At 54.6% G+C, this 57,671-nt stretch carries 52 protein-coding genes and 1 tRNA gene (2 of these 53 only partly in view); 44 read left to right on the top strand and 9 right to left on the bottom strand.

Going from position 1 to position 57,671, the window contains the following annotated elements; genetic code table 11:
* The 16 genes from tssH to V1587_RS18215 form a co-directional block, all read left to right on the top strand.
* Positions 1-1,953, top strand: partial view of a type VI secretion system ATPase TssH gene (gene tssH, locus V1587_RS18290; protein WP_395314442.1) — the 3' portion only. Its footprint begins 681 nt before the window's first position; 1,953 of the gene's 2,634 nt are visible here — the last part of the coding sequence; its start codon lies beyond the left edge, outside the window; it ends in the stop codon at positions 1,951-1,953.
* A gap of 25 nt (positions 1,954-1,978) precedes the next feature.
* A complete protein-coding gene (locus V1587_RS18285; protein WP_395314441.1) occupies positions 1,979-2,620 on the top strand; it encodes a hypothetical protein in 642 nt (213 codons plus the stop codon).
* Between the two features lie 291 nt (positions 2,621-2,911).
* Positions 2,912-5,413, top strand: a complete 2,502-nt coding sequence (locus V1587_RS18280; protein ID WP_371897369.1) for a type VI secretion system Vgr family protein — start codon at positions 2,912-2,914, stop codon at positions 5,411-5,413.
* A 2-nt stretch (positions 5,414-5,415) separates the two neighbouring features.
* Positions 5,416-7,026, top strand: a complete 1,611-nt coding sequence (locus V1587_RS18275; protein ID WP_371897368.1) for an esterase/lipase family protein — start codon at positions 5,416-5,418, stop codon at positions 7,024-7,026.
* Positions 7,023-8,114 carry a T6SS immunity protein Tli4 family protein gene (locus V1587_RS18270; protein WP_371897367.1) on the top strand — a complete coding sequence of 364 codons (1,092 nt, stop codon included), beginning with the start codon at positions 7,023-7,025 and terminating at the stop codon, positions 8,112-8,114. Before V1587_RS18275 ends, V1587_RS18270 begins: the two co-directional genes overlap by 4 nt.
* Positions 8,115-8,458: 344 nt before the next feature.
* Complete coding sequence (locus tag V1587_RS18265; RefSeq protein WP_371897366.1) at positions 8,459-8,725, top strand: PAAR domain-containing protein; 267 nt, start codon at positions 8,459-8,461, stop codon at positions 8,723-8,725.
* 2 nt (positions 8,726-8,727) lie between these two features.
* Positions 8,728-9,834: a hypothetical protein gene (locus V1587_RS18260; protein WP_395314440.1), complete on the top strand. Its 1,107-nt coding sequence runs from the start codon at positions 8,728-8,730 to the stop codon at positions 9,832-9,834.
* 2 nt (positions 9,835-9,836) lie between these two features.
* Complete coding sequence (locus V1587_RS18255) at positions 9,837-13,283, top strand: ImcF-related family protein (protein ID WP_371897474.1); 3,447 nt, start codon at positions 9,837-9,839, stop codon at positions 13,281-13,283.
* Positions 13,283-14,878 carry a type VI secretion system protein TssA gene (gene tssA / locus V1587_RS18250; RefSeq protein WP_371897364.1) on the top strand — a complete coding sequence of 532 codons (1,596 nt, stop codon included), beginning with the start codon at positions 13,283-13,285 and terminating at the stop codon, positions 14,876-14,878. Before V1587_RS18255 ends, tssA begins: the two co-directional genes overlap by 1 nt.
* Before the next feature lie 64 nt (positions 14,879-14,942).
* Positions 14,943-15,677, top strand: a complete 735-nt coding sequence (locus V1587_RS18245) for a hypothetical protein (protein ID WP_371897363.1) — start codon at positions 14,943-14,945, stop codon at positions 15,675-15,677.
* A 23-nt stretch (positions 15,678-15,700) separates the two neighbouring features.
* Positions 15,701-17,464, top strand: coding sequence for a type VI secretion system baseplate subunit TssF (gene tssF, locus V1587_RS18240; protein WP_371897362.1), 1,764 nt, complete (start codon positions 15,701-15,703; stop codon positions 17,462-17,464).
* The gene (gene tssG, locus V1587_RS18235; protein WP_371897361.1) at positions 17,419-18,522 is read left to right on the top strand and encodes a type VI secretion system baseplate subunit TssG; all 1,104 of its coding nucleotides are present in this window, start codon (positions 17,419-17,421) and stop codon (positions 18,520-18,522) included. The genes tssF and tssG overlap by 46 nt, the downstream gene beginning before the upstream one ends.
* Positions 18,503-19,039: a type VI secretion system lipoprotein TssJ gene (tssJ, locus tag V1587_RS18230; RefSeq protein ID WP_371897360.1), complete on the top strand. Its 537-nt coding sequence runs from the start codon at positions 18,503-18,505 to the stop codon at positions 19,037-19,039. The genes tssG and tssJ overlap by 20 nt, the downstream gene beginning before the upstream one ends.
* On the top strand, positions 19,032-19,484 hold the full coding sequence (gene tssE / locus V1587_RS18225) for a type VI secretion system baseplate subunit TssE (protein WP_371897359.1): 453 nt from the start codon (positions 19,032-19,034) through the stop codon (positions 19,482-19,484). Before tssJ ends, tssE begins: the two co-directional genes overlap by 8 nt.
* A 14-nt stretch (positions 19,485-19,498) precedes the next feature.
* Complete coding sequence (locus tag V1587_RS18220; protein WP_371897358.1) at positions 19,499-19,969, top strand: hypothetical protein; 471 nt, start codon at positions 19,499-19,501, stop codon at positions 19,967-19,969.
* A 104-nt stretch (positions 19,970-20,073) separates the two neighbouring features.
* Positions 20,074-21,405 (top strand): VasL domain-containing protein, encoded by a 1,332-nt coding sequence (locus tag V1587_RS18215; RefSeq protein WP_371897357.1) that lies wholly within the window; start codon positions 20,074-20,076, stop codon positions 21,403-21,405.
* Positions 21,406-21,455: 50 nt separating this feature from the next.
* On the opposite strand, the gene V1587_RS18210 is transcribed toward V1587_RS18215, so the two are convergent.
* Positions 21,456-21,527, bottom strand: a tRNA-Arg gene (locus V1587_RS18210).
* Between the two features lie 75 nt (positions 21,528-21,602).
* On the bottom strand, positions 21,603-22,532 hold the full coding sequence (locus tag V1587_RS18205; protein ID WP_395314439.1) for a formate/nitrite transporter family protein: 930 nt from the start codon (positions 22,530-22,532) through the stop codon (positions 21,603-21,605).
* A 315-nt stretch (positions 22,533-22,847) separates the two neighbouring features.
* Between V1587_RS18205 and mlaA the strand changes: the two genes are divergently transcribed.
* Positions 22,848-23,600, top strand: a complete 753-nt coding sequence (mlaA, locus tag V1587_RS18200; protein ID WP_023336447.1) for a phospholipid-binding lipoprotein MlaA — start codon at positions 22,848-22,850, stop codon at positions 23,598-23,600.
* Positions 23,601-23,644: 44 nt separating this feature from the next.
* Here the strand turns inward: mlaA and fadL are convergent, their stop codons facing one another.
* Positions 23,645-24,967 carry a long-chain fatty acid transporter FadL gene (fadL, locus tag V1587_RS18195; RefSeq protein ID WP_371897355.1) on the bottom strand — a complete coding sequence of 441 codons (1,323 nt, stop codon included), beginning with the start codon at positions 24,965-24,967 and terminating at the stop codon, positions 23,645-23,647.
* A gap of 372 nt (positions 24,968-25,339) precedes the next feature.
* Here fadL and V1587_RS18190 point away from each other — a divergent pair, with 372 nt between their 5' ends.
* The 4 genes from V1587_RS18190 (at position 25,340) to sixA (ending at position 30,015) form a co-directional block, all read left to right on the top strand.
* Positions 25,340-25,624 carry a YfcZ/YiiS family protein gene (locus tag V1587_RS18190; RefSeq protein WP_023336445.1) on the top strand — a complete coding sequence of 95 codons (285 nt, stop codon included), beginning with the start codon at positions 25,340-25,342 and terminating at the stop codon, positions 25,622-25,624.
* Positions 25,625-25,861: 237 nt separating this feature from the next.
* Positions 25,862-27,172, top strand: coding sequence for an acetyl-CoA C-acyltransferase FadI (fadI, locus tag V1587_RS18185; RefSeq protein WP_032666638.1), 1,311 nt, complete (start codon positions 25,862-25,864; stop codon positions 27,170-27,172).
* The gene (gene fadJ, locus V1587_RS18180; protein WP_371897354.1) at positions 27,172-29,319 is read left to right on the top strand and encodes a fatty acid oxidation complex subunit alpha FadJ; all 2,148 of its coding nucleotides are present in this window, start codon (positions 27,172-27,174) and stop codon (positions 29,317-29,319) included. The genes fadI and fadJ overlap by 1 nt, the downstream gene beginning before the upstream one ends.
* Before the next feature lie 210 nt (positions 29,320-29,529).
* The gene (gene sixA / locus V1587_RS18175) at positions 29,530-30,015 is read left to right on the top strand and encodes a phosphohistidine phosphatase SixA (protein ID WP_032659231.1); all 486 of its coding nucleotides are present in this window, start codon (positions 29,530-29,532) and stop codon (positions 30,013-30,015) included.
* 45 nt (positions 30,016-30,060) lie between these two features.
* Here the strand turns inward: sixA and smrB are convergent, their stop codons facing one another.
* A complete protein-coding gene (gene smrB / locus V1587_RS18170; protein WP_371897353.1) occupies positions 30,061-30,612 on the bottom strand; it encodes an endonuclease SmrB in 552 nt (183 codons plus the stop codon).
* A 145-nt stretch (positions 30,613-30,757) separates the two neighbouring features.
* Between smrB and prmB the strand changes: the two genes are divergently transcribed.
* The 6 genes from prmB to V1587_RS18140 are packed head-to-tail and all read left to right on the top strand — an operon-like array spanning position 30,758 to position 35,306.
* A complete protein-coding gene (gene prmB / locus V1587_RS18165) occupies positions 30,758-31,690 on the top strand; it encodes a 50S ribosomal protein L3 N(5)-glutamine methyltransferase (RefSeq protein ID WP_008502612.1) in 933 nt (310 codons plus the stop codon).
* 60 nt (positions 31,691-31,750) lie between these two features.
* Positions 31,751-32,836: a chorismate synthase gene (aroC, locus tag V1587_RS18160; protein WP_371897352.1), complete on the top strand. Its 1,086-nt coding sequence runs from the start codon at positions 31,751-31,753 to the stop codon at positions 32,834-32,836.
* Between the two features lie 2 nt (positions 32,837-32,838).
* On the top strand, positions 32,839-33,663 hold the full coding sequence (gene mepA / locus V1587_RS18155) for a penicillin-insensitive murein endopeptidase (protein WP_024908935.1): 825 nt from the start codon (positions 32,839-32,841) through the stop codon (positions 33,661-33,663).
* Positions 33,663-34,472 (top strand): sulfite exporter TauE/SafE family protein, encoded by an 810-nt coding sequence (locus V1587_RS18150; RefSeq protein WP_008502609.1) that lies wholly within the window; start codon positions 33,663-33,665, stop codon positions 34,470-34,472. The genes mepA and V1587_RS18150 overlap by 1 nt, the downstream gene beginning before the upstream one ends.
* Entirely contained in the window at positions 34,472-35,017 is a 546-nt protein-coding gene (locus V1587_RS18145) for an elongation factor P hydroxylase (RefSeq protein ID WP_371897351.1), read from the top strand. Before V1587_RS18150 ends, V1587_RS18145 begins: the two co-directional genes overlap by 1 nt.
* A 13-nt stretch (positions 35,018-35,030) precedes the next feature.
* Positions 35,031-35,306, top strand: coding sequence for a YfcL family protein (locus tag V1587_RS18140; RefSeq protein ID WP_167211729.1), 276 nt, complete (start codon positions 35,031-35,033; stop codon positions 35,304-35,306).
* 63 nt (positions 35,307-35,369) lie between these two features.
* Here the strand turns inward: V1587_RS18140 and mnmC are convergent, their stop codons facing one another.
* The gene (gene mnmC, locus V1587_RS18135; protein WP_371897350.1) at positions 35,370-37,367 is read right to left on the bottom strand and encodes a bifunctional tRNA (5-methylaminomethyl-2-thiouridine)(34)-methyltransferase MnmD/FAD-dependent 5-carboxymethylaminomethyl-2-thiouridine(34) oxidoreductase MnmC; all 1,998 of its coding nucleotides are present in this window, start codon (positions 37,365-37,367) and stop codon (positions 35,370-35,372) included.
* A 158-nt stretch (positions 37,368-37,525) separates the two neighbouring features.
* On the opposite strand from mnmC, the gene fabB reads away from it, so the two are divergent.
* Both fabB and V1587_RS18125 read left to right on the top strand, forming a co-directional pair.
* Positions 37,526-38,743, top strand: coding sequence for a beta-ketoacyl-ACP synthase I (fabB, locus tag V1587_RS18130; RefSeq protein WP_023336433.1), 1,218 nt, complete (start codon positions 37,526-37,528; stop codon positions 38,741-38,743).
* Between the two features lie 208 nt (positions 38,744-38,951).
* Entirely contained in the window at positions 38,952-40,130 is a 1,179-nt protein-coding gene (locus tag V1587_RS18125) for an MFS transporter (protein WP_371897349.1), read from the top strand.
* A 90-nt stretch (positions 40,131-40,220) separates the two neighbouring features.
* On the opposite strand, the gene flk is transcribed toward V1587_RS18125, so the two are convergent.
* The gene (gene flk / locus V1587_RS18120; protein ID WP_371897348.1) at positions 40,221-41,225 is read right to left on the bottom strand and encodes a flagella biosynthesis regulator Flk; all 1,005 of its coding nucleotides are present in this window, start codon (positions 41,223-41,225) and stop codon (positions 40,221-40,223) included.
* Between the two features lie 113 nt (positions 41,226-41,338).
* Between flk and pdxB the strand changes: the two genes are divergently transcribed.
* From pdxB to hisP, 15 genes are all read left to right on the top strand, one after another.
* On the top strand, positions 41,339-42,475 hold the full coding sequence (gene pdxB, locus V1587_RS18115; RefSeq protein WP_371897347.1) for a 4-phosphoerythronate dehydrogenase PdxB: 1,137 nt from the start codon (positions 41,339-41,341) through the stop codon (positions 42,473-42,475).
* Positions 42,476-42,542: 67 nt separating this feature from the next.
* Positions 42,543-43,556: an aspartate-semialdehyde dehydrogenase gene (locus tag V1587_RS18110; RefSeq protein WP_395314438.1), complete on the top strand. Its 1,014-nt coding sequence runs from the start codon at positions 42,543-42,545 to the stop codon at positions 43,554-43,556.
* A complete protein-coding gene (gene truA, locus V1587_RS18105; RefSeq protein WP_023312566.1) occupies positions 43,556-44,368 on the top strand; it encodes a tRNA pseudouridine(38-40) synthase TruA in 813 nt (270 codons plus the stop codon). The genes V1587_RS18110 and truA overlap by 1 nt, the downstream gene beginning before the upstream one ends.
* 28 nt (positions 44,369-44,396) lie before the next feature.
* Positions 44,397-45,056, top strand: coding sequence for a DedA family protein (locus tag V1587_RS18100; protein WP_045327886.1), 660 nt, complete (start codon positions 44,397-44,399; stop codon positions 45,054-45,056).
* A gap of 154 nt (positions 45,057-45,210) precedes the next feature.
* Positions 45,211-46,116 carry an acetyl-CoA carboxylase, carboxyltransferase subunit beta gene (gene accD, locus V1587_RS18095; RefSeq protein WP_023312564.1) on the top strand — a complete coding sequence of 302 codons (906 nt, stop codon included), beginning with the start codon at positions 45,211-45,213 and terminating at the stop codon, positions 46,114-46,116.
* Between the two features lie 70 nt (positions 46,117-46,186).
* Entirely contained in the window at positions 46,187-47,455 is a 1,269-nt protein-coding gene (gene folC / locus V1587_RS18090) for a bifunctional tetrahydrofolate synthase/dihydrofolate synthase (RefSeq protein WP_371897345.1), read from the top strand.
* The gene (dedD, locus tag V1587_RS18085; protein WP_045908737.1) at positions 47,445-48,143 is read left to right on the top strand and encodes a cell division protein DedD; all 699 of its coding nucleotides are present in this window, start codon (positions 47,445-47,447) and stop codon (positions 48,141-48,143) included. The genes folC and dedD overlap by 11 nt, the downstream gene beginning before the upstream one ends.
* A 254-nt stretch (positions 48,144-48,397) precedes the next feature.
* Entirely contained in the window at positions 48,398-48,886 is a 489-nt protein-coding gene (gene cvpA / locus V1587_RS18080; protein ID WP_000262116.1) for a colicin V production protein, read from the top strand.
* A gap of 33 nt (positions 48,887-48,919) precedes the next feature.
* On the top strand, positions 48,920-50,437 hold the full coding sequence (gene purF / locus V1587_RS18075; protein WP_021241570.1) for an amidophosphoribosyltransferase: 1,518 nt from the start codon (positions 48,920-48,922) through the stop codon (positions 50,435-50,437).
* Between the two features lie 89 nt (positions 50,438-50,526).
* The gene (locus V1587_RS18070) at positions 50,527-51,096 is read left to right on the top strand and encodes a UbiX family flavin prenyltransferase (RefSeq protein WP_048224260.1); all 570 of its coding nucleotides are present in this window, start codon (positions 50,527-50,529) and stop codon (positions 51,094-51,096) included.
* 291 nt (positions 51,097-51,387) lie between these two features.
* The gene (gene argT / locus V1587_RS18065) at positions 51,388-52,170 is read left to right on the top strand and encodes a lysine/arginine/ornithine ABC transporter substrate-binding protein ArgT (protein ID WP_023616063.1); all 783 of its coding nucleotides are present in this window, start codon (positions 51,388-51,390) and stop codon (positions 52,168-52,170) included.
* A gap of 226 nt (positions 52,171-52,396) precedes the next feature.
* On the top strand, positions 52,397-53,179 hold the full coding sequence (gene hisJ, locus V1587_RS18060; protein WP_371897344.1) for a histidine ABC transporter substrate-binding protein HisJ: 783 nt from the start codon (positions 52,397-52,399) through the stop codon (positions 53,177-53,179).
* A gap of 88 nt (positions 53,180-53,267) precedes the next feature.
* On the top strand, positions 53,268-53,954 hold the full coding sequence (locus tag V1587_RS18055) for a histidine ABC transporter permease HisQ (protein WP_014832782.1): 687 nt from the start codon (positions 53,268-53,270) through the stop codon (positions 53,952-53,954).
* Complete coding sequence (locus V1587_RS18050) at positions 53,951-54,667, top strand: ABC transporter permease (protein WP_008502590.1); 717 nt, start codon at positions 53,951-53,953, stop codon at positions 54,665-54,667. The genes V1587_RS18055 and V1587_RS18050 overlap by 4 nt, the downstream gene beginning before the upstream one ends.
* An 8-nt stretch (positions 54,668-54,675) precedes the next feature.
* Positions 54,676-55,449, top strand: a complete 774-nt coding sequence (gene hisP, locus V1587_RS18045; protein WP_010433274.1) for a histidine ABC transporter ATP-binding protein HisP — start codon at positions 54,676-54,678, stop codon at positions 55,447-55,449.
* A gap of 547 nt (positions 55,450-55,996) precedes the next feature.
* Here hisP and V1587_RS18040 read toward each other — a convergent pair.
* The 3 genes in view from V1587_RS18040 to folX are tightly spaced (at most 44 nt apart) and all read right to left on the bottom strand, a layout consistent with a single transcriptional unit that may run on beyond the window.
* Positions 55,997-56,506, bottom strand: a complete 510-nt coding sequence (locus tag V1587_RS18040; RefSeq protein WP_371897343.1) for a GNAT family N-acetyltransferase — start codon at positions 56,504-56,506, stop codon at positions 55,997-55,999.
* A gap of 44 nt (positions 56,507-56,550) precedes the next feature.
* On the bottom strand, positions 56,551-57,444 hold the full coding sequence (locus tag V1587_RS18035) for a TIGR01777 family oxidoreductase (RefSeq protein ID WP_371897342.1): 894 nt from the start codon (positions 57,442-57,444) through the stop codon (positions 56,551-56,553).
* 13 nt (positions 57,445-57,457) lie between these two features.
* Positions 57,458-57,671: the 3' portion of a dihydroneopterin triphosphate 2'-epimerase gene (folX, locus tag V1587_RS18030; RefSeq protein WP_023616057.1), read on the bottom strand. It continues 155 nt past the right edge of the window; the window shows 214 of its 369 coding nt (coding positions 156-369); its start codon lies beyond the right edge, outside the window; its stop codon occupies positions 57,458-57,460.

Raw genomic sequence — 57,671 nt, 5'->3', positions numbered from 1 at the left:
ATCCTCTCTCGTCGCCGCAAAAACAACCCGATTCTGGTCGGCGAACCGGGCGTGGGAAAAACCGCACTGGTTGAAGGACTGGCGCTGCGTATTGCCGAGGGTAATGTGCCTGAATCCCTGAAAACGGTTACTCTGCGTACCCTTGACCTGGGCCTGCTGCAGGCCGGTGCAGGCGTGAAAGGCGAGTTCGAACAGCGGCTGAAAAACGTCATCGATGCGGTGCAGCAATCCCCGTCCCCGGTACTGCTATTTATTGATGAAGCGCATACCATCATCGGCGCAGGCAATCAGGCGGGGGGCGCCGACGCAGCGAACCTGCTGAAACCGGCGCTGGCGCGTGGTGAACTGCGTACCATTGCGGCTACCACCTGGTCTGAATACAAACAATATTTCGAGCGCGATGCGGCCCTGGAGCGTCGTTTCCAGATGGTAAAAGTAGATGAGCCTGACGATGACACCGCCTGCCTGATGCTCCGTGGTTTGAAATCCCGTTACGCCGAGCACCACAATGTGCATATTACCGACGATGCGGTGCGCGCTGCTGTTACGCTTTCCCGCCGCTATCTGACGGGCCGCCAGTTGCCGGACAAGGCGGTTGACCTGCTCGACACCGCCGCAGCGCGCGTCCGGATGAGCCTCGACACGGTGCCGGAACAGCTGACCTGCATTCGCTCGCAGATTACCTCTCTTGAAATGGAGAAGCAGGCGCTGCTGGAAGATATTGCTGTCGGCAATCAGAGCCATGGTGAACGCCTGACCGTCATTGAGCAGGAAGAGAACGATCTTATTGTTGCTCTCGACGAACTTGAAACACAGTACGGGCAGGAACTGAAACTCACCGAACAACTGCTGGAAAGCCGCCAGGATATCTCCCGTCAGAGCGAGACGCACATGCTGCAGCAGGAACTGAACCACATGCAGCACAGCAATCCGCTGCTCTCCGTGGATGTGGACGTGCGCACCGTTGCCAACGTGATTGCTGACTGGACAGGCGTGCCGCTGTCATCGCTGATGAAAGATGAGCAGACCGAACTGCTGACCCTGGAAAATGAAATGGGTAAACGCGTGGTCGGACAGAATGTGGCGCTCGAGGCCATCGCCCAGCGTCTGCGTGCGGCAAAAACGGGTCTCACCTCTGAGAATGGCCCGCAGGGCGTATTCCTGCTGGTGGGGCCGAGCGGGGTGGGGAAAACCGAAACCGCGCTTGCGCTGGCCGATGTCTTGTACGGCGGTGAGAAGTCACTCATTACGATTAACCTCTCAGAATACCAGGAGCCGCATACGGTTTCCCAGCTGAAGGGCTCCCCTCCGGGCTACGTCGGTTATGGGCAGGGAGGGATCCTGACCGAAGCCGTGCGCAAGCGACCGTACAGTGTGGTTTTGCTCGATGAAGTCGAAAAAGCCCACCGCGACGTGATGAACCTGTTCTATCAGGTGTTCGACCGCGGCTTTATGCGCGATGGCGAAGGGCGTGAAATCGACTTCCGCAACACCGTCATTCTGATGACCTCGAATCTTGGCAGCGACCATCTGATGCGGCTGCTCGATGAACAGCCGGAGGCCAGCGAAGGCGATCTCCACGAACAGCTGCGTCCGATACTGCGCGATCGCTTCCAGCCGGCGCTGCTGGCCCGCTTCCAGACCGTCATTTACCGTCCGCTGGCGGAAGCGGCCATGCGTACCATCGTGGAAATGAAGCTGTTACAGGTTAGCAAGCGCCTGCATCGACACTACGGCCTGACCACGCACATTGATGAGAGCCTGTATGACGCCCTGACTGCCGCCTGCCTGCTGCCTGACACCGGCGCACGCAACGTCGACAGCCTGCTGAACCAGCAAATCCTGCCGGTGCTGAGCCAGCAGCTGCTCACGCACATGGCCGCGAAGCAGAAGCCACACAGCCTGACGCTGGGCTGGGATGACGAAGAAGGGATTGTGCTGGCGTTTGATTAACTGGTTTATCTAAAGGGTTGCAATTATGGACAGCGCAAAAGAGATTGCCAGAGATATGCTTGATGCCATTCATATCGATGGGTCTGGGTTTATCGGTGCTGTGGCGAAAGGTGTTATTTCCTTACCCGTCAGCCTTGCCTATCTTGGCTATGATTTTATAGATACGGAACACCGCAGAGAGAATCAGGATGATAGATTTCGGTTAGCAGCACTGGTTAAAAAAGTAACTTTTAACGATGAGGTTATTTATAAGGTTATTAAACCATTTATAAATGATTTTGTTTCTCATGTAGATATGCATAAAATTTCACATTTTTCAAAAAATATAACTGGAAGTGTTATAGGTAAAATGATGTTCTCGCAGTTTACGGGAGTTAACCTCGGAAGGGCGATTATATCTCAAGGAGTTGGTGCCTTTTTTTCTGGTTCTGTTGCTGGTGGTGTGTTGGGAGTTGGTGCTGAGGCATCAAGATCTATTTATACATCGCGGTACTTGCGTGAAAGAAACCCTAAAATGTATGAGAAATTAAACAGTATGGGTGATTTTGATCTTTTTTATTATCTTGTTGAGGACATTGTTAGGCCTTATGAGACGGCTTGTGAAATTGTAAAGATAAATCCTGAAGAGTTTAATAATGTCTGCGAATACTTCTTTGGAGGTTTATGAATATAAAAGATTTTATACTTATCATTGTTTCACGGATCGTAGCCAGTATCGGGATGACGCTAGGAACTATCAGTATGATTTACTCTTTCTACTGTTTCTTTTTTTCAGCCAATCCTTACCGCTTTATTCTAGGTGGGGCAGGTATAGTAGCCTTTCTCATAGGTTATGGGCTTTATAAATTAGCCTTGAAATACATTTATGATGAATGGGACCATTATAGATAGTATTCGTCATATTTGTTGAGGTTGGTTCTATTTAATATCATTCTAACACAGGACAGGGATCATAGAAATGGAAAATATATTTAAAATGACAGAGGGTATCCTTAATCGCTATAAACTGGATATTCCTTCCTGCCCTTATCCATTGGATGTGGAACGTTTTGATGGTTTAGAACAAATGAGTGCTCTCTATCATTACACCATTCGTTTTACCAGTTCACATCCGGATCTTACGGCTGAAATGATGTTAAGTAAAACCGCTACGCTGAGCATGGGGGTGGGGAAACTATTAGATTCTGTTGTCGGTAAAATTGTTCATGGTGTGGTGACAAATTTCCGACGCCTGGCCGGTTCACGCGATCAGGTTACGTATGAAATTATTCTGGAACCTTTTATATCCTTACTGGATAAGCAGTTTCGTACTCACCGTTTCTTCGTCAACAAATCAGTACCGGAAGTGGTAGAGCAAATTCTTGGCGAGCATGGTTTGAAGGGGTGGGAATATGAATTCAAGCTTAAACAAACCTACCCAAAACGGGAACAGATAAATCAGTACCAGGAAAGTGACCTCGCGTTTATCGAACGTCTGCTGGCTGAGGTGGGGATTTTTTACTTCTTCACCCTGCAACCGGATACCCAGACTGAAGTGGTGCACTTTGCGGATAAGCAGAGCGCCTGGACATTCGGTAAAAAACTGCCACTTAATAGCCCTTCGGGCACCAATGACAATGCCGTTGACTCGGTGTGGGATATCCACGTCTGGCACAACGTGGTTGAACGTTCGGTCACCGCCAGCGACTATAACCATCGCGAAGCGCAGAATATTCTGACGTCCGTCCCGGCAGACATGACTCAGGGCGAAGGTGACGGTATCACTTATGGTGATGTGTATCACTATCGTCCGCGTCACCTCGAGCGGGGTGACAAAATTACCCCTGCAACCGAAACCGGTAACTTCTGGGCTCGTCTGGAGCATGAACGTTTTTTGTCCGCCCAGACTACAGTGACCGGCAGCAGTACGGACCATACCCTGGGCCCGGCGCAGGTTCTTACCATTACCGAAACCGCTATCTTGCCGACACTACCCCGTGAAACGGAGAATGGTGTTGTTATTATCCGCACTGGCTACTACGGCAGCCGTAAGAATGCCTTGAAAGTGACATGGGTAGCGATGCCTTACTACGAGAACCGATGCTGGCGTCCAGCCGCGAAAAAGCGCCCGGTGGTCAGCGGCACCCTGATGGCCCGCGTGACCAGTGCCAAAGATAACGACATCTACGCCTGGCAGGATGCATCCGGCATGTACCGGGTGAAGTTTGATGCCGACCGTGATGATAGAAAGCAGGGCATGGAAAGCATGCCAGTGCGTTTTGCTAAGCCTTATGGTGGGGACAAATACGGATTCCACTTCCCGCTGATACAGGGTACGGAAGTCGCCATTGCGTTCCACGAAGGTGACCCGGACAGGCCGTATATAGCTCATGCCCTTCACGACTCCCGCCACGTCGACCACGTCACTGAGGCCAACAGCACGCGCAATGTTATCCGCACAGCTGGCCTGAACAAGCTGCGGATGGAGGACAAGCGCGGCGAAGAGCATGTCAAGCTCAGTACAGAGTATGGTGGAAAGACCCAGCTCAATTTAGGTCACAACGTGGATGCTTCCCGCGAACTGCGCGGCGAAGGTGCGGAACTGCGTACCGACCGGCATGTTTCCGTCCGGGGAGGGGCCGGGGTGTTTATCACGGCGGATACGCAGTCTTCAGCGAATGGAATGATGCTGGATATGACCGCAGCGCTGAGCCAGTTGGAACGGGCTCAGAGTCTGGCTGAGTCGTTAAACAGCGCAGCTGAGACGGCTAGGGCAGAACTTGCAGATTTACAAACGCAGAAAGCCTTGTTAAATGAAGCGCTGAGGGAACTCAAAAAATCAGCTTTACTACTATCTGCCCCGGAAGGTATTGCACAGGTGACGCCGAAAACCTTGCAATTATCTGCAGGAGAAAATATCACTGCGACCAGTGGTGGTAATACCGATTTGAGTGTCCTGAAGAAACTGACAGTAGCTGCGGGTGAAAGAATTAGTCTGTATGCCCAAAAATTGGGGATCAAATTGTTTGCCGGTAAAGGAAAAGTGGAAATTCAGGCACAGAGTGATGAAATGACGCTGGATGCGCTAAAAGATATCCGTATCAGTAGCAGCGAAGGAAAAATTGTCATTAGTGCGAAACAGGAAATAATTCTGAGTGGTAGCGGTGGAGCCTATATCAGGATTGGCGATGGGGTAGTCGAAAGCGGGGCACCAGATAAGATTATTGAACGAGCGGCCGTGTGGCAAAAATTTACGGGGCAAAGCACCAACCAAATGTTGAATCAATATCAACAAGGTAATTATGAGTTGCAGCCAGCTCTGGTATGGAGCGGAACAGGGGCGGTAGTAGCTAATCGCCAAGCGGTATTGAAAAGCGACATGGGGACAACTGCTGAAAATACAACCTCTGCTGGCAATACATCTAAACAGAATTTCAATGCAGTCAGTAATGTTCGTCTCACCGTGAATAAGGAGAGTTAATCATGATGAATGCTGACAATTTAATAAAAATTTACCCAACATATGATAAGGCCGGAAATGCGCATTATGATCTGCATAGCCAGCCGAAAGGGAGTGATCTTGTTCAGCAGTGTGTTGTGTATCCGGAACGGATAATACCGGTTATTTTTATTCCTGGAGTAATGGGGAGTAACCTTAAAAGCAATCGCAAAAATGGCAAGAAAATCTGGAACCTTGACAGCATGGCTGGCATTGCTAGCACATGGTTTGGCGTAAATGCTAATACTCGAAAAAAGAAACTCGATCCGTTAGTAACCAAAGTAGATGATAGCGGTAAGGTTGATGAAAAAGAGGAAACCTTTCTGCTGAAAACCCGCCGGGAGCGGGGCTGGGGGAGCGTGGCATACACCAGCTATGCCCCTTTTCTTTCCTGGTTGCAGGATGAACTGAATGATTTCGAGGCCTCAGCAAAGGGAGAACGCAGTAAACTTCTGACCAGCATACAAGCTATGGATGCGGGAGATATTTCTCTGCAACAGGAAGAGATTGATTTAACTTACCGATATGTTTATCCAGTCTTTGCGGTGGGATATAACTGGCTTCAGTCGAATGCGGATTCAGCCAAAGCTCTGGCAACCGAAATAGACAAAGAGATAATTCAGTTTTACCAAGGGAAAGGGCGAAAATGTGAAAAAGTGATTCTGATTACGCATTCAATGGGAGGACTTGTTGCCCGCCATTACACTCAGAACTTGGGAGGTGAAACGAAAGTGCTGGGCGTAATACACGGAGTGATGCCCGCGCTGGGAGCCGCAGCCACCTACCGCAGGATGAAAGCAGGGACGGAATACCCGGAAGGAAGCCTTGAGGGATGGGCAACTTCGCAGGTTCTGGGAGGAGATGCGGAAGCCATGACTGCCGTGCTATCACAGGCCCCCGGTCCGATGCAGCTTCTACCAGGGCTGGATTACGGTATGCGATGGCTGAAGATAATTGATGGGAATGATGTGCATTTCTATCCCAAGGAAGAGCCTTATGGCGAAATTTACCTGCAGAGGGATAAATGGTGGGGGTTATGTGAAGAGCAATTTATCATTCCGGGAAATAAATCAGCGAATATGGGTTATGATAAGGAATGGTTCAGTTATACGAAAATTATTCAAGGGGATATAAGGCCATTCATCGAAGGGCTTTCAGGAAAATACCATTCAAATACCTATGCCTTTTACAGTGCTGAGTCATCATTTCTCTCGTATGGTGAGATCGTCTGGCAGTCAAAAACACCCGTGATAGAACAGTGGATGAACCATGGGCGCAGCAGGAGACCGGAGGAGGGACGGGCGCTGGATAAAACCGAAAACTCAACCAGTCGTAGTGCCTCAACCCCACTGGACGGTAAAGGATGGGCTCAGGGAATATATCAGACCTGGAAACTGCTCCCCCCCAAAGAAGCGGGCGATGGTACTGTGCCGGAGCGTTCAGGTAGAATTGCAGAACATTATCTGCAGGCACGTTATCCTGTTTCTGTACAGCACGAACCCGCTTATCAAAACACGCTGGCACAGCAATTCACGCTACGGGCTTTGGTGAAAATTATCCAGAATGTGAAACAAACGACGCTGGCTTATTCATGAAACTAAAAAAACACTTCGTGATGATATTTGTGGTGGTCGCAGGTTTATCTGGCTACTACTTATTCGGTGGTTATCCACCAAAAATAAACCTAACAACGCAGGAGAATGATATGGTGAATGCGTTTCTGGATGAGATGACGACCCGCTGTGTCGGCCGCTATCTGATTGATATACCTAAATCATATTCGGTCACGAGTGATAATGTTCTGGCTTTTATCAATAATGCATCGATAAAAACAAAAAGGATTTATCGCCCGGCATTTGAGCAGAAAATCCGGCTCAGGGAAGAGGTCTTAATGCAGGAGAAAACAGTTGATCCGCAGGATATGCCTTATCTTAAACAGGTCTATCCGTTACCCGCAGGGATGGTCGGGGTTATTTTTGAAAGAAACGAAAGTGGTTCAGTGCCTGATGCTGCTCGTATACTCGAAGCCCATTTTTACACAAATGGTATTGCTGTAGAGGTGGCTATGGAAGCTGAAAACGGTTTGTCGCCAAGATATGATAAATTTCGAAAACAAACTCCAGATGTTTACAGGAACTCTGTTCCAAATAGACTGGCTGAGTTGACTCAGTTGCTGAAAAGGATATCAGGTAAAAAAGATACAGAAATACCACAGCAAGCAGGGTTTTGTCTCCCGGAAATATTTATTGCTGACGGTGCTGTAAAGAATAAAGAAGAGATTGATGTAACATATACATCAGATAAATATCCTCGTGCTGATTTTGACTTTTCGACGGATAATTTTAATAAAACAGATGACACTATGCTGGACAGAAGTGCTGAGGTGAATAAAGACATAAAAGCAATAGAAGGCCGAACCATTCGAAAGGGAAAGCGGAAAATAAATAGTCTTTATACGGAGGAGTGGCTGGTTTTCGGAAGTATGGATAATGATGAAAAAGGACTGCGTTTTGTTTTTCATGCAAATGAGAATGTCATTCAGGATAATTCTCCCTGGATGTACATCAGTTTTTTACAACGAGGCCTGGCAGGTAATAACCAATTATCCGAAAATGAAGCGGTAAGCGCCTGGGAGAAAATTACTGGTACGCTGAGGTTGCGCCCGGGAGCGTTTCAAAAGTGATTTATAGTAGTTTGTGTTGATTTTTTATATAGGGGGCGTATGGCTGGTGTTTTTTATTGCTTGAGGGTGTGGCTGAGTTGTTACGAAAAATTGGTTGGGTTGCTTATTTTATTTCCTTTTTATCTTTGTGTTTAATCTGTTATTTGGTGCCTTATAAACCCGCTCGTTTCTGCTTCCTATTTGCCGTGTTTCTGATTTTCGTGATTTCTGTAGTCTGTTTATTGGTAGGGTATATTTGACTGACTGAGGATAGTGAAAAAACAGGAGACTATCTGATTCAGTAAACGGAGATGCCATTTTGCTATCGAATGGCTGAGATTTAAAGTAAATGACAGAGGTATAGTATGCCAGCATTAATTTGCCTTGGCGATGCCACCACTCATGGCGGTAAAGTCATTTCGGCTTCTTCTACGATGTTTATTAATGGGGTTCAGGTGGCACTTGTCGATGATCTCATATCCTGTCCAATACCAGGGCATGGCACAAATCGTATTATAGAAGGCGAACCCACGGCAACCGAAGAAGGAATATCCATTGTTGTAGATGGCTGTCTTTGTGAATGTGGTTGTCGGGTTATCAGTTCTCACATTGAAAACAGTATTGAGTCATAATTATGTCATGGCCTGTCCCTGATATTAAGAAAAAACAATCTCTCCCTCGCCCTGATTTTAAAAAATGGGGGAGGGGGTTTTTAATGATGCTGGTGGCAGGGATAGCCTTAAATCTGTTTATTGGTAGAGAAACCCGTTACGAGCATGTCTTTCTTTATGGTGCGCTACCTGCATTTTTTCTGTGGTTATGTCTTTTTGGGAGCGCTTGGCATCGTTATGAACAATCGATTAACAATGCTCTTTTATGGAATAATGAAACTGAACGAACAAAATCACACTGGAAACGTTGGTGCATGAAACAATGGCTCATTGTGGGTAATATTGTGATGGCACCCGAAGAGCAAGGGGTAAGGGTTATTCTGGGGAACTATGCTGATATACCTGCATTTCCAAAAAAAGCACGTCCGCTGGCTTCTGCAATTTTTGATTTACCCAACCGATTAAAGTATGTCGATGAACAACTAGAGAAACAATGTTCTGGTTACAGGAATAGTCTGTATTCAGTGAAAGTATTGATTACAGACCAACGCCGTGAGGAACAGATAAGTCTGGCTGTCAATGATCAATGGGATCTTTATCCCGAATATGTAGACTCACTTGAGGAAATACAATCTGGCGCTCAACAGAATGGTATGGTTCTTTTGCTTTGTCTGCAAGATTGGCAAGAAGGGGAAGCGGATAAATTTAGTGAGTTCATTTCCGGGCAACTTATTGCCCCTCCTTCCTTGGTTGAACAATGTAAGTTGACGGTACTAGCCGGGCTAGGGAGGGTCTTGTCTTCGAATGATGTAATGAAAGAACTGGACATTTTGTTTGAATATAACTCGGTAGATTATAATGATTTGTATCATGTATGGCTGGCGGGCATAGATGGTAAAAGCCGGACAAAAATTGCCCAGTATGCTGATGCGCAACAGTGGAAATTGCCACCAAAACAGCCCTGTTATTCACTCGACCATACATTCGGTCCTAACGGGCCATTGTCTTTTCCCGTCTATATCGCGTTGATGGTAGATGCAGCAGTCCATACAGGTGAAATGCAACTGCTTATTTTTCAGCAAAAGGAAGGTGTATATTCACTGTGTCTGATCACCCGGGAGCTATTTTAATGATGGAAGGAAAACCCACGCCTGAAGTTGAAGTACATTACAGCATCACTGGGTATGTCATATTGATTATTGGCCTTGCAGGGATATGTGCATTATTGTTATTTCTGAATCAGGATCGCGTTATTGCTAATGGAATCACAGTACGCAAAGCATGGTTTATTTGGGGATGCGTATTTTCAGCGTTATTGCTGTGTGCCATTGCTTCACCATTCTGGTTGCAGAGAAAGCAGAGAAAGGCTCAGCTTATTTATAGTCCTGAGAATATTAATTATCGTAACGATAATTATTCTATCAAGAAAGAAGCTGTCTCCTCCAGCGTTTTGTCACTCAGGGATTTGCGACAGCAGCTTAGATCCACTTACGGTTTTTTGTGGTTTCGTAGAATTCGGATACTGGTGATAACCGGCACCGCCCCAGAGGTGGAGCTGCTGACCCCTCGCCTCACCACCCAGCTCTGGCAGGAAGACCGCGGCACACTGTTGCTTTGGGGCGGTGACCTTAATACGCCAGCGGACAGTGCCTGGCTGACCGCGCTGCGCAAACTGCGCCGTCGTCCGGTGGATGGTCTGGTATGGGTCACCTCAGCCTTTGATAGGCTTTCAGCGCCGGGGCTGGAGCAACCGCTACCGGTTCCCTCTGAAAGCATCATGGATTCCCTGTCTCATGCCATCAGTAACCGCATGGATGCGCTTGGCTGGAAACTCCCCCTGTACGTCTGGTCCCTACATCCGCGCGCCGGTAAACCGGAAGGTCGCATTGTGCAGGCGACAGGCTGCATGCTGCCCGCCGGATGCCGTACTGAGGGGTTAACAGAACAGCTTGCTGCCCTGACGCCGGAGTTGATTTCGCAAGGACTGCAGCAGACCTGTAATTATGTGGAACACAACTTCCTACTGTCCCTTGCCGACCAGCTCATTCGTGAGCCGGAAAGCGTGACCGCACCGCTGTCGGTGATGCTCAATCCGTATCGCCCGCTGCCGCTGGCCGGTGTGGTGTTCAGTCAGCCTTCAGCCGGTGCAGAACGTGCCGTGCCGCACCACTGGGGCATGGATAAGCGCTGGGATGTTCTGCCTGAATCAGTCCGGACGCTTCCTGCCGGGCTGCGTCCTCGCAAGCCTGGTATTCCATGGCGCAAGGTAATGGCATCTGCTGCTGTGCTCACGATGGTGAGCTGGGCTATGTGGATGAGCATCGCATATGTCATCAACTGCAGCCAGATTGCTGGTGCGAATGCCCAGGCCACACTTGCCGCCAGAAAGAATCAGCCCCTGGAGCAGCGTCTGCATGCACTGTCTGAACTACAGAAAACCCTGGCCCGTCTGCAATACCGTTCAGAGCATGGCGTGCCGTGGTACGAACGGGCCGGGCTGAGCCAGAACAATGCGCTGCTGGCGGCACTCTGGCCACGCTATCAGGACAGCGCGTTGCCGCTGTTGCGGGATGCAGCCGCAGAGCATTTGCAGAAGCAGGTTAATGCTTTTAATGCACTGCCGCCCGGCAGCCCGCTGCGCGAAAAGATGGCAAAAAACACCTATGACCAGCTTAAGCTTTACCTGATGCTGGCGCGTCCGGAACATATGGATTCCGCCTGGTTCAGCTCTGCGCTGTTGTGGGACTGGCCGAGGCGTGACGGTGTGAAGGACGGTATCTGGCAGGGTCTGTCCCCTTCGCTGCTGTCATTTTATGGCGCACAGTTGGTCACACATCCTGAGTGGAAACTGCGAGCTGATGAAAACATGGTCAGCCAGGCGCGTTCCCTGCTGGTTCGCCTGATGGGCGTGCGTAATAGCGAATCGACCCTGTACCAGAAAATGCTTTCACAGGTGGCACATCTGTATGTCGATATGCGTCTCGAGGACATGACCGGTGATACTGATGTTGCCCGCCTGTTCAGCACCACCGAGATCGTGCCAGGTATGTTTACCCGCCAGGCCTGGGAGCAGGCCGTCCAGCCTGCCATCGAAAAGGTGGTAAAGGCGCGCCGGGACGAGCTCGACTGGGTGCTCACGGACAGCAAGCGTCAGGTGAATAAACAGGACGAGACCTCGCCGGAAGCGTTGAAAAAGCGCCTGACGGAACGCTATTTCGCAGATTTTGGCGGGGCCTGGCTGGAATTCCTTAACAGCCTGCGCTGGAATCAGGCCGCGACGCTGTCGGATTCCATTGACCAGCTGACCCTGATGGCCGATGTGCGCCAGTCACCACTGGTGGCGCTGATGAATACCCTGAATGTGCAGGGGCGTACCGGACAAACTGGCGAAGCCATTTCGGATTCCCTGGTAAAATCAGCAAAGAATCTGCTCGGTGGTGACAACAAAGATGCCATTGACCAGAGTGCCGGCGTTCAAGGTCCGCTGGATGGAACCTTTGGTCCGGTACTGGCGCTTATGGATAAAAGCAACACCGGTGCGCAGGTGCTGAGCCTGCAGTCATACCTGACGCGGGTGACGCAGGTGCGTCTGCGTCTTCAACAGGTGACTAATGCTGCCGACCCTCAGGCAATGACTCAGACCATTGCCCAGACCGTATTTCAGGGTAAAGCCGTGGACCTCACTGAAACCCGTGACTACGGCAGTCTGATTGCGGCTGGTCTGGGGCAGGAGTGGAGCGGTTTTGGTCGTTCGGTCTTTGTGATTCCGATGGAACAGGCCTGGCAGCAGGTGCTGGCTCCGGCGGCCGAAAGCCTCAATGCCCAGTGGAAACAGGCGGTAGTGGCTGAGTGGAACAGTGCCTTCGGTGGACGTTATCCATTTAACAATTCCAGTAGTGATGTCTCCTTGCCGCTGCTGGCCAAATATCTCAACGCGGATTCCGGGCGTATCGCTCAGTTCCTGCAGACCCGCCTCAAAGGCGTACTGCACAAAGAAGGGAACCACTGGATGCCGGACAGCATCAACTCGCAGGGGCTGGCCTTTAACCCAGAGTTTCTCAATGCCATCAACACTCTGAGCCATATCTCGGATGTCGCCTTCACCGAAGGCAATGCCGGGATGAACTTCGAACTGCGTCCGGGTACTGCCGATGGCGTGATGCAAACCACCATGATTATCGACAACCAGAAACTGATATACGTTAACCAGATGCCAGTCTGGAAGCGCTTCGCCTGGCCTGCGGATACTGAGGCCCCTGGTGCGAACCTGAGCTGGATAAGCACCCAGGCAGGCACCCGTCAGTATGCGGATATTCCAGGCGCCTGGGGATGGATCCGAATGCTCGACAAAGCTGCCGTCAGTGCTTATCCGGGCGTGGGTAGCAGCTACAGCCTGAGCTGGATGGCTCAGGACGGTCGCACACTTAATTATACTCTGCGTACCGAAGCGGGAGAGGGCCCGCTGGCGCTGCTGAAGCTGCGTAATTTCCGCCTGCCAGAGACCATCTTCAGCACGACAGGCTTGGCAGCATCAGACCAGGCCGCAAGCGCAAGCAATGATACAGAGGACGTATATTGATGAGCACGCTCAATGCTTTACTCAGCGCCTGCCAGACTGAGCAGGAGCCACTCCTTGCGGCCACCCGTGAGCGGGTTAGGCTCTGGGATAGCTGGCTGCAGCCGCTGTCCGGTCCATCACCTCAGGGTGACGATCCGGGTTATGACGATGACTTTCAGCAGATGCGCGAAGAGGTCAACAAACTCTCAGGTGCGGATACCGAACTTATTTGCCAGCTTGCAGAGAAGCTTCTGACCACGACCACCAAAGATATCCGCGTGGCCACCTACTACTGCTGGGCAAAGCTGCACCGCGAAGGTGAGCGGGGGCTCGCTGAAGGACTTGAACTGCTGTGTGGCCTGCTGGAGCGCTTTGGTACACAACTGCATCCACAGCGTGATCGCAGCCGTAAGGCGGCAATGGAATGGCTAGCGGGATCGCGAATGACTGACTCTCTTTCCCTGTACCCCGAAGTGGTCAGGATCGATGCGATACGTACCACCGGGGCACTGCTACTGATAGAGCAACTGACGGAAAATGAGCCGGATGAAATTCGACCGGAACTCAATACGCTGTATGGTGCTCTTGAAAGCCGCTTGCAGAAAGCGGGTGGTGTGGATGCGGTTGTTCCGCAGAACGCCAGTGCCTGCGAAACTCCTGCGACAGCCAGCCACTACGATGCCCCGGTCATCGGACGTATCACCTCCGGTCAGGATTTGCTGGCACAGGCCCGCGCGCTCGCCGAATATCTGCGTGAACAGCCGGACGGCTGGCTGTCAGCACACCATCTGATGAAGAGCCTGCGTCACGATACCCTGCGGGCAATTCCGGCCCCGGATGCGCAGGGCCGTACCCGCATCGAACCGCCAAGAGCAGACCAGCGCGCGTTGCTTAAACGCCTCTATCTGCAGCAGAACTGGGTAGAGATGCTGGAAACGGCAGATAGCACTTTTTCTCGCGGTGCTAATCACCTGTGGCTGGATTTGCAGTGGTACATCCACCAGGCCCTGACGAAATCAGGTCAGGACATTCTGGCTGGCATTATTGCCGCTGACCTGAAAGGGTTGCTCACCCGTCTGTCCGGTCTGGAAACGCTCGCGTTCAGTGACGGAACGCCATTTGCGGATGAAGTAACGCTGAACTGGATCCAGCAAAGTGTTATGGACACAACTGGCGGGTGGGGCAATGACACCCCATCCGCACAGCTGTCTGCAAGCAATGATGACATTCTGGCGCTGGAGCCAGAAGCCGTGGCGCTGGCGGACAGTGAAGGCCCGGATGTCGCGCTGGCCTGGCTACAGCAGCGCCCGGGTGTCACCACCGATCGTCAAAAGTGGCTATTGCGTCTGCTGATGGCCCGCATTGCTGAGCAGTACGGTAAAAATGAGCTGGCGATGCATCTGTTTGCTGAACTGGGTGATCGCGCCAGAGACGTGACTCTCAGCAGCTGGGAGCCTGAGCTGTTGTTCGAGGTACAGGCCCGCCATCTGAAACTGCTGAGAATTAAAGCGGGTCGAACAGAATCGGATAAAGCTCGCCTGAACACTGAAATGGAAAGCCTGCTTGCCGGGTTAATTGCTATCGATCCTGCCCGTGCTGCAGTCCTATGTGGGTAATGCAAAAAAATGACTTCCGGAAATGATGCCGGTGATATTAATGATGTTAGGAATATAAATTTTCATGAAAATAACTAAATCTGCAGGATGCATTGTCATGGTGCTATTTATGTCTGGGTGTACTGCAATTTTGTGGGGTGGAAATAAAGTCTCCGGTAGTCATCGGGTAAATGTTATGAAAATGCAGGATAATGTCACCGATATTTTTCGGTATGAAAATATCTCCGCTTCTGTTGTTCAGGATAAGACCAATATACCTCTGATTATTCCTTCGAAAGGAATTGCATTTTTAGGTGAAAAAAATGTCTATATTCTGACAAGAGGGGCTGATGAGGTACTGTTTTTAAACAAATTAACAGACGAAATCCCATTGATTGCAGGTAAAGAGGAAAATACGCTCAAGCTTCAGTTGGCTCGTCCTGTAAAAGGGGATGCTGTCGTTCGCTTTGAGGATTCGCTACGTGTATGGGTTAATAAAAATGCAGGTGAGCTTTCAGAATACGATATAGGTGTCATTAAGCACTCAGGCTTCCAGCGTGGGAAAGGGGGATACTGGAAAGACGTCATTATTGAGGGCATGATTCTTCCAAGGAAAAGTCTCAATTATACATTTACCAATACCGAGTCACTGAGGCGAAAGTATAACGTTGAATTTTACGCGACTGACAATGAAACCGATTTTTATCCGAAGAGTCTTGCTACCAACATTGTGCTCACACCTGTGGCATTGGGTGCAGATATCGTATTTTTCCCTGTCTCCCTCACGTTTCTACGCTTAATCATCGGGCAGCAACACTAGAGCTAACTCTTGCTGGAACGCATATGAAAGATCAGACCTTGCGCTATTTCGATGCAGAAATGCGCTACCTTCGTGAAGCCGCGAAAGAATTTGCTCAAACCCATCCTGATCGGGCAGCGATGCTCGACCTTGATAAAGCCGGTACCCCCGATCCGTATGTTGAACGCCTCTTTGAAGGGTTTGCCTTCTCAATGGGGCGGCTTCGCGAAAAGATTGACGACGACCTGCCGGAGCTGACCGAAGGGCTGGTCAGCATGCTCTGGCCCCATTACCTGCGGACCATTCCGTCACTCTCAGTGGTGGCGTTCACGCCTGCGCTTCAGGCTGTTAAAATGGCAGAAGTGATACCCGCGGGTCTGGAAGTTTACTCCCGCCCGGTAGGGCCGAAAAACACGGTCTGCCGTTACCGCACAACCCGCGATGTGATGCTCAACCCGCTGAATATCTCTCGGGTGACCATGACCACTGAGCCGGACGGGCGCTCGTTACTGCGAATGCGCTTTGCCTGCAGCACGCAGGCGGACTGGTCCCATGCGGACCTCAGTGACCTGAGCCTCTATCTCGGGGCGGATGCACCGGTCAGCAGCCAGCTGCACCTTATGCTGACCAAACGGCAGGCCGCACTCTATATGCGCCTGCCTGGTCAAACTGACCGTATCCGGCTTGACGGATATTTCTCACCGGGCGGCTTTCGTGACGAAGACTGCCTGTGGCCGAAAGGCGATACCGCGTTCAGCGGCTACCAGCTTCTGCTGGAGTATTTCACCTTCCGCAACAAGTTTATGTTTGTCCATCTTAACGGCCTTGAGGGCATCTCGCCCCCAGCGGGGGCCGAGTATTTTGATATTGAAGTGGTGTTCAGTACGCCATGGCCATCTGACCTGCCGGTCACCGATGATGCGGTTCGCCTCCACTGCGTGCCGGTGATTAACCTGTTTACGCTGGAGGCTGACCCGCTGACCATTACCGGGCTTGAAAGCGAGTACCTGCTGCGTCCTAAACGTCTGCAGGACGGACATACCGAGATTTATTCGGTGGATTCGGTCACTGGCTCAAACCGCACTAATGACGCGGAGTATGTACCGTTCAGCAGCTTCAGGCACAAGGGCGGGATGATGCGCCGTCATGCACCACCCCGTTACTACCACACCCGCGTGAAGCGCAGCGTGAGCGGACTGTATGACACCTGGCTTATCCTTGGTGGGCACCAGTGGGAAGATGATCGCCTGTTTGAGCGTGAAGCTGTCTCGCTGCAAATCACAGGCACCAACGGTCAGTTACCTCGCCGGGCATTACAGAGCACGCTGCTTGACCGCTGTGAGCAGGTGGTCAGTACGCAACTTTCAGTACGCAACCTCTGTAAACCAACACTGCCAGTCTATCCGCCTTCCGAAGACCGTTTCCACTGGCGGGTGCTGAGCCACCTGGGATCCGGTTTCCTGAATATGATGAGTACCGCCGAAGTGCTGCGCGGCACGCTTGCCCTTTATAACTGGCAGGAAGATGAAATGAACACCCGGCGTCTGGAGGCGATTCAGCAGGTGGAGCACCACCGCCTGCAACGCTTTGAACAGGGCTACCTGCTGCGGGGGCTGGATATCGAAGTCACCCTCGACAGCAATGGTTTTACCGGTGAGGGTGATATTCACCTGTTCGGTGAAATGCTCAACCGATTCTTTGCGTTGTATGCCGATATGAACCACTTCAACCAGCTCACCCTCATTGTTCAGCCAGAAGGAAAATGCATCCGGTGGAAAGAGAATCACAGCCCGCGTCTGCCAGGCTGATAGCGCAGCTTGGCGACCGGCTGCCGTACATGAACTTCTATCGTTTTTGTCAGTTGCTGGAGCAGAGCCAGCCGGATAAACCGGTCACCGGCAGCACCTGGCAGGTGAGACATGAGCCGGTACGCTTCCGACCCCATTCGGGGATGGGATTCCCGGCCTCTGAAATCAAAGGGGCAGAGCTACCGGAACATCCGCACCTTCCACCCACTATCCGTACCACCTTTATGGGGCTCTACGGCGTGGAGTCTCCGCTGCCGACGCATTATATCGATGACATCACACAGCGACGGGAAGGATACGAAGCTAACGCGGACTTCCTCGACATCTTCAACCACCGGCTGATTGCTCAGTACTACCGTATCTGGCGTAAATATTCGTATCCGGCAACGTTTGAAGAAGGCGGAAAGGACAAAACTTCACAGTATCTGCTGGGGTTGGCTGGGCTCGGGATTGACGGTTGCACAGACAGCATAGCGGCGCCCGCCTCACGGTTTCTGGCGCTGCTGCCGGTGATGTTGTTGCCAGGACGCACTGCGGAAGGCATGGCTTCACTGGTGCGTCTTCTGGCACCCAACACGCAGGCGAAAATCTGGCACCACGACAGGCGTCGGGTACCGCTTAAGAAGCCTTTGAAAATGAGCGTTAGCCAGCCTGTCACGCTGACGCATCGCCCGGTGATGGGCAGTTATGCCACCGATGTGAACAGCCAGGTACTAATGCGTCTGACCACCACAGACCCTGTGGAAGTGCAGGGTTGGTTGCCCGGCGGGGAGCTTTACACGGATCTGATGGCGTTATTGCATGTATATCTTGGCTCGCGGCTTGATGTCCGTCTTCAGCTATGTGTGGACCGCAGTCTGTTGCCTGATGCGACGATGAGCACAAGATCCAGAGCAGATGCGGTGCAACTGGGACGCACTGCTGTTATGCGGCCGTTGAATCCGCTGAACACCGCAAAACATCCTAAAAAAATAACCATCAATCTTGGCCGCTACGAGCGCGTACAGGAAAACATTCACCGCAGGGAGACTGATGAAGATGGCGATTACCGCTGGTAAATTTCCTCTGATTACGCTGGCTGTAGGCGTTACGCTGATGCTGGCTGGCTGTGGACTTACTCAGAGTGTTACGGAAGGCACTGTCGCCGTGACTAAATCGATTTTTTATAAGCAGGTTAAGATCCTGCATCTCGATATTCGTGCCCGTGAAGCAGTGAACAGCAATGCTGGAGGTGTAGCTCTGTCGACGGTAGTGCGTATTTATCAGCTTAAAGACCGCAAAACCTTTGACAGCACGGACTACCCGTCATTGTTTAAAGACGATAGCCAGGCCGTCAAAGCAGACCTCGTGGCGGAGAAAGATATAAGGCTGCAGCCGGGTGGTGCAGTCACGGTTGATATGCCAATGGAAAAAGATGCGCAGTACGTGGCAGTGGCCGGGATGTTTATGTCACCGGACCTGGAGAACAACACCTGGCGTGTAGTATTGAGCCGCGATGAGCTTGATCCGGAGAAGGCCCGGGTTATTGACGCGGGCAACAATCGACTGACTCTGCAGGCGCTGAAAGATGAGTGAGTCATCCCGTCCTTCACTGTATGAAACACTTTATGGCAACTTCACCGGCGGCCTCGATCTGCATCAGGTCAGTGAGGAAAACCAGGTCATCCTCTCGGTACTGGATAACATGCAGCGTATCCTCAACTGTCGTGCCGGCACGCTGGCTCATCTGCCTGACTATGGGTTGCCCGATATGACCAAAATCCTGCAGGGCATGCCGGGAACGGCCCATGAGCTCATGGGCACATTGTCTGCCGTCCTGCTCAAATATGAACCACGCCTGAAAAAAATAACCGTTCTCCTGCTGGAACAGAACGTCCCCGGCGAACTGCGCTATGCCATTGACGCTGAACTTAAAGGGATTGGCCTGGTGCGCTACGGGACTGAATTTATGCCCGAAGGACGGGTTCTCTTAAGGCATCTCAGGCAACAGCAGTATCTCGACACCACTCTCCGTATATAAGGCCCGATAACATCATGTCCGTAAAATCACTGTTCCTGAAGAAGTTGCAGGCGCGACAACCTGCACCTGTTACTGCAATCAGCAAGAGTCAGGCTGATATTGCAGAGTTTCGCCAGCGAATGGCTCAGCTTCAGGATGAAATGGACGCGTGGCTGACGGATACGGGACTGAAAGTGGAGCCACTGAGCGTATCCGTTCCGGATCTGCTGGTGGAGAGTGGGGCTTTTGATATTTCCGGGATCGTTCTGCGTTATGGCAGCCGGGCGGTTAACTTTATGCCGATCTTTCTTTATGGACAGGGAGTCGCAGGCTGTGCTGAGGTGACTTTTTTTACCGGGTGCAGCGCGATTTCTCAAGGACGCCTTTTCATGAGGGTGGGGAGCGTAAATGACTGGATCTTTACTCCCCCTGATACGTCGCCTCAATCAGGACAACTATTTGATGAAGGCATTTTCTTCGGTCTGATTTTAGCGCTGCTGCCATAGCGCTGACATTTATTCCTTTTATCAGTCATTGCATTTTAAATCGCACAATAGCCCCTCACATCAACTAACGAAATTAACCGATACGGATATGCAGGCCCTCCAGGATGACCACACATATAACGCTAAAAACCGGCGGCGACCCGCGTGCGCTGCCAGATTACGCCGCCCTCCGCGATGAACTCAGCAAGCTGACGCATCCTGCTCGCCCGGATGTGAACTGGCAATATGTCGAAAGACTCTGTCTCTCTCTGTTTGAACAAAACGGTGTGGAGTTGCAGACTGCGGCCGGGTACACCCTTGCCCGGACTCACCTGTCTGGATTGGCTGGTCTGAACGAAGGGCTGGCGATTCTGGAGGCCTTGATTAGCCACCAGTGGGACGTTTTCTGGCCGAAGACGCTACACGCTCGTCTGGAAATCCTTACCGGCCTGAGCCAGCGACTGCAGCAGCGCATGCGTATGCTTCCACTCAACAACAGCCATCTTAGTGAGCTTTATAGCGCTGAAGTGTTGCTTACCCGCCTGAGTGCGGTGCTCCAGCGCCTTGAGCTCAAACATCTTAGCCAGTTCGATACGTTACGAACGTTGATACGTTCAAATGCTGAACGGCTTGAAAGCAGTAATGATGCATCAGATCTGAATGCACTCATGATGCCCGGTTGCGAATTACCTCAGGAGAGGGCAGAACCGAATGATAAAGTAAAATGGGTTTATGTTGTGCAGCCGGAAAATCAGCCGAATGCAAAGCATTGTGCGACAGCGCACGGGTCTGTCAGACCATGGAAGCCCTTTGTCGCCGGGATGTGTTCTATGCTGGTGGTCTGCGTCGCTGTGGCGTGGGGAGGGAGCTTTCTGTCCAGACCCGATCCCTTAACGACGAAGGCTGTTGCCTCGCTGGCGCCGTTACCGGAAGCGCTTACACCTGTTCAGCAAGACGCGTTAGCACAGCGAGGGACTTTACCGTCCACGTTTATCGCAGAAACGCAGCAGCAGCTTGCCCGACTGGATAAGCTGCCACCTGACTGGAATATTTCCTACAGCCTTCAGTTGTTAGCGCAACTCCAGACATTGCGGCCGGAGGAAGCGAAGCCGCTGGCCTTGCAGTGGCAGCAAAAATTTAACGCGGCAGCGTTGCCGGTTGAGGCCATGAACAGCTGGTATCAGGGGATGATGAAGCTCCAGCAACTGAGCCACCGGCTGAGCAGTCTGGATGAGCAAAAAGGAAAATATATTACGGTGAGTGAGCTTAAGTCGGTGGTTTTTTCGACCATACAGTCATTTAACCAAACAATACCGGCTGAAGAGCAACTCAGACGCCTGTCACAGCATCCAGCAGGAGATACGCTTCCTGAAGCCGAAAAGACCCAGCTGGAGTTGCGTCTCAGGCAGCTGGCAACGCGTTACGCTCAAATAAAACAGGATTCTTCTGCGCAGTGAATTCTGACGGCGGACAGGTGAATGTGCTTGAATAAGCGTTGAGGTCAAAGTGTCCCCTGCAGGAATCGAACCTGCAACTAGCCCTTAGGAGGGGCTCGTTATATCCATTTAACTAAGGGGACGAGGCGGCACGAGTATAGCCTTATTTACACTATGCGTTAAGCGCATCGCCGCCTGACTGCTCAAAGAGTCACCATTCAGGACGATTTTTTTGTCGATTTATTATTATTTTCCCGTGCCTTAAGCTCAGCTTTGCGTTTGTTCGACATGTCGTTACGGATTTGGGCATGGCTCAACAGCGCGAAGATAAACGTTCCGCCGCAGATGTTTCCTGCCAGCGTCGGTAGGGCGAACGGCCAGAAAAAATCGCTCCAGTGGAGTGTACCGTTAAAGACCAGATACAGTATTTCAACGGTACCGACCACAATATGCGTGGTATCAGCCAGCGCAATCAACCAGGTCATCAATATAATCACCACAATTTTGGCGCTCCCTGCTGAAGGAAACATCCAGACCATCGTGGCGATGATCCAGCCGGAGATGATGGCATTCGAGAACATTTCGAACGGGGTGTTTTTCATCACATCCATGCCGATTTTTACAAACGCGTCCCGGGTGGGTTCATCAAAGATCGGCATGTATTCAAACGCCCAGGCCGCGATGCCCGTGCCGATGATATTACCCAGCAGGACGACGCTCCAGAGACGCATCAATAAGCCGAAATTGCCGAGAGTAGGGTTTTGCATTACCGGCAGAACGGCAGTTACCGTGTTCTCGGTAAACAGCTGCTGGCGGGCCATGATGACAATCACAAAGCCGAAGGTATAGCCGAGGTTCTCGAGTAAAAATCCCCCGGGCACACCTTCCAGCTGAACATGAAATATCCCTTTGGCGAGCAGGGATGCGCCCATTGAGAGCCCTGCTGCGATAGCTGACCAGAAAAGGGCCATCGCGTCGCGCTCCATCTCTTTTTCACCGTCCTGGCGGATATGCTCGTGGATAGCCATCGCGCGGGAGGGAAGGCGATCTTCATCAATTTCTATTTTCTCGCCGCGCGCTTTTTCCTCGCTTTCAATTTCAATTTCCTCATTGCTCTCGCCAATTTTTTCTTCGCCCACTTCTTTCATATCTGCTCCCGGAGGTTGATCTTTCTGTTAAGCGTAGCGGCTTTTGTCAGGATGCCTGTGGGGATGCTCTTAAATTGGCGGCAATGACAACAAAGGTGATACATCTCTTTCAAAGACATTATAAAATTGCCAGCGAAACGAATTCCAAAAGCCAGGCTATGCTGAGATCAGAGTCACGGTGGTTACTGCCCGTAATTGTGCTCATAGACATCGGTAAACGTGCTGTTACAATCGCTTGCACGTTTACAGACGGAGCGTCAACGGCTCCGTTACGGATGGCAATCAATGATAGCCATACTGAACAGGGAGATATTTATGAAACTTCGGCTGTCGGCGCTTGCGCTTGGCGCGACGATGCTTGTGGGCTGCGCCAGCTCCGGGGAGCAAACGGGACGCTCCGATCCTCTCGAAGGATTTAACCGCTCCATGTATAGCTTCAACTACAACGTGCTGGATCCGTATGTGGTTCGCCCGGTGGCAGTGGCATGGCGCGATTATGTTCCACAGCCCGCGCGTAACGGGTTAAGTAACTTTACCAGCAACCTTGAAGAGCCTGCGGTAATGGTGAACTACTTCCTGCAGGGCGACCCGTATCAGGGGATGGTCCACTTTACCCGCTTCTTCCTGAACTCCATTCTGGGGATGGGCGGCTTTATTGACGTCGCAGGCATGGCGAACCCGAAACTGCAGCGTGAACAGCCGCACCGTTTTGGTAGTACGCTGGGGCATTATGGTGTCGGCTACGGCCCGTACGTTCATCTGCCGTTCTATGGCAGCTTCACCGTGCGTGATGATGGCGGTGATATGGTCGATACGCTGTATCCGGTTCTGTCGTGGCTGACCTGGCCGCTGTCGGTGGGTAAATGGACGGTGGAAGGGATTGAAACCCGCGCGCAACTCCTCGACTCTGATGGTCTGCTGCGCCAGTCTTCTGACCCGTATATTATGGTACGTGAAGCGTATTTCCAGAATCATGACTTTATTGCCAACGGCGGTAAGCTGAAGCCGGAAGAGAATCCAAACGCGAAGGCGATCGAAAACGAACTAAAAGATATCGATTCGGAGTAAATAAAAAAGGTGAGCAATGCTCACCTTTTTTGATTCCAGTGCGATTAGAACGCGTAGTTGAAGTTCATGCCGTACAGCCAGGCTTTACCTTCGGAAGAGAATTCATACGGACCTTCCTTGAAGTGAACTTTTTGACCGTGCATATAAGAGATGCCCGCATCAATAGAGGCATCTTTGTTGAATGCATAGGTCGCACCTGCGCTCAGCCAGAAGCGGTCCTGATCCGGAATAGAGATGGAACGCTTGTCGGCAGGTACCGGGCTGTCATCGAAGGCAATACCGGTACGGAATGTCCAGTTGTCATCCATATAGTAGGTGGTCCCCAGCGCGATGCGGTATGCATCACGGAAGCTCTCATCTTTATAGAAGAGCGTGTCGCCGTTGCTATTGGTCGCCTTCAGCTCCTGGAACTGGCTCCAGCTGGTGTAGGTCAGGCTATAGTGAACCGCCCACTGTGGCGCCACTTTGTTATAACCAGACAACTCCCACATTTCTGGTAAGTGCAGGCTCAGAGAGCCGCCAGTGGTTTGGCCATTGGTACCCATCGGCAGGCCGAAGTTGCCGAGGATCTGGTTATAGGCAGAAGGGAGGCTGCTTTTGTAATCTCCATCAAAGTCGATTTTTACTTCGGAACGGTAGGTAAAGCCGTAACGGTTGTTTTTATCGAGTTCATAGAGGATACCGGCGTTCCAGCCAAAGCCCCATTCGTCGCCCTTCAGATAAGCGATCTGAGTGTCTGCCGGGATACCAGCCACTCGCTGTGCCAGGGCTGGCGGTAGCGCACCTGAGCCAGCAACGACTTTACCCAGGTCGCCCGCGTAACGTTCGATCTTCGCTTTAGCATACACAGCGTCAAAGCCAACGCCGAAGCTCCAGTGATTATCAAGACGGTAAGCACCGCTCAGGTTCAGGTTCAGGGTTTCCAGGTCGGTTTTACCGCCAAACGCCCCGGCTGCATAGTCGTTATTGAACTCGGTTGCTAAACCGTAGTTAGAGGTCACAGACGCACCCCAGCCGAACTGGTCGTTGATCGGTGCCACGAAGTGCATGTTTGGAACCCATGCCGTTGGGGCAATATTATCCGATTTCAGATTGGCACCTGTCGGAGAACGGCCCGAGATATCAACACCCGGATCGACAAAAATAGCACCGGCAGAGAAAGTGGGACGATCAAACATCATGATCAACGCGGGGTTACGACTCGCGTTACCCGCATCATCCGCAATCGCACCTTCCCCCGAATACGCGCGGCCAAGGCCAGAGGAAGAAAATTCGTTTAACTGAAAGCCCGCTGACCATGCGGAAGTGGAGACGAGTGCCACTGCGACTGCCAGCGCAGTCTTGTTGAACAGGGTTTTCTGGCTCATGACCATAACCTCATTGAGTTATTTTTATTCAATATTTGTTACATACCGTAACAGGAGCGCGAAGTGTAGGGTCTGAGGTATGACAGACAAATCAGACCAGTGGCCAGAGTATAGGTCCGACCAGCCTGAATGTTGCAAGTTTGTTTATTAATATTTTCAAACATGTTTCGCGAAACGAGATCTGGTTGGCAAAATTGTGACCATCGCGACTCACCCAAAAGGGTGGTTTTTGTTTTAGATCATTTTTTAGTGTGATATTGGTCACTTATCCGTTTTTGCGCCATTAACGGCTGGAGAGCACCCGCGTCGGGGCGTAAAATATCAGCATCGTGTCTATCTCGCGCGCTGCGCGAATACAGAGGAAATTGAGCTATGAGTAAATGCAGTGCTGATGAAACCCCGGTTTGCTGCTGTATGGATGTTGGGACCATCATGGACAACACCGATTGTACCGCGTCTTACAGCCGTGTGTTCACCAACCGCGCCGAAGCGGAAGAGACCCTGGCCGCGCTGAGCAAGCGTGCGCGTGACGTTGAATCCGATCCGTGTGAAATCAAGTCGACCTTTACCGAAGTGGAAGGCGGCGTGAAGCTGGACATCGACTTTGTCTTCGCCTGCGAAGCAGAAACGCTGATTTTCCAGTTAGGCCTGCGCTAATTTCTGCGGTCTGGTGCCCTCACCCCAGCCCTCTCCCACGGGAGAGGGAGCAAACACTAAAAACGGTAACCTACGGGTTACCGTTTTGCTTTTACCTCGGGGCATTTTCTTTTTCTTCTCTGTGTTTTAGCTCGCACTTTTTCGTTTCCCCGATTGGCTGAATGTAAAAAAATGGTTAAGACTATTATCAGGTCAGACCACTTTATGTTTGCGAAAATTTTTTTACAGGGGAGTGTTATGAGTCAGGCATTACCGCTTATTACCCGTCAGGGCGATCGCATTGCCATAGTCAGTGGGTTGCGCACGCCGTTTGCGCGTCAGGCAACGGCGTTTCATGGCATACCGGCCGTCGATCTGGGGAAAATGGTAGTGGGGGAGATGCTGGCTCGCAGCGAAATTCCGCCTGAGGTCATTGAACAGCTGGTATTCGGTCAGGTCGTGCAGATGCCTGAAGCTCCCAACATCGCGCGTGAAATCGTCCTCGGTACCGGGATGAATGTTCATACCGACGCCTACAGCGTCAGCCGCGCCTGCGCAACCAGCTTCCAGGCCGTGGCTAACGTCGCCGAAAGCCTGATGGCGGGTACCATTCGCGCCGGGATAGCGGGGGGAGCGGACTCCTCTTCGGTACTGCCGATTGGGGTCAGTAAAAAGCTGGCGCGTATCCTGGTCGATGCTAACAAAGCCCGTACGACGGGCCAGAAACTCAAACTCTTCTCGCGTTTACGTCTGCGCGATCTCATGCCTGTCCCCCCTGCCGTAGCGGAATATTCTACCGGCCTGCGCATGGGCGATACCGCCGAACAGATGGCGAAAACCTACGGCATCACCCGTGAACAACAGGATGCCCTGGCGCATCGCTCGCATCAGCTTGCGGCAAAAGCCTGGTCGGAAGGCAAGCTGACCGACGAGGTCATGACCGCCTATATTCCTCCCTATCGAGAACCGCTTGCCGAAGATAACAATATTCGCGGCACCTCAACGCTGGCGGATTACGCAAAACTGCGCCCGGCGTTTGACCGCAAGCACGGCACCGTGACGGCAGCAAACAGTACGCCACTGACGGACGGGGCCGCCGCCGTGATCCTGATGACCGAATCCCGTGCGAAGGAGTTGGGCATTACTCCCCTGGGCTATTTACGCAGCTATGCTTTCACCGCCATTGATGTCTGGCAGGACATGCTGTTAGGTCCGGCGTGGTCTACGCCGCTGGCGCTGGAGCGAGCGGGGCTGACGCTGGCTGATTTAACCCTGATTGATATGCACGAAGCGTTTGCTGCACAAACCCTGGCAAACGTCCAGCTGCTGGCAAGCGAGCGTTTCGCGCGCGATGTGCTGGGCCGCGCCCATGCCACAGGCGAAGTGGATCAGAGTAAATTCAACGTGCTTGGCGGCTCTATCGCCTATGGTCATCCGTTTGCCGCCACCGGCGCGCGAATGATCACGCAAACATTACATGAACTCCGTCGCCGTGGCGGCGGGTTTGGCCTTGTAACCGCCTGTGCGGCGGGTGGTCTTGGCGCAGCAATGGTTCTGGAGGCTGAATAATGGATATGCCATCTGCATTTAATCTGACGGTTCGCCTCGATAACGTGGCCGTTATCACTATTGATGTGCCTGATGAAAAGATGAATACCCTGAAGGCCGAATTTGGCGTTCAGGTGCGCGCGATGCTAAAGCAGATCCGCGAGAACAAAGCCATTCGCGGCCTGGTGTTTATCTCTGCCAAACCCGATAACTTTATCGCCGGCGCGGATATCAACATGATCGCCCGGACGCAAAGCGCTCTGGAAGCCGAAGAGCTGGCGCGTCAGGGGCAGCAGGTGATGGCGGAGATCAACGGCCTGCCGATCCCGGTTATTGCCGCGATCCACGGTGCCTGTCTGGGCGGTGGGCTTGAGCTGGCGCTGGCCTGTCACAGCCGGATTTGTACTGACGATGCGAAAACCGTTCTGGGTCTGCCGGAAGTGCAGCTGGGGCTGCTGCCTGGATCCGGCGGAACGCAACGGCTGCCGCGCCTGGTGGGCGTGAGCACGGCGCTGGAGATGATCTTAACCGGTAAACAGCTGCGTGCCCGTCAGGCGCTGAAAGCCGGTCTGGTCGATGACGTCGTGCCGCAGTCTATTTTGCTGGAGGCCGCCGTTGAGCTTGCGCTGAAAGGGCGTCAGGCAAGACGTCCTCTGCCGGTTCGTGAGCGCGTGCTGGCCGGCCCGCTGGGAAGAACGCTCCTGTTCAACATGGTGGGCAAAAAGACCGAACAAAAAACCAAAGGCAATTACCCGGCGGCAAAGCGGATCCTGGAAGTGATCGAGACCGGGCTGGCGCAGGGAAGCAGCAGCGGCTATGCCGCGGAGGCCAAAGCCTTTGGCGAACTGGCGATGACGCCACAGTCTCAGGCATTGCGCAGCATCTTCTTCGCCAGCACGGACGTGAAAAAAGATCCCGGCAGCGAGGCGCAGCCTGCGCCGCTGCGTGCCATTGGCGTACTGGGTGGGGGGCTCATGGGCGGCGGAATCTCTTTTGTTACCGCCAGCAAAGGCAAATTACCTGTACGAATCAAGGACATTAATCCTAAGGGGATCAACCACGCGCTTCAGTACAGCTGGCAGAACCTTGATCAAAAGGTCAAGCGCCGCCATATCAAAGCAAGCGAGCGTGATAAAACCCTGGCGATGATCTCCGGTACGACGGATTACAGCGGTTTTGCGCATCGCGATCTGGTGATTGAAGCCGTGTTTGAGGATCTGGCGCTTAAGCAGCAGATGGTGGCAGACGTTGAGCAACATTGCGCCCCGCATACCATTTTTGCCTCCAATACGTCGTCATTACCGATTGGCGATATCGCGGCGAAAGCCGCGCGTCCGGAGCAGGTAATCGGACTGCACTTCTTTAGCCCGGTCGAAAAAATGCCGCTGGTAGAAGTTATTCCGCACGCGACGACCAGTCCGCAAACTGTTGCCACCGTGGTGAAGCTGGCGAAAAAACAGGGTAAAACCCCGATTGTGGTAGCGGACAAAGCTGGCTTCTACGTCAACCGCATTCTGGCTCCCTACATTAATGAAGCAATGCGGTTGCTGACGGAAGGGGAGAAAATCGAGCACGTCGATGAGGCATTGGTAAAGTTTGGTTTCCCCGTTGGCCCAATCCAACTTTTGGATGAGGTGGGAATAGACACCGGCACTAAAATTATACCAGTGCTGGAAGCCGCCTATGGCGATCGTTTTAGCCCACCTGCAAACATTGTTTCTGCGATTTTGAAGGACGATCGCAAAGGCAGAAAAAATGAACGCGGTTTCTATCTTTACGGCGCGAAAGGGCGTAAAAGCAGGAAACAGGTCGACCCTTCGGTATATGGACTCATTTCGACCACAGGTCAGGGAAAACTGTCCGCCGTTCAGTGCGCTGAGCGCTGCGTGATGATGATGCTCAATGAAGCGGCGCGCTGCTTTGGTGAGCAGGTGATCAAGAGTGCACGCGATGGCGACATCGGCGCGGTATTTGGTATTGGTTTCCCGCCGTTCCTTGGCGGCCCGTTCCGTTACATGGATACGCTCGGCGCGGGTGAAGTGGTTGCAATCCTGCAACGTCTGGCTTCGCAATATGGTCCCCGGTTTACGCCGTGTGACGAATTATTGCAGATGGCGGAACTCGGCCAGACATTTTGGCCTGCAAGGGAAACTGTCCTCGTAAGCTGAGGTCAAAGAAGGGTAAATCCTGAAGTGAATGGACCTGTTCTGGCGATTTTGTAAACAGAGATTGACTATACTTACGCCATTGAGGTAAAAAACAGCGTTTCATTCACCGAATGGATCAGGCACAATGCCCGGCCATCGGGTTTTCTACCTCTTTAGCATTTATCGCGGGTAGTTAACGCCGGTGATTCTGGTTAACAAAAGCGGTGCAATATGCAAGTTTTTATCATGCGTCACGGCGACGCGGCACTCGATGCCGCCAGTGACTCAGTACGTCCTTTGACCGTCTGTGGCTGCGACGAATCTCGTCTGATGGCGACCTGGCTTAACGGTCAAAAAGTGGACATCGAACGCGTTCTGGTGAGTCCATTCCTGCGTGCAGAACAGACGCTGGATGTGGTGGGTGAATGTATGAACCTGCCGACCAGTGTGGATGTTCTCCCTGAACTCACCCCATGTGGCGATGTAGGTCTTGTCAGCGCTTATCTTCAGGCGCTGTGCAATGAAGGTGTCGCTTCCGCGCTGGTCATTTCCCACCTGCCACTGGTTGGCTATCTGGTATCTGAGCTTTGCCCGGGCGAGACTCCGCCGATGTTCACGACATCCGCCATTGCCAATGTTTCTCTCGACGAAACGGGCAAAGGTGTCTTCAACTGGCAAATGAGTCCGTGCAACCTGAAGATGGCAAAAGCCATCTGACGTGACGTGCGATATGGCGGGGGCAATGTGCTTCCCGCCATTCTGTCAGGGCAACTCTGGCGGCTGCCACTCTTCCACTTCAATCAACACCAGCAATGCGGCATCTCCGCCGTACTCTTTCGGTGCCTGATGAAACGCCATCACGTGTGGATGCTGAGCCAGCCACAGCGGTGTCTGTTGCTTGAGGATATGTTTACCGTGGCCATGCATCACGCAGGCGCAGAAAACATGTTCGCGACGACAGGCGGCAATCAATGCCCCCAGCTCCTGTTTCGCCTGCATCTGGGTCAAACCGTGCAGATCGAGAAACAGCGCTGGCGAATAATCTCCGCGACGTAATTTTTTCAGCTCAAAATGGCTGACGTCTTCGCGTACGTATTTCACCGCACCCTGAGTATTGAGCAACGGCTGAAATTCATCTGAAAAATAGTGGCTGTTATCCGCCTGCTCCTGCAGCAGACGTTTGACCGGTACTTCGCTGATTTTTTTACGCTGCGGGCGATGGACAATGGTGTCCTGCGCGATTTTACGCGTCCCGGTCATTAGCTGTCGGAAGAGCGCCTGATCCTCCTCGCTGAGCGATGTTTTCTTTTTCATTCGTCATTCTCATCTCGTATTTCCGATAGTGTACCCGACTAAACGCATTTTTTAACCTCAAGCGAGACGCGTCATTGCTGATTTATCGCCGTCTTCATGGCAAACTAGCCGCCGAAAATTATGCGAGCATGCCCTGGAGGAAAGAGTGGATAAAATATTTGTCGATGAAGCAGTAAACGAGCTGCATACCATACAGGACATGTTGCGCTGGTCGGTTAGCCGCTTCAGCGCCGCCAATATCTGGTACGGTCACGGTACCGATAACCCGTGGGATGAAGCCGTGCAGCTGGTGCTGCCGTCCCTCTACCTGCCGTTGGATATTCCGGAAGACATGCGCACCGCGCGCCTGACCTCCAGCGAAAAACACCGCATCGTTGAGCGCGTGATCCGCCGCGTGAACGAGCGCATTCCGGTCGCCTATCTGACCAACAAAGCCTGGTTCTGCGGCCATGAGTTCTATGTCGATGAACGCGTGCTGGTGCCGCGCTCGCCGATTGGTGAGTTGATTAACAACCACTTTGAAGGCCTGATCGGCCATCAGCCGCAGCACATTCTGGACATGTGTACCGGCAGTGGCTGCATCGCCATCGCCTGCGCTTACGCCTTCCCGGAAGCGGAAGTAGACGCCGTCGATATCTCCACCGACGCGCTGGCCGTGACCGAGCACAACATCGAAGAGCATGGGCTGATCCATCACGTTACGCCAATTCGCTCTGACCTGTTCCGCGATCTGCCGACGCTGCAGTACGATCTGATCGTTACCAACCCGCCGTACGTTGATGCGGAAGACATGTCCGATCTGCCGAACGAATACCGTCACGAGCCGGAGCTGGGTCTGGCGTCAGGCTCTGACGGCCTGAAGCTGACGCGCCGCATTCTGGCCTGCGCGCCGGATTATCTGACCGACGACGGCGTTCTGATTTGTGAAGTGGGCAACAGCATGGTACATCTGATAGAGCAGTACCCGGATGTGCCGTTCACCTGGCTTGAGTTTGACAACGGCGGTGACGGCGTCTTTATGCTGACCAAAGCGCAGCTGCTCGACGCGCGCGAACACTTCAGCATCTATAAAGATTAATCCAGCGGGCTTCGGCCCGTTTCACAACGCTCAAACACAAACAACAACATCGGAGCCGTGATGGCAGGAAACAGTATTGGACAGTTATTCCGCGTGACCACCTTTGGCGAGTCGCACGGGCTGGCGCTGGGCTGTATCGTTGATGGCGTACCGCCAGGCATCGAACTGACCGAAGCCGATTTACAGCACGACCTCGACCGTCGTCGCCCGGGTACCTCTCGCTACACCACGCAGCGTCGCGAGCCGGACCAGGTAAAAATTCTCTCCGGCGTCTTTGAAGGCCGCACCACCGGGACCAGCATTGGTCTGCTGATCGAAAACACCGATCAGCGCTCCCAGGACTACGGCGCCATCAAAGACGTCTTCCGTCCGGGCCACGCCGACTACACCTACGAACAAAAGTACGGTTTCCGCGACTATCGCGGCGGCGGACGTTCTTCCGCGCGTGAAACCGCGATGCGCGTGGCCGCAGGGGCGATTGCTAAGAAATACCTGCAGCAGAAATTTGGCATCGTTATCCGCGGCTGCCTGACCCAGATGGGCGACATTCCGCTGGCGATCAAAGACTGGGATCTGGTCGAGCAAAACCCGTTCTTTTGCGCCGATGCCGACAAGCTGGAAGCGCTGGACGAACTGATGCGCGGCCTGAAAAAAGAGGGCGACTCCATCGGGGCGAAAGTTACCGTCGTGGCCGACGGCGTCCCGCCAGGCTGGGGCGAGCCGGTATTTGACCGTCTCGACGCCGACATCGCCCACGCGCTGATGAGCATCAACGCGGTGAAGGGCGTTGAGATTGGCGATGGTTTTGACGTGGTATCCCTGCGCGGCAGCCAGAACCGTGACGAGATCACGAAGGCGGGCTTCCAGAGCAACCACGCGGGCGGCATTCTGGGCGGTATCAGCAGCGGGCAGCAGATTATTGCCAACATCGCGCTGAAGCCTACTTCCAGCATCACTGTGCCGGGCCACACGATTAACCGCGATGGCGAAGAAGTTGAGATGATCACCAAAGGACGTCACGATCCGTGCGTGGGGATCCGCGCGGTGCCGATCGCAGAAGCGATGCTGGCGATCGTGCTGATGGATCACTTCCTGCGCCAGCGCGCGCAGAATGCGGATGTGACGACCACCATTCCACGCTGGTAAACATGAAAAAAACCGCAATTGCTCTGCTGGCGCTGCTCGCCAGTGGAGCCAGTCTGGCCGCGACGCCATGGCAAAAAATCACCCATCCGGTGGCGGGGAGCGCGCAGTCGATCGGCGCTTTCTCAAACGGCTGTATCGTGGGCGCGCAGGAACTTCCGCTGCAATCTGATACCTATCAGGTGATGCGTACCGACCAGCGTCGTTACTTCGGCCACCCTGACCTGGTGCTGTTCATTCAGCGACTAGGAAACCAGGTACATAACCTTGGGCTCGGCACGATGCTGATTGGCGATATGGGGATGCCTGCCGGCGGTCGTTTTAACGGTGGACACGCCAGTCACCAGACCGGACTGGATGTCGATATCTTCCTGCAGCTGCCGAAAACGCGCTGGACCTCCGCCCAACTGCTGAAACCGCAGGCGCTGGATCTGGTGGCGAGCGACGGCAAGCGCGTTGTGCCGTCCCTGTGGACGCGGGACGTATCCAGCATGATCAAGCTGGCGGCAGAAGATAACGACGTCACGCGGATTTTCGTTAACCCGGCCATCAAGCAGCAGCTCTGCCTTGATGCCGGAACCGATCGCGACTGGCTGCGCAAAGTGCGCCCGTGGTTCCAGCATCGTGCGCACATGCACGTTCGCCTGCGCTGCCCGGCGAATAGCCTGGAATGTGAAGATCAGCCGCTTCCGCCGCCAGGCGATGGCTGCGGTGCGGAACTGCAAAGCTGGTTTGAACCGGCAAAACCTGGAACCTCTAAGCCTGAGAAGAAGACACCGCCTCCGTTGCCGCCTTCCTGCCAGGCGCTACTGGATGAGCATGTACTTTAATGGATAATTTTGTCGATCTGTTTATGGTGTCACCGCTGCTGCTGGTGGTGCTGTTCTTTGTGGCCATGCTGGCTGGTTTTATCGATGCCCTTGCGGGCGGCGGCGGGTTGTTAACCGTTCCCGCGCTGCTGGCGGCGGGCATGAGCCCGGCGCAGGCGCTTGCCACTAATAAGCTGCAGGCCTGCGGCGGTTCGCTCTCGGCGTCGCTCTATTTTATCCGCCGCAAGGTGGTGAGCCTGGCCGACCAGAAGCTTAATATCCTGATGACCTTTATCGGCTCCACGTCGGGCGCGCTGCTGGTTCAGCACGTGCAGTCGGATATTTTGCGCCAGATCCTGCCGGTTCTGGTCATCTGCATCGGGCTTTACTTCCTGCTGATGCCAAAGCTCGGTGAAGAAGACCGCCAGCGTCGTCTGCACGGTCTGCCGTTTGCCCTGATTGCCGGTGGCTGCGTCGGTTTTTACGACGGTTTCTTCGGACCGGGGGCAGGCTCGTTTTACGCGCTGGCGTTCGTGACGCTTGCCGGGTTTAACCTCGCCAAATCGACCGCTCATGCCAAAGTGCTCAACGCGACCTCGAACGTCGGCGGCCTGCTGCTGTTTATCATTGGCGGCAAGGTTATCTGGGCAACCGGATTTGTGATGATGGCAGGGCAGTTCCTGGGCGCACGCGCGGGTTCGCGTCTGGTGTTAAGCAAAGGACAAAAGCTTATTCGCCCGATGATCGTCATCGTCTCGGCCGTAATGAGCGCCAAACTTCTTTATGACAGCCATGGACAGGAGATCCTCACCTGGTTGGGGATGCACTAATGAACAGTACGCATAAATACGAACAGCTGATTGAGATTTTCGACAGCTGTTTTGCTGACGATTTTAATACCCGTCTGATTAAAGGCGACGACGAACCGATCTATCTTCCTGCTGATGAAGAGGTTCCGTATAACCGTATAGTCTTTGCCCACGGCTTTTATGCCAGCGGCTTACACGAAATTTCGCACTGGTGCATTGCGGGGAAAGCGCGGCGCGAGCTGGTGGACTTCGGTTACTGGTACTGCCCGGACGGGCGTGACGCCGCTACGCAGGGCCAGTTTGAAGATGTGGAAGTGAAACCGCAGGCGCTGGAATGGCTATTCTGCGTCGCGGCGGGTTTTCCGTTCAACGTCAGCTGCGATAACCTCGAAGGCGACTTCGAGCCAGACCGTATCGTCTTCCAGCGCCGCGTGCATGCGCAGGTGATGGAATATCTTGAGAAAGGCATCCCGGAACGTCCGGCGCGCCTGATCGAGGCCTTACAGAATTATTACCACACGCCGGCGATCGCGGCGGAATGCTTCCCTTGGCCGGAAGATCTTTAACAGAGGAAAGAAGATGATCGCAGAATTTGAATCACGCATTCTGGCGTTAATTGATGACATGGTGGAACACGCCAGTGATGATGAGCTGTTCGCCAGCGGTTATCTGCGTGGTCACCTGACGCTCGCGGTAGCCGAGCTGGAAGCAGGTGACGATCACTCTGCTGACGCCGTTCACGCCGAAGTGGCCCGCAGTCTGGAGAAAGCCATTCAGGCCGGGGAGCTCTCTCCGCGCGACCAGTCTCTGGTGCTGGGCATGTGGGACAACCTGTTCCAGCAGGCTAAACGCTAAGCCGCCGCCTTCTCTTCCCTCTCCCTGTGGGAGAGGGTTAGGGTGAGGGCACCAGACCGCACCCTACTTAACCTTCTTCCCCTTCAGCAGTTTTCGTACCCACAAGCGATTCGGATTCAGCCCCGCAAGCGTAACCCTGTCCAGCGGAATTGGCTCGTCGCTCATTTGCGCGGCTAACACTTCAGCCAGCAGCGGTGCCGAACACAGCCCGCGAGACCCTAATCCACCCAGCATAAACAGCTCTGGATAAACTGGCGCGCTTACCGCTTTATCCCGGTTATCAGCAAGATCCTGATAGACCTCAAGCGTTGCCTTATAGTCCGGCACATTTCCCGCCATCGGCAGATGATCGCGGGTGGCACAGCGAACGCCGCAGCGCGCGTCTCCGGCGCTGACGTCAACCTCTTTCGCCCATGCCGCCTCCGGGAAACAGTCAATCAGGCGCTGGCGGTTCTGCGCCTGATCCGCTTCGCTGTAGTGCATATCCGTTTCGCCACGATGATAGCTGGCCCCGATGCAGTGATGGCCGTTAGACGGATTTTGCGGCGTCAGATAGCCGTCATAGCACAGCACCTGGCGCAGTTTGCCGAGCTCAGGCGCGGAAGGAATATGGCTTACCTGGCCGCCGACCGGATAAACCGGCAACGTTTCTGTCTGGATAAACTGGGTGATGTGATGCCCGTTTGCCAGCACAACGCTGGCATGGCTTACGGCTTTGCCATCCGCAAAACGCAGATTCCAGCGTTCTGCCCGGCTTAACGATTCAACCTTGTGAGCATAATGCGCCGTCAGCCCGCGCGACTTCGCCAGGGCAATTACCGACGCGGTCAGTTCAGCCGGGCACAGCCAGCCGCCGAGCGGATACTGAATGCCCCCACACCCGGTTTCCACGCCAGCGGTGTCTGCCACCTCTTGAGCACTTACCGCGCGGGCAATCTCGTCAGGCAGGCCCAGCGACAGCATCTGCGCGATCTTCTGCTGGCTCTTTTCATCCCAGCCGAGCTGCGTGACGCCGCACCAGTCATGGTCGAACGACACCGGAAGCGCGTCATACAGGCGACGTGCGAAGGTAAACGCCGCCGGGAAAAACCGGAACAGGGCCGGGTCATGCGCGCTTAAAAGCGGATAAAGCGCCCCCTGGCGGTTGCCGGACGCGCCGTTTGCTGGCGCATCGTCAGCACAGTAGAGCGTGACCTGCCAGCCGCGGTGGAGAAGCGCGAGAGACAGCAGGGCGCTGGCGATCCCCCCGCCGACTATCGCCACCTCACGTGATGCGCTGGCGCGGCGTGCAAACCAGGGCGCCTGAGCGGGGATATCCAGCGTCTGCTTCATTGTGCCGATCAGCATGTCGCGCTTGCGGCCAAAGCCTTTGGTCTTCTGCATCGTAAAGCCCGCCTCCTGCAGCCCGCGGCGGACAAAGCCCGCCGAGGTGAAGGTGGCAAGCGTTGCGCCAGGGCGCGCCAGCCGCGCCATCGCGTTAAACAGATGCTGGCTCCACATGTCCGGGTTTTTGGCGGGGGCAAAACCGTCCAGGAACCACGCGTCGACCTTCTGATTCATCGAGTCATCGAGCCTGTCGGTCAGATCGTTGATGTCGCCGAGCCATAAGTCCAGCGTCACGCGTCCATCGTCCAGCATCAGGCGGTGACAGCCGCCGATGTGGGGCGGCCACTGCGCCTGAAGCTGCTCCGCCCAGGGCGCAAGCTCCGGCCAGCGCTGGTGGGCAAGCCGCAGATCGTGCGCGGTAAGCGGGAATTTTTCGAAACTGATGAAATGTAATCTTTGTAGCGTAGCCTCAGGGTGTGCAGCGTGAAACTGGTTAAACGCCTGCCAGAGGGTTAAAAAATTCAGCCCGGTGCCGAATCCACTTTCCGCGACCACAAACAGGCTCCGCGGATGCTCCGGGAAGCGGGTGCTGAGCTGGTTTCCGTCGAGGAAAACATAGCGAGTTTCTTCGAGTCCGTTATCATTAGAAAAATAGACGTCATCAAAATCTCGGGAAACAGGTGTACCCTCAGCGTTGAATTCGAGGTTGGCGGGTTGTATAGCGTTTTGTTTCACGTAAGTTACTCGTCTGACAGGCAGTGGCACGATCTTAACGATGTGAGTCCATCGGTGCAAATTTCCGCAGAAAATGTCTGATCGGACTTGTTCGGCGTACAAGTGTACGCTATTGTGCGACTCGAAACTTACTATAGTGCGACTTACAGAGGTATTGAATGAAACGTGCAGTGATTACTGGCCTGGGCATTGTTTCCAGCATCGGTAATAACCAGCAGGAAGTCCTGGCATCTCTGCGTGAAGGACGCTCCGGGATCACTTTCTCTGAAGAGTTTAAAGATTCAGGTATGCGTAGCCACGTATGGGGTAACGTCAAACTGGACACCACCGGTTTGATTGACCGCAAAGTGGTTCGTTTCATGAACGATGCCTCTATTTATGCTTATCTCTCCATGCAGGAAGCGATCAAAGATTCCGGCCTGAGCGAAGAGGTTTATCAGAACAACCCGCGCGTGGGTCTGATCGCCGGTTCCGGCGGTTCATCTAAAGCGCAGGTATTCGGCGCTGACGCAATGCGTAGCCCGCGTGGTCTGAAAGCAGTAGGTCCGTACGTGGTTACTAAAGCCATGGGTTCTGCGGTTTCCGCATGCCTGGCGACCCCATTCAAAATCCACGGTGTGAACTACTCCATCAGCTCCGCGTGTGCGACTTCCGCGCACTGTATCGGTAATGCTGTTGAGCAGATCCAGCTGGGTAAACAGGACATCGTATTTGCTGGCGGCGGCGAAGAGCTGGGCTGGGAAATGGCCTGTGAATTCGACGCCATGGGCGCACTGTCCACCAAGTACAATGAAACTCCGGATAAAGCTTCCCGTACCTACGATGCGCACCGTGACGGTTTCGTTATCGCGGGCGGCGGCGGCATGGTTGTGGTTGAAGAGCTGGAGCATGCCCTGGCACGTGGCGCGCACATCTACGCTGAAATCGTGGGCTACGGAGCTACGTCTGACGGCGCCGACATGGTTGCGCCATCCGGCGAAGGCGCTGTGCGCTGCATGAAGATGGCGATGCACGGCGTTGACACCCCAATCGACTATCTGAACTCCCACGGTACCTCTACTCCGGTAGGCGACGTGAAAGAGCTAGGTGCGATCCGTGAAGTCTTCGGCGACAACAGCCCGGCAATCTCTGCGACCAAAGCCATGACCGGTCACTCTCTGGGTGCGGCTGGCGTGCAGGAAGCGATCTACTCTCTGCTGATGCTGGAAAACGGCTTTATCGCTCCAAGCATCAACATTGATGAGATGGACGAGCAGGCCGCTGGCCTGAACATCGTGACCAAACCAACGGAAGCGACGCTGACTACCGTCATGTCCAACAGCTTCGGCTTCGGTGGCACCAACGCCACGCTGGTCATGCGTAAGCTGAAAGCATAAGTTTTATGTTTGATTCAGAAGGGGAGCCATAAGGCTCCCTTTTTTTATGCATTGACAAGCAGCTGATCTCACAGGCAAACTTCACCCCTCAACATTATCCTCACGATAATGCGTAAGCGTTTAACGTCAACCAACGCACCTTAATCCTGATAATCAGGTAGAGGGGGCGTGGCATTTCCCCGCCTTACTCTTCATTTTGGAGTAAAGCATGACTGCAGTAACTCAAACAGAAACAACTCCTTCAGCGAACGTCTCGCTGTTCCGTATCGCCTTTGCGGTATTTCTGACCTATATGACCGTTGGCCTGCCGCTGCCGGTGATCCCGCTGTTCGTTCATCAGGAGCTGGGCTATGGCAACACCATGGTCGGCATTGCCGTGGGCATTCAGTTTTTAGCCACGGTATTGACCCGCGGATACGCCGGACGACTGGCGGATCAGCATGGTGCCAAACGCTCGGCGCTGCAGGGGATGTTTGCCTGCGGGCTGGCGGGCGGCGCCTGGCTGCTGGCGGCTCTTCTGCCGGTAGACGCCGCGTATAAATTTGCGCTGCTGGTGCTGGGCCGTTTAATTCTTGGCTTCGGTGAAAGCCAGCTACTGACCGGTACCCTGACCTGGGGAATGGGGCTGGTGGGGCCAGCTCGTTCCGGCAAGGTGATGTCCTGGAACGGTATGGCCATCTATGGTGCGCTGGCTGCCGGTGCGCCGCTTGGGCTGCTGATCAATAGCCAGTTTGGGTTTGCGGCGCTGGCCGCCACCACGATGGCTTTACCCCTGCTGGCGTGGGCGTTTAACGGCTCGGTGCGTAAGGTGCCCGCGCACAAAGGCGAGCGTCCTTCCCTGTGGAGCGTGGTCGGCCAAATCTGGCAGCCGGGTCTTGGCCTGGCGCTGCAGGGCGTGGGTTTTGCGGTGATTGGTACCTTCGTCTCGCTCTACTTTATGAGCCGCGGCTGGGCGATGGCTGGTTTTACGCTTACCGCGTTTGGCGGCGCGTTTGTGCTGATGCGCGTGCTTTTCGGCTGGATGCCGGATCGCTTCGGCGGCGTGAAGGTCGCGGTAGCGTCGCTGATGATAGAGACCGTGGGTTTGCTGCTGCTGTGGAATGCACCCGTGGCATCCGTTGCGCTGCTGGGTGCGGCGCTGACCGGCTGCGGCTGTTCGCTGATCTTCCCGGCGCTCGGTGTTGAAGTCGTGAAGCGCGTGGCCCCACAGGTGCGCGGCACGGCGCTGGGCGGCTATGCGGCGTTTCAGGATATCTCATACGGAATAACCGGGCCGCTGGCCGGGGTGTTAGCCACCTCGTTTGGGTATCCGTCCGTCTTCCTGGCCGGTGCGGTTTCCGCGGTCGTTGGGATCGTGGTGACGCTGGTGGCGTTTCGCAGGAGTTGAGCCGTTATTGCCGGGTGGCGGCTGTGCCTTACCCGGCCTACGGTTCGAGCCGTTGTAGGCCCGGTAAGCGCAGCGCCACCGGGCAAAATCTCAGGCAACCAGCCAGAAAATAGCCAGCGCAATCAGTAGAGCAATAAACATCAGTCCTGGACGCGCAGAGAGCGTTCTGAACGTCTCGACGACTGGCGCAAACAGCGGGCTGTAGATCGGCTGAATGTTTCTCACCTCCGGCACGCCGCCCTCACGCTCGGCGCGGCGAACGAAGATCTGGTTGAGCAGATCCTGCACCTGCGCGGTGGTCAGTACCGTTTGCGGCGTGGCCTGCCAGTTTTGCTGGGCGTAATCCCGGATGACTTCAAACTCGTGCGGCTCAAGCGGCTGTTTCAGCGCGGCCTGGACGGTATGCAGGGTAGGGGCACTCTGGATGCTAAGCGTCTGGCGCGCCTGGAGCCAGGTCACCAGATGGGTAAACTGTTTGGCCGGGATCAGCTCACCCGCCTTCACGCCGGACAGCTCCAGCATGGATTGCCAGATAAGCTTCGTCGGTTCGCCGGTGGCCGCAGCCAGCTTGGTCACCATCTGCTTGAGCGTGTTATGCTCGGCGGGGAGCAGCGGACGCTCGGTCGCCGGGCGCACCTGCGGCTGCGGAATCGACAGCTCATTGTTCTGCAGCAGCGTCAGCACCGTTTTAAGCTGATCGGGCGTCAGCTGGCCCAGCGCGGTCTGACCATACTGCTGGCGAATAAAATCACTCACCGCCTGGCGATTATTTCCCTGGCCCAGCAGCTCCGTCAGCTGAGAAACAATCTGGCGCGTGGTGTGGTTCTGCTGCGCGGTCGTAATACGCTGGTTCAGATTTTGCTCGGCAGCGGGGAAATGACGCGACTGCAGCGGTGCATCGTTCCTCACGCCTAAATCATGCTTCACACCGGCCCAGACTTCCGCGTTTTGCTGCGAAGTCAACGCAATCAGGCGCGTGATCAGTCGCTCCAGCACGGTGCGCTGTTGCGTGGATAGCGGTTGTTCACCGGCAACGTTTGGCGTGACGGGGCCTTCACCCGGAGGGCGTGGCGGCGTACCTGAAATGGGCTGCATCGTCAAAAATCCTTAAAGTCAAAACTCAGCGTAAACCTGGCAGACGTATATGCCTGGCGGCCAGATTATGGCACACTTGGCAGGTTTTCTTCCTCTCAAACAGGTACTCAGACGTGAAAATCCTCGTTGATGAAAATATGCCTTACGCCCGCGAGCTGTTTAGCCGCCTGGGTAACGTTAAGGCTGTCCCTGGTCGCCCGATCCCGGTCAACGAACTGGATGACGCAGACGCGCTGATGGTGCGCTCGGTGACCAAAGTAAATGAGGCGTTGCTCGCCGGTAAGGCGGTTAAGTTCGTTGGAACCGCAACGGCAGGGACCGATCATGTGGATGATAAATGGCTGGCGCAGGCTGGAATCGGTTTTTCCGCCGCGCCGGGCTGTAACGCCATTGCCGTCGTGGAATACGTTTTCTCGTCCCTGCTGATGCTGGCCGAGCGCGACGGTTTTGCGCTGAAAGACCGCACCGTGGGGATTGTCGGCGTGGGTAACGTCGGCGGGCGCCTGCAAAAGCGCCTGGAAGCGTTAGGGATCCGCACGCTGCTGTGCGATCCGCCGCGCAAAGACAACGGTGATGACGGGGATTTCCGCTCGCTGGACGAGCTGGTTGAACAGTGTGACGTGCTAACTTTCCACACGCCGCTGTTTAAAGAGGGGCCGTATAGGTCGCTGCATCTTGCTGACGAAGCGCTGATCCGTCGTCTGAAGGCTGGCACTATTCTGATAAATGCCTGTCGTGGTCCGGTAGTCGATAACGCCGCGCTGCTGACGTGTCTGAACGAAGGACAAGACCTCAGCGTGGTGCTGGACGTCTGGGAGCCGGAGCCGGATCTCAACGTTGAGTTGCTTAACAAGGTGGACGTGGGCACGGCGCATATAGCAGGTTACACCCTTGAGGGGAAAGCGCGCGGCACGACGCAGGTCTTCGAGGCCTACAGCGCTTTTATCGGTCATCCGCAGCAGGTAGCGCTGGACACCTTACTCCCGGCGCCTGAATTTGGCCGCATTACCCTGCACGGCCCGCTCGATCAGGCAACGCTGAAAAGGCTGGTGCATTTGGTGTATGATGTGCGCCGCGATGATGCGCTGCTGCGTAAAGTGGCGGGGATCCCGGGTGAGTTTGATAAGCTGCGCAAGAACTACGTTGAGCGCCGCGAGTGGTCTTCCCTGTATGTAATATGCGACGACGCCCCGACGGCGACGCTGCTGCATAAGCTGGGGTTTAACGCCGTTCATCACCCGGCACGTTAATGTCTTCTTAATGCTCCCTGTCGGATACTCCGACAGGGACGCTTTTTTATTTCTGGAGTAAACCACCATGTCTGAAGGCTGGAACATTGCCATTTTAGGTGCCACCGGTGCCGTGGGCGAAGCCCTGCTCGAAACCCTTGCTGAGCGTCAGTTCCCGGTGGGCGACATCTATGCGCTGGCGCGTACCGACAGTGCAGGTGAGCATCTGCGTTTTAACAGTAAATCCGTCATGGTCCAGGACGCGGCAGCGTTCGACTGGACGCAGGCGCAACTGGCGTTTTTCGCCGCAGGTACTGAAGCCACTGCGGCGTACGTTGAAGAGGCGACCAACGCAGGCTGCCTGGTGATCGACCTGAGCGGACTGTTCTCCATGGAGCCGGATGTGCCGCTGGTGGTACCGGACGTGAACCCGTTTGTGCTGGCTGACTACCGCAACCGTAACGTCATTGCGGTGCCGAACAGCCTGACCAGCCAGTTGCTGACCGCGCTGAAGCCGCTGATCGACGACGGCGGCCTGTCGCGCATTACCGTTACCAGCCTGCTGTCCGCGTCCGCGAACGGCAAAAAGGCCGTTGACGCGCTGGCCGGGCAGAGCGCGAAGCTGCTGAACGGTATCCCGATTGACGAAGATGATTTCTTTGGCCGCCAGCTGGCGTTCAACATGCTGCCGCTGCTGCCGGACCGCGAGGGCTCCGTGCGCGAAGAGCGCCGTATCGTCGATGAAGTGCGTAAAATTCTGCAGGACGATGGCCTGATGATCTCCGCGAACGTCGTGCAGTCCCCGGTCTTTTACGGCCACGCGCAGATGGTTGGCTTTGAAGCCCTGCGTCCGCTGGCCGCGGAAGAGGCGCGCGACGCGTTTGGCCGCGGTGAAGACATCGTGCTCTCTGAAGAGAGTGAGTTCCCGACCCAGGTTGGCGATGCCACCGGTAGCGCACATCTTTCCGTTGGCTGCGTGCGTAACGATTACGGCATGCCGGAACAGGTTCAGTTCTGGTCCGTTGCCGACAACGTTCGCTTTGGCGGCGCGCTGATGGCGGTCAAAATCGCCGAAAAACTGGTGCAGGAGTACCTGTACTGATGTCAGATGTGGAACAAAAGCCGGTCCATAGAATTGCTCTCGGAATTGAGTACGATGGCAGTAAATATTATGGCTGGCAGCGTCAGAACGAAGTGCGCAGCGTCCAGGAGAAGCTGGAGAAAGCGCTCTCTCAAGTGGCAAACGAGCCGATTAACGTCCTGTGCGCAGGACGTACGGACGCGGGTGTTCACGGCACGGGGCAGGTGGTGCACTTTGAAACCACCGCCGTGCGTAAGGATGCCGCCTGGACGCTGGGGGTAAATGCGAATTTGCCTGGTGACATTGCGGTGCGTTGGGTAAAAGCTGTGCCGGATGATTTTCACGCGCGCTTTAGCGCCACGGCGCGTCGCTACCGTTATGTCATCTACAACCAGCGCCTGCGTCCTGCGGTATTAAGCCAGGGCGTGACGCATTTTTATGAACCGCTTGATGCAGAACGTATGCATCGCGCGGCGCAGTGTCTGATTGGTGAAAATGACTTTACGTCGTTTCGTGCGGTGCAGTGCCAGTCCCGTACGCCGTGGCGCAACGTCATGCACATAAACGTCAGCCGTTTTGGCGCGTATGTGGTGGTGGATATCAAAGCCAATGCCTTTGTACATCATATGGTTCGGAATATTGTGGGCAGCCTGATGGAAGTGGGTGCCGGACACCAGCCGGAGAGCTGGATTGCAGACCTGCTTGCAGCGAAGGACAGAACGCTTGCGGCAGCTACGGCGAAAGCGGAAGGGTTGTATCTGGTCTCGGTAGACTATCCGGATCGGTTTGACCTGCCGAAACCGCCAATGGGCCCGCTGTTTTTAGCGGACTAAACAAAGGTGCAATTAGGGCTTAGACAATATGGACGTAATACGTTTTCTGATTGATTTCATTCTGCATATTGATGTTCACCTGGCGGAGCTGGTCGCGCAGTATGGCGTCTGGGTTTACGCCATTCTGTTCCTCATTCTGTTTTGTGAAACCGGACTGGTCGTTACCCCATTCCTGCCAGGGGATTCACTGCTGTTCGTTGCCGGCGCGCTATCGGCGTTACCCACTAACGATCTGAACGTGCATCTTATGGTTGTGCTGATGGTGATTGCCGCTATTGTCGGTGATGCGGTTAACTATACGATTGGACGAGTGTTCGGTGAGCGACTTTTCAGCAATCCTGATTCGAAAATTTTCCGTCGCAGCTATTTAGACAAAACCCATGCGTTCTATGAACGCCATGGCGGAAAAACCATTATCCTTGCGCGGTTTGTGCCTATTGTGCGCACATTTGCACCGTTTGTGGCGGGAATGGGGCATATGTCCTATCGTCATTTTGCCATGTATAACGTCGTGGGGGCGCTGCTGTGGGTGCTGCTGTTTACCTATGCAGGCTATCTTTTTGGCGATCTTCCGATCGTCCAGGAAAACCTTAAGTTGCTGATTGTAGCGATTATTGTGCTTTCCGTACTGCCGGGCGTTATCGAAATCATTCGTCACAAACGTGCGGCGGCAAAGCAAGCGAAGTAAATGCACGCTGGCGGTTCGACCACTTTTTTATCCAAAGTTTCGGGCTGTTATGTTTTAATGTGCAACATTCATGGTCTGTTGGAGGCAAAAATGGCATTATTCGCCTCTTATAGCAAAACTGGCATACGACCAGGTTCAGGCAGAAAGGTTATCAATGAGCTGGATTGAACGAATTAAAAGCAACATTACCCCAACTCGCAAAGCGAGCATTCCTGAAGGGGTATGGACGAAGTGTGATAGCTGCGGCCAGGTTCTGTATCGCGCAGAGCTGGAGCGCAACCTTGAGGTGTGTCCGAAGTGTGACCACCATATGCGTATGTCGGCGCGCAACCGCCTGCATAGCCTGCTGGACGAAGGCTCTCTGGTAGAGCTGGGTAGCGAACTCGAGCCGAAAGACGTGCTGAAGTTCCGCGATTCCAAAAAATATAAAGATCGTCTGGCCTCTGCACAGAAAGAGACCGGCGAGAAAGACGCGCTGGTCGTCATGAAAGGCACCCTGCACGGGATGCCGGCTGTTGCCGCTGCGTTTGAGTTCTCCTTTATGGGCGGCTCAATGGGCTCCGTGGTCGGTGCGCGCTTCGTGCGTGCCGTTGAGCAGGCGCTGGAAGACAACTGTCCGCTGATCTGCTTCTCTGCCTCCGGCGGTGCGCGCATGCAGGAAGCGCTGATGTCGCTGATGCAGATGGCAAAAACCTCTGCTGCGCTGGCGAAGATGCAGGAGCGCGGTCTGCCGTATATCTCCGTGCTGACCGACCCAACCATGGGCGGCGTCTCCGCGAGCTTCGCGATGCTGGGCGATCTGAACATCGCTGAGCCAAAAGCGCTGATCGGCTTTGCCGGTCCTCGCGTTATCGAGCAGACCGTTCGTGAAAAACTGCCGCCGGGCTTCCAGCGCAGTGAGTTCCTCATCGAGAAAGGCGCCATCGATATGATCGTCCGCCGTCCGGAAATGCGCCTGAAGCTGGCGAGCATCCTGGCGAAGCTGATGAATCTGCCAGCGCCGAACCCGGATGAACCGCGCGAAGGCGTGGTGGTACCGGATCAGGAACCCGAGGCCTGATAACTGAAAAGGGCAGGGCCGGTTGGCGCTGCCCTTTTGCTTTCTAATCTGTTAATGACAACCGGGCATTATGGAAAATAAAAGCATTCCCCAAGCCACGTCGCCCCTGGCCGCGTGGCTTTCTTATCTGGAAAACCTGCACAGTAAAACCATCGATATGGGGCTTGAGCGCGTAAGCCAGGTTGCGGCGCGTCTTGACGTGCTCAAACCGGTGCCTTTCGTGTTCACCGTCGCGGGAACCAACGGTAAAGGCACGACCTGCCGCACGCTGGAATCCGTCCTGATGGCGGCCGGTTACAGAGTTGGCGTTTACAGCTCTCCGCACCTGGTGCGCTACACCGAGCGGGTTCGCGTACAGAACCGCGAGCTGCCGGAATCCGCGCATACGGCGTCGTTCGCAGAAATTGAAGCCGCGCGCGGTGAAATCTCATTAACCTATTTTGAATACGGTACCCTGTCGGCCCTGTGGCTGTTCAAACAGGCGCAGCTGGATGTGGTGATCCTTGAGGTTGGCCTCGGCGGACGTCTTGATGCGACCAATATCGTGGATGCGGACGTGGCGGTGGTGACTTCCATCGCGCTGGACCATGTCGACTGGCTGGGGCCGGATCGTGAAAGCATTGGCCGCGAGAAGGCCGGTATTTTCCGCGCAAATAAACCCGCCGTGGTCGGCGAACCGGATATGCCGCACACTATTGCTGACGTAGCAAACGAGAAGGGCGCGCAGCTGCTGCGCCGCAGCGTTGACTGGCAGTATGAGGTTCAGGGCAACGGCTGGCGCTTTAGCGACGCGCAGGGCGCGCTCGACAACCTGCCGCTGCCGCAGGTTCCGCAGCCGAATGCGGCCACCGCGCTGGCTGCACTGCGCGCCAGCGGATTAGCGGTGAGCGAGCAGGCAATCCGCGACGGCATACAAAACGCGATTCTGCCCGGCCGTTTCCAGATAGTCAGCGAGTCACCGCGCCTGATTCTGGACGTGGCGCACAACCCGCATGCGGCGGCGTACCTCGCGGGACGTCTCAAATCGTTACCAAAAACCGGGCGCGTGCTGGCGGTTATCGGTATGCTTCATGATAAAGATATCGGCGGGACGCTGGCCTGCATGGAGAGTGTGGTCGATAGCTGGTATTGTGCTCCTCTGGAGGGGCCGCGCGGCGCGACGGCTGAGCAGCTGATGGAACATCTCGGCAAAGGCGCAATCTATAGTAGCGTGGCTCAGGCCTGGCATGCCGCGATGGCGGATGCTAAACCAGAAGATACCGTGCTGGTGTGTGGGTCATTCCACACGGTGGCACATGTCATGGAAGTGATGGACGCGGGGAGAACCGGTGGCGAGTAAGTTTCAGAACCGTTTAACAGGAACCATTGTGCTGGTCGCGCTCGGGGTGATTATTCTCCCGGGCCTGCTCGACGGGCAGAAAAAGCATTATCAGGATGAGTTTGCCGCTATTCCGCTGGTGCCTAAACCGGGTGACCGCGATGAGCCGGATATGCTGCCCGCGGCGACGCAGGCGCTGCCTGCTCAGCCACCGGAAGGCGCGGCGGAAGAGGTGCGCGCGGGCGATGCCGCCGCACCGTCGCTCGATCCGTCTCGCCTGGCGGCCACGAGCAACAGCGATATCGATCCTGTGCCGGTCGAGCAGCCTAAACCGGTTGAAAAACCGAAGCCGGTTGAGAAGCCGCAGCCGAAACCGCAGCGTGATAAAGCAGCAGAACAGCTCGCCGCGGCGTCAGAGACGCCTCCGCCAGCAAAACCGACGCAGCAGGACGCTGCTGCCCCAACGGGGAAAGCCTACGTGGTGCAGCTCGGAGCGTTGAAAAATGCCGATAAAGTCAACGAGGTCGTGAGCAAACTGCGCAGTGCGGGATATCGTGTTTACACTTCACCTTCCACGCCGGTGCAGGGTAAAATTACGCGTATCCTCGTGGGGCCAGAAGCGTCTAAAGACAAACTGAAAGGGTCGCTGGGTGAGCTGAAGCAGATCTCCGGCCTGAGCGGTGTGGTGATGGGCTACAGCGCAAACTGATAAGATCTTGCCCCTCACCCTGACCCTCTCCCCTGAGGGGAGAGGGGACGATTTGCTCCCTCTATCTTGTGGGAGAGGGCTGGGGGGAGGGAGAGCAGACGTTCAAAGAAACGTCAAAAGGACCGGGGGCGTTGAACATTTTTTCAGCGCCTTTTTTATTTACGCGCGGGAAGGAAATCCCTACGCAAACGTTTTCTTTTTCTGTTAGAATTCGCCCCGAACTGGATGACAGGGCGTTAAATCGTGGGACACATATGGTCTGGATTGATTACGCCATCATTGCGGTGATTGGTTTTTCCTGTCTGGTTAGCCTGATCCGTGGCTTTGTTCGTGAAGCGTTATCGCTGGTAACCTGGGGTTGTGCTTTCTTTGTTGCCAGTCATTACTACACTTACCTGTCTGTCTGGTTCACGGGCTTTGAAGATGAACTGGTCCGAAACGGAATTGCCATCGCGGTGCTGTTTATCGCAACGCTGATTGTCGGCGCTATCGTGAATTACGTGATAGGTCAGCTGGTCGAGAAAACCGGTCTGTCAGGAACGGACAGGGTGCTCGGGATCTGTTTCGGGGCGTTACGAGGCGTGCTGATTGTGGCCGCGATCCTGTTCTTCCTGGATACCTTCACCGGGTTCTCCAAAAGCGAAGACTGGCAGAAATCGCAGCTCATTCCAGAGTTCAGCTTCATCATCAGATGGTTCTTTGACTATCTGCAAAGCTCGTCGAGTTTTTTGCCCAGGGCATAAACCCTGAGATGTGGCTTAACGAGGAAAAGACGAATGTGCGGTATTGTCGGTATCGCCGGTTTCATGCCGGTAAACCAGTCGATTTATGACGCGTTAACGGTGCTTCAGCACCGTGGGCAGGATGCTGCGGGTATCATCACCATTGATGCAAACAACTGCTTCCGTTTACGCAAGGCGAATGGCCTGGTAAACGATGTGTTTGAAGCCCGCCATATGCAGCGTCTGCAAGGTAATATGGGGATCGGTCACGTTCGTTATCCTACTGCTGGCAGTTCCAGCGCCTCGGAGGCACAGCCTTTCTACGTCAACTCACCGTATGGCATCACCCTTGCTCATAACGGCAATTTGACCAACGCGCATGAGCTGCGTAAAAAGCTGTTCGAAGAGAAACGTCGCCACATTAACACCACCTCTGATTCTGAAATCCTGCTCAATGTGTTCGCCAGCGAGCTGGATAACTTCCGTCACTATCCGCTGGAAGCAGACAACATTTTTGCCGCGATTGCCGCGACAAACCGTCAGATCCGCGGCGCGTACGCCTGCGTTGCGATGATCATCGGTCACGGTATGGTCGCCTTCCGCGATCCAAACGGCATTCGTCCGCTGGTGCTCGGCAAGCGCGACCTCGGCGATGGCCGTACTGAATATATGGTTGCCTCTGAAAGCGTGGCGCTGGATACCCTGGGCTTTGAATTCCTGCGCGACGTGGCGCCGGGCGAAGCGGTTTACATCACCGAGAAGGGCCAGCTGTTTACCCGCCAGTGTGCCGACAACCCGGTCAGCAACCCGTGCTTGTTTGAATACGTTTACTTTGCCCGTCCGGATTCCTTCATCGACAAGATTTCCGTCTACAGCGCGCGCGTCAACATGGGCACCAAGCTGGGCGAGAAGATTGCCCGCGAGTGGGACGATCTGGACATCGACGTGGTGATTCCTATCCCGGAAACCTCCTGCGATATCGCGCTGGAGATCGCCCGCATTCTGGATAAGCCATACCGTCAGGGCTTCGTGAAGAACCGCTACGTTGGCCGCACGTTTATCATGCCGGGACAGCATCTGCGCCGTAAGTCCGTGCGCCGCAAGCTGAACGCCAACCGCGCGGAATTCCGCGATAAGAACGTTCTGCTGGTGGACGACTCCATCGTTCGTGGCACCACCTCTGAGCAGATTATCGAGATGGCGCGCGAAGCGGGTGCGAAGAAAGTTTACCTGGCCTCTGCTGCGCCGGAGATTCGCTTCCCGAACGTGTACGGCATCGATATGCCAACCGCCAACGAGCTGATCGCTCACGGCCGTGAAGTGGATGAAATCCGCCAGATCATCGGTGCCGACGGCCTGATTTTCCAGGACCTGAACGATCTCATCGACGCGGTACGTGCCGAGAATCCGGAAATTCAGCAGTTTGAATGCTCCGTGTTCAACGGCATTTACGTGACCAAAGACGTTGACCAGCAGTACCTCGACTATCTTGATTCGCTGCGCAATGACGACGCTAAAGCCGTCCAGCTGCAGAACGATCTCGAAAGCTTAGAGATGCACAACGAAGGTTGATGCTCCGGCAAGTGAGGGCGAATGCCCTCACTTGCAACTCCCCGCAAAATCCTGCACAGTCTGCCCTGAAATCAGTAAGGGCGAAAATCATGAAACGACTCATAGTTGGGCTCAGCGGCGCCAGCGGCGCGATTTACGGCGTACGTTTGTTACAGGTTCTGCGTAACGTGGCGGACGTCGAAACCCATCTGGTGATGAGCCAGGCGGCGCGGCAGACCCTCTCTCTGGAAACCGATCTCTCCCTGCGCGATGTTCAGGCGCTGGCGGATGTCGTTCACGATGCCCGTGATATCGCTGCCAGCATCTCCTCAGGCTCGTTTAAAACAGCCGGCATGGTAATCCTGCCCTGTTCCATTAAAACGCTCTCAGGCATTGTGAATAGCTATACGGACACCCTGGTGACGCGCGCGGCGGATGTGGTGCTGAAAGAGCGTCGTCCTCTGGTGCTGTGCGTGCGGGAAACGCCGCTGCATCTCGGCCATCTGCGCTTAATGACGCAGGCTGCGGAGCTGGGAGCGGTCATCATGCCGCCGGTACCCGCGTTCTACCATCGCCCGCAAACGCTGGACGACGTTATCAACCAGACGGTTAACCGGGTGCTCGATCAGTTTGACATCGACCTGCCCGACGATCTCTTCACCCGCTGGCAGGGTGCCTGAATCTGTGCACAAACCAGGTGCATGAAAAGACAAGTTGCCCTGTTTCAGGGCAATTATGCAACGGCGATCATATCCTCGACATTTAATTCGTTTTTTCCCTTTTTCTCTCTCCGGTTCGTTCGGCAGACCTGCTATCTTTCACCATTAAGGCAATATCGCAACGTTTTATTAACATATTTAACGTCGAAGTTTTGATCAGACGGCAATGTGGCATAAGACCTGCAAGATGAAGCCTGCAACACAACACACAACACAATACATAATAAAATCACGGTACTTGAGGGTAAATGTATGAAGAAGACGGTTCTGGCTCTGTCTTTGCTCGTGGGGTTAAGTGCGGCAGCAGGTAGCTACGCAGCGCTTCCACAGACGGTTCGTATCGGTACAGACGCAACCTACGCGCCATTCTCTTCCAAGGATGCGAAAGGCGATTTCGTGGGGTTTGATATCGATCTGGGTAATGAAATGTGCAAGCGTATTGCGGTGAAATGCACATGGGTGGGCAGCGACTTTGACGCGTTAATTCCGTCGCTGAAAGCCAAGAAAATCGACGCCATTATCTCTTCTCTCTCCATCACCGAAAAACGCCAGCAGGAGATTGCCTTCTCTGACAAGCTCTACGCCGCGGATTCTCGCCTGATTGCCCCTAAAGGCTCCCCGATTAAGCCCACCATCGACTCGCTGAAAGGCAAACACGTCGGCGTGCTTCAGGGCTCAACGCAGGAAGGATATGCCAATGCTAACTGGCGTGAAAAGGGTGTAGACGTGGTGGCTTATCAGAACCAGGATCTGATTTACTCTGACCTGGCTGCCGGTCGTCTGGATGCCGCATTCCAGGATGAAGTCGCCGCGAGCGAAGGTTTCCTGAAGCAGCCTGCGGGCAAAGAATTCGCGTTTGCAGGCCCGTCGGTGAAAGACAAAAAATACTTTGGTGACGGCACCGGTATTGGCCTGCGTAAGGATGATACCGAGCTGAAAGCCGCCTTTGACAAAGCCTTTGCTGAGCTGCGTAAAGACGGTACTTACGACAAACTGGCGAAGAAATACTTCGACTTCAACGTATACGGTGAATAACCCCTGGCGGTGACGCACCGGAAAGGTGCGTTACGGGAGCGGTTGACCCAATGCGGTGCATCTGTTGCACCGTATTGGATCGCTTTGTGCATACTTACGCATTTATAATGCAAAAAATCCCGCCTGAAAGGCATTAGTCTTTGCCTGACTGAGGGGATTAATGGCACATTAGCACCACCCCGTCGTCGTAAAAATCCCGTATGAAGACAGTTTGTTGAGGACAAATATGAAAAAACTCGTGTTGTCATTATCTCTGGTACTGGCCTTTTCCAGCGCCACCGCGGCATTCGCAGCCATTCCGCAGAAAATTCGCATTGGCACCGATCCTACCTATGCGCCGTTCGAATCGAAGAATTCAAAGGGTGAACTGGTCGGTTTTGACATCGATCTGGCCAATGAGCTGTGCAAACGCATCAAAGCACAGTGTACCTACGTTGAGAACCCGCTGGATGCGCTGATCCCTTCCCTGAAAGCGAAAAAAATCGATGTGATCATGTCCTCGCTCTCCATCACCGAAAAACGCCAGCAGGAGATTGCCTTCACCGACAAACTCTACGCGGCCGATTCTCGTCTGGTGGTGTCGAAATCGTCTGATATTCAGCCAACGCTGGAGTCCCTGAAAGGCAAACGCGTCGGCGTGTTGCAGGGCACCACGCAGGAAACATACGGTAACGAACACTGGGCACCGAAGGGGATTGAAATTGTCTCCTATCAGGGCCAGGAAAATATCTACGCTGACCTGACGGCTGGCCGTATTGATGCGGCATTCCAGGATGAAGTCGCGGCAAGTGAAGGCTTCCTGAAAACGCCGGTAGGTAAAGATTACAAGTTTGGCGGCCCGTCCATTAAGGATGTGAAGCTGTTTGGTGTGGGTACCGGTATGGGCCTGCGCAAAGAAGACAATGAGCTGCGTGAAGCGCTGAACAAAGCGTTCGCTGAAATGCGCGCTGACGGCACGTACGACAAGCTGGCGAAAAAGTACTTTGATTTTAATGTTTACGGCGGCTAATCGCCCCGTCAAATAACGTGCGGCCCCTCCCGCTGCGGGAGGGGAAAAGACACGGTTCCACCACTCACGATACGACAGGGCTCGCGGTATGCTGTACGGATTTTCTGGCGTTATTTTACAGGGCGCGCTTGTCACCCTTGAGCTGGCTATCAGCTCCGTGGTGCTGGCGGTGCTGATAGGTCTGGCAGGCGCAGGGGCGAAGCTTTCGGCTAACAAACCGCTGGCGCTAATTTTTGAAGGCTACACCACGCTTATTCGCGGCGTTCCCGATCTGGTGCTGATGCTGCTTATCTTTTACGGTCTGCAGATTGCGCTGAACAGCGTAACGGACGCGATGGGCATGGGACAAATTGATATCGACCCAATGGTGGCCGGTATTATTACCCTCGGTTTTATCTACGGAGCCTACTTCACCGAAACCTTCCGCGGTGCTTACATGGCCGTGCCGAAAGGCCACATTGAGGCGGCAACCGCATTTGGTTTTACCTCTTCACAAACGTTTCGTCGGATTATGTTCCCGGCCATGATGCGCTATGCGCTGCCGGGCATCGGCAACAACTGGCAGGTTATCCTCAAAGCGACAGCGCTGGTTTCGCTGCTCGGTCTGGAAGACGTCGTGAAAGCGACTCAGCTGGCGGGCAAGAGCACCTGGGAGCCGTTCTACTTTGCGGTGGTCTGCGGCGTGATTTATCTGGTCTTTACGACCGTCTCCAATGGTGTGCTGCTTCTGCTCGAGCGTCGCTACTCCGTGGGTGTGAAGAGGGCTGACCTGTGATTGAGATTATTCAGGAATACTGGAAATCGCTGCTGTGGACGGATGGCTACCGCTTTACCGGCGTGGCGATTACGCTCTGGCTGCTGATCTCCTCCGTGGTGATGGGCGGCATTCTGGCGGTGTTTCTTGCCATTGGCCGCGTGTCGAACAATAAATTCATCCAGTTCCCGATCTGGCTGTTTACCTACGTGTTTCGCGGTACGCCGCTGTACGTGCAGCTGCTGGTGTTCTATTCGGGGATGTATACGCTTGAGATCGTAAAAGGCACTGAGATGCTGAATGCGTTCTTCCGCAGCGGTCTGAACTGTACGGTGCTGGCGTTGACGCTCAACACCTGCGCCTACACCACCGAGATTTTCGCCGGTGCAATTCGCTCTGTCCCTTACGGTGAGATTGAAGCCGCGCGGGCCTACGGCTTCTCGTCGGTCAAACTCTACCGCTGCATTATTCTGCCGTCGGCGCTGCGTATCGCGTTACCGGCGTACAGTAACGAAGTGATTTTGATGCTGCACTCCACCGCGCTCGCCTTTACCGCGACGGTGCCGGATCTGCTCAAGATCGCGCGCGATATTAACTCCGCGACCTATCAGCCGTTTACCGCATTTGGCATTGCGGCGGTGCTCTATTTAATTATCTCTTATGTTTTGATTAGCCTGTTCCGTAAGGCTGAAAAACGCTGGTTGCAGCATATAAAACCTTCTTCGACGCACTGAGAAAGATGATGGCTGAGAACAAATTAAACGTTATTGATTTGCACAAACGCTACGGCGAACATGAAGTGCTGAAAGGGGTGTCGCTGCAGGCTAACGCAGGCGACGTGATCAGTATCATCGGCTCATCCGGCTCGGGTAAAAGTACCTTCCTGCGCTGCATTAACTTCCTCGAAAAGCCGAGCGAAGGCTCGATTGTGGTGAGCGGACAGAACATCAACCTGGTGCGTGACAAAGACGGCCAGTTGAAGGTGGCCGATAAACACCAGCTTCGTCTGCTGCGTACGCGCCTGACGATGGTGTTCCAGCATTTTAACCTCTGGAGCCACATGACGGTGCTGGAGAACGTGATGGAAGCGCCGGTTCAGGTGCTTGGCCTGAGCAAGCAGGAAGCCCGCGAGCGCGCGGTAAAATACCTGGCAAAAGTGGGCATCGACGAACGCCAGCAGATGAAATACCCGGTGCATCTCTCCGGTGGTCAGCAGCAGCGTGTCTCCATCGCGCGCGCGCTGGCGATGGAGCCCGAGGTGCTGCTGTTCGACGAACCGACTTCCGCGCTGGACCCTGAACTCGTCGGCGAAGTGCTGCGCATCATGCAGAAGCTGGCCGAAGAGGGCAAAACGATGGTGGTAGTGACGCACGAGATGGGCTTCGCCCGTAACGTCTCGAACCACGTTATCTTCCTGCATCAGGGGAAAATTGAAGAGCAGGGGCATCCGGACGAGGTACTGGCGAACCCGCAAAGCCCGCGTTTGCAGCAGTTCCTGAAGGGGTCCTTGAAGTAGGTTTTGCCCTTTACCCTCTCCCTGTGGGAGAGGGGCGGGGTGAGGGCATCAGACCGCAGTACCGCCCAATCGCCCGGTGGCGCTTCGCTTACCGTGCCTACGGGCTGGGTGTTCTCCCTCTCCCTGTGGGAGAGGGGCGGGGTGAGGGCATCAGACCGCAGTACAGCTGAATCGCCCGGTGGCGCTTCGCTTACCGGGCCTACATGCTGGGTATTCTCCCTCTCCCTGTGGGAGAGGGGTGGGGTGAGGGCATCAGACCGCAGTATCACCCAATCGCCCGGTGGCGCTTCGCTTGCCGGGCCTACATGCTGGGTTTTCTCCCTCTCCCTGTGTGAGAGGGGCGGGGTGAGGGCATCAGACCGCAGTATCGCCCAATCGCCTGGTGGCGCTTCGCTTACCGTGCCTACGGGCTGGGTGTTCTCCCTCTCCCTGTGGGAGAGGGGTGGGGTGAGGGCATCAGACCGCAGTATCGCCCAATCGCCCGGTGGCGCTTCGCTTACCGTGCCTACAAAACCGTAGGCCGGGCAAACGCAGTGCCGCCCGGCATTCAGGCCGCACCGCACTCCAGCCGATACACCCAGTCGTCATACCTCACGCCGTCAATCTCATACGCCTTTTCCAGTACCTGGATACGCACAAATCCGGCTTTCTCCAGCACGCGCACCGAACCGCCGTTGTCCGCCAGCACGTACGCGTTAATCGCCTTCACGCCGGTCTGGTTGAACGCATAATCACACACCGCGCGCAGCGCCTCGCTGGCGATACCTTTCCCCTGCGCGGCAGGCACAACCGTATAGCCGATATCCGCCTCCTCACGATTCTCTGCGCTAATCTGCAGGCCGATATCGCCCAGCGGCGTATCATCATCCCGGGCGCGAATGACAAACACATGAGCAGCAGCGAGTCGCGCGGCAAACACGCGTCGGGTCTCTTTTTCCGGGGCGATGGCGGCCATATAGCGCATGATGGCGCGATCTTCACGCAGCGAGCGGAAGAAGGCCCAGTCAGTGGGTTCGAAAGGAGTGAGGTGAAGTCGGGGGGTGGTGATGGTCGCCATTGTTACGCCATATCTTCGGAACATGGCTTGTCACTGTACCATATTCACCGCACCACATCCCCCAGCGCCTCTTCTAATTCATACCAGCGGAACGCAAACCCGGCCGCTTCCAGCCGTTTGGGCAGTGCCCGCTGCCCGCCTAATACCAGCACAGACGCTTCCCCCATCAGCAGACGAATGACTGTGGCAGGCACGCGCAATATCGCCGGACGGTGCAGGGCATGCCCCAGCGCGTGGGCAAACTGTTCATTACGCACCGGATATGGCGCAACCATGTTAAACGGCCCGCGCAGCTCGTTATCCAGCAGCCACAGAATCCCGTTGACCATATCGTCGATATGGATCCAGGCCATATATTGACGGCCATTGCCGATGGGGCCGCCGAGTCCAAGCCGGAAAGGAGGAAGCATCTTCGCCAGGATGCCGCCTTTCGGCGCAAGCACGACGCCGGTCCGCAGCAGGCAGACGCGGGTACGATCGCTTTGCGCCGCACTGGCGATACGCTCCCACTGGGCGCAGAGCTTATGGGTAAACTCGTTATGGGGCGGCTCTTCCTCGGTCACCACCACCTCGCCGAGATCGCCGTAATAGCCCACCGCTGAACCTGAAATCAGTACCGAAGGCGGCGTGTGGCTATTGCGGATCAGCTCGACCAGCTTTTCGGTAGTGTTCCACCGGCTGCTGCATAACAGCTGTTTTTGCTCTTCCGTCCAGCGCTTATCGGCGATGGGTTCACCCGCGAGGTTAATGACGGCGTCAAAGCCGTCCAGATTTTGCTGCTCGGCCAGATTTTTCCAGATATCGACACCCGCCCCCAGCACCTGACGCGCTTTCTCCGGGCTGCGCGTGACCACGGTAATGTCGTGATGCAAGGCCTGCAGACGCGCAATGAGGTGACGACCAATCAGGCCTGTCCCGCCGGTCAGCAAAATCTTCATACAACCTCCAGGTTTACGCCTGGCGTCGCCAGCTTAACGTCATGGAGACGGAATCGGCGTAGCGCAGGGCGTGAAGTTTATCGATCTCAACTTCAGCATAAGTGACCCAGTGATGTTCGCGTGCGATATCGAGCACATCCTGAGTTAATTTTTCCAGCAGAGAGAAGCGGTTATTCTCCACAAACTGGATGATATTTTTGGTGATGGTGCGATAGTTCAGCGCGTCG

It is taken from the genome of Enterobacter sp. ECC-249 (genome assembly GCF_043965265.1).
In the GTDB taxonomy this organism is placed as follows: domain Bacteria; phylum Pseudomonadota; class Gammaproteobacteria; order Enterobacterales; family Enterobacteriaceae; genus Enterobacter; species Enterobacter quasiroggenkampii.
This window is presented reverse-complemented; position numbering and strand designations above follow the sequence as displayed.

Excerpts from the sequence above, each read along its gene's own strand:
- V1587_RS18285 (WP_395314441.1), top strand. The coding sequence starts at position 1,979 with ATGGACAGCGCAAAAGAGATTGCCAGAGATATGCTTGATGCCATTCAT.
- V1587_RS18280 (WP_371897369.1), top strand. The coding sequence starts at position 2,912 with ATGGAAAATATATTTAAAATGACAGAGGGTATCCTTAATCGCTATAAA.
- V1587_RS18275 (WP_371897368.1), top strand. The coding sequence starts at position 5,416 with ATGATGAATGCTGACAATTTAATAAAAATTTACCCAACATATGATAAG.
- V1587_RS18270 (WP_371897367.1), top strand. The coding sequence starts at position 7,023 with ATGAAACTAAAAAAACACTTCGTGATGATATTTGTGGTGGTCGCAGGT.
- V1587_RS18265 (WP_371897366.1), top strand. The coding sequence starts at position 8,459 with ATGCCAGCATTAATTTGCCTTGGCGATGCCACCACTCATGGCGGTAAA.
- V1587_RS18260 (WP_395314440.1), top strand. The coding sequence starts at position 8,728 with ATGTCATGGCCTGTCCCTGATATTAAGAAAAAACAATCTCTCCCTCGC.
- V1587_RS18255 (WP_371897474.1), top strand. The coding sequence starts at position 9,837 with ATGGAAGGAAAACCCACGCCTGAAGTTGAAGTACATTACAGCATCACT.
- tssA (WP_371897364.1), top strand. The coding sequence starts at position 13,283 with ATGAGCACGCTCAATGCTTTACTCAGCGCCTGCCAGACTGAGCAGGAG.
- V1587_RS18245 (WP_371897363.1), top strand. The coding sequence starts at position 14,943 with ATGAAAATAACTAAATCTGCAGGATGCATTGTCATGGTGCTATTTATG.
- tssF (WP_371897362.1), top strand. The coding sequence starts at position 15,701 with ATGAAAGATCAGACCTTGCGCTATTTCGATGCAGAAATGCGCTACCTT.
- tssG (WP_371897361.1), top strand. The coding sequence starts at position 17,419 with ATGCATCCGGTGGAAAGAGAATCACAGCCCGCGTCTGCCAGGCTGATA.
- tssJ (WP_371897360.1), top strand. The coding sequence starts at position 18,503 with ATGGCGATTACCGCTGGTAAATTTCCTCTGATTACGCTGGCTGTAGGC.
- tssE (WP_371897359.1), top strand. The coding sequence starts at position 19,032 with ATGAGTGAGTCATCCCGTCCTTCACTGTATGAAACACTTTATGGCAAC.
- V1587_RS18220 (WP_371897358.1), top strand. The coding sequence starts at position 19,499 with ATGTCCGTAAAATCACTGTTCCTGAAGAAGTTGCAGGCGCGACAACCT.
- V1587_RS18215 (WP_371897357.1), top strand. The coding sequence starts at position 20,074 with ATGACCACACATATAACGCTAAAAACCGGCGGCGACCCGCGTGCGCTG.
- V1587_RS18205 (WP_395314439.1), bottom strand. The coding sequence starts at position 22,532 with ATGAAAGAAGTGGGCGAAGAAAAAATTGGCGAGAGCAATGAGGAAATT.
- mlaA (WP_023336447.1), top strand. The coding sequence starts at position 22,848 with ATGAAACTTCGGCTGTCGGCGCTTGCGCTTGGCGCGACGATGCTTGTG.
- fadL (WP_371897355.1), bottom strand. The coding sequence starts at position 24,967 with ATGAGCCAGAAAACCCTGTTCAACAAGACTGCGCTGGCAGTCGCAGTG.
- V1587_RS18190 (WP_023336445.1), top strand. The coding sequence starts at position 25,340 with ATGAGTAAATGCAGTGCTGATGAAACCCCGGTTTGCTGCTGTATGGAT.
- fadI (WP_032666638.1), top strand. The coding sequence starts at position 25,862 with ATGAGTCAGGCATTACCGCTTATTACCCGTCAGGGCGATCGCATTGCC.
- fadJ (WP_371897354.1), top strand. The coding sequence starts at position 27,172 with ATGGATATGCCATCTGCATTTAATCTGACGGTTCGCCTCGATAACGTG.
- sixA (WP_032659231.1), top strand. The coding sequence starts at position 29,530 with ATGCAAGTTTTTATCATGCGTCACGGCGACGCGGCACTCGATGCCGCC.
- smrB (WP_371897353.1), bottom strand. The coding sequence starts at position 30,612 with ATGAAAAAGAAAACATCGCTCAGCGAGGAGGATCAGGCGCTCTTCCGA.
- aroC (WP_371897352.1), top strand. The coding sequence starts at position 31,751 with ATGGCAGGAAACAGTATTGGACAGTTATTCCGCGTGACCACCTTTGGC.
- mepA (WP_024908935.1), top strand. The coding sequence starts at position 32,839 with ATGAAAAAAACCGCAATTGCTCTGCTGGCGCTGCTCGCCAGTGGAGCC.
- V1587_RS18150 (WP_008502609.1), top strand. The coding sequence starts at position 33,663 with ATGGATAATTTTGTCGATCTGTTTATGGTGTCACCGCTGCTGCTGGTG.
- V1587_RS18145 (WP_371897351.1), top strand. The coding sequence starts at position 34,472 with ATGAACAGTACGCATAAATACGAACAGCTGATTGAGATTTTCGACAGC.
- V1587_RS18140 (WP_167211729.1), top strand. The coding sequence starts at position 35,031 with ATGATCGCAGAATTTGAATCACGCATTCTGGCGTTAATTGATGACATG.
- fabB (WP_023336433.1), top strand. The coding sequence starts at position 37,526 with ATGAAACGTGCAGTGATTACTGGCCTGGGCATTGTTTCCAGCATCGGT.
- V1587_RS18125 (WP_371897349.1), top strand. The coding sequence starts at position 38,952 with ATGACTGCAGTAACTCAAACAGAAACAACTCCTTCAGCGAACGTCTCG.
- flk (WP_371897348.1), bottom strand. The coding sequence starts at position 41,225 with ATGCAGCCCATTTCAGGTACGCCGCCACGCCCTCCGGGTGAAGGCCCC.
- V1587_RS18110 (WP_395314438.1), top strand. The coding sequence starts at position 42,543 with ATGTCTGAAGGCTGGAACATTGCCATTTTAGGTGCCACCGGTGCCGTG.
- truA (WP_023312566.1), top strand. The coding sequence starts at position 43,556 with ATGTCAGATGTGGAACAAAAGCCGGTCCATAGAATTGCTCTCGGAATT.
- V1587_RS18100 (WP_045327886.1), top strand. The coding sequence starts at position 44,397 with ATGGACGTAATACGTTTTCTGATTGATTTCATTCTGCATATTGATGTT.
- accD (WP_023312564.1), top strand. The coding sequence starts at position 45,211 with ATGAGCTGGATTGAACGAATTAAAAGCAACATTACCCCAACTCGCAAA.
- folC (WP_371897345.1), top strand. The coding sequence starts at position 46,187 with ATGGAAAATAAAAGCATTCCCCAAGCCACGTCGCCCCTGGCCGCGTGG.
- cvpA (WP_000262116.1), top strand. The coding sequence starts at position 48,398 with ATGGTCTGGATTGATTACGCCATCATTGCGGTGATTGGTTTTTCCTGT.
- purF (WP_021241570.1), top strand. The coding sequence starts at position 48,920 with ATGTGCGGTATTGTCGGTATCGCCGGTTTCATGCCGGTAAACCAGTCG.
- V1587_RS18070 (WP_048224260.1), top strand. The coding sequence starts at position 50,527 with ATGAAACGACTCATAGTTGGGCTCAGCGGCGCCAGCGGCGCGATTTAC.
- argT (WP_023616063.1), top strand. The coding sequence starts at position 51,388 with ATGAAGAAGACGGTTCTGGCTCTGTCTTTGCTCGTGGGGTTAAGTGCG.
- hisJ (WP_371897344.1), top strand. The coding sequence starts at position 52,397 with ATGAAAAAACTCGTGTTGTCATTATCTCTGGTACTGGCCTTTTCCAGC.
- V1587_RS18055 (WP_014832782.1), top strand. The coding sequence starts at position 53,268 with ATGCTGTACGGATTTTCTGGCGTTATTTTACAGGGCGCGCTTGTCACC.
- hisP (WP_010433274.1), top strand. The coding sequence starts at position 54,676 with ATGGCTGAGAACAAATTAAACGTTATTGATTTGCACAAACGCTACGGC.
- V1587_RS18040 (WP_371897343.1), bottom strand. The coding sequence starts at position 56,506 with ATGGCGACCATCACCACCCCCCGACTTCACCTCACTCCTTTCGAACCC.
- V1587_RS18035 (WP_371897342.1), bottom strand. The coding sequence starts at position 57,444 with ATGAAGATTTTGCTGACCGGCGGGACAGGCCTGATTGGTCGTCACCTC.